This is a genomic window from Brevundimonas sp. Leaf168, from assembly GCF_001423685.1.
Classification (GTDB): Bacteria; Pseudomonadota; Alphaproteobacteria; order Caulobacterales; family Caulobacteraceae; genus Brevundimonas; species Brevundimonas vesicularis_C.
This window is the reverse complement of sequence record NZ_LMOY01000001.1, coordinates 283,134-337,333: the sequence shown is the minus strand read 5'-3', so window position 1 is coordinate 337,333 and position 54,200 is coordinate 283,134. Positions and strand designations below refer to the sequence as shown.

The 54,200-nt window shown below is 66.8% G+C and carries 62 protein-coding genes and 1 tRNA gene (2 of these 63 cut by a window edge); 24 read left to right on the top strand and 39 right to left on the bottom strand.

The annotated features are described in order from the left end of the window. Positions 1-312, bottom strand: partial view of a FecR domain-containing protein gene (locus tag ASF81_RS01610; RefSeq protein ID WP_055803939.1) — the start only. The gene continues 669 nt to the left of window position 1, outside the view; the window shows 312 of its 981 coding nt (coding positions 1-312); the start codon lies at positions 310-312; the stop codon falls past the left edge of the window. Between the two features lie 85 nt (positions 313-397). After that, positions 398-961, bottom strand: coding sequence for an RNA polymerase sigma factor (locus ASF81_RS01605; RefSeq protein ID WP_235559185.1), 564 nt, complete (start codon positions 959-961; stop codon positions 398-400). A 121-nt stretch (positions 962-1,082) separates the two neighbouring features. On the opposite strand from ASF81_RS01605, the gene ASF81_RS01600 reads away from it, so the two are divergent. The 6 genes from ASF81_RS01600 to ASF81_RS01575 are packed head-to-tail and all read left to right on the top strand — an operon-like array spanning position 1,083 to position 5,934. Further along, the gene (locus ASF81_RS01600) at positions 1,083-1,769 is read left to right on the top strand and encodes a thermostable hemolysin (protein ID WP_055803933.1); all 687 of its coding nucleotides are present in this window, start codon (positions 1,083-1,085) and stop codon (positions 1,767-1,769) included. Further along, positions 1,766-3,190, top strand: a complete 1,425-nt coding sequence (locus ASF81_RS01595; protein WP_055803930.1) for an AMP-binding protein — start codon at positions 1,766-1,768, stop codon at positions 3,188-3,190. The genes ASF81_RS01600 and ASF81_RS01595 overlap by 4 nt, the downstream gene beginning before the upstream one ends. Before the next feature lie 8 nt (positions 3,191-3,198). Beyond that, on the top strand, positions 3,199-3,876 hold the full coding sequence (locus ASF81_RS01590; RefSeq protein WP_055803927.1) for a TenA family transcriptional regulator: 678 nt from the start codon (positions 3,199-3,201) through the stop codon (positions 3,874-3,876). Continuing rightward, complete coding sequence (locus ASF81_RS01585) at positions 3,866-4,618, top strand: SDR family NAD(P)-dependent oxidoreductase (RefSeq protein WP_055803924.1); 753 nt, start codon at positions 3,866-3,868, stop codon at positions 4,616-4,618. Before ASF81_RS01590 ends, ASF81_RS01585 begins: the two co-directional genes overlap by 11 nt. A 27-nt stretch (positions 4,619-4,645) precedes the next feature. After that, entirely contained in the window at positions 4,646-5,293 is a 648-nt protein-coding gene (locus ASF81_RS01580; RefSeq protein ID WP_055803922.1) for a lipopolysaccharide assembly protein LapB, read from the top strand. A gap of 11 nt (positions 5,294-5,304) precedes the next feature. Continuing rightward, on the top strand, positions 5,305-5,934 hold the full coding sequence (locus ASF81_RS01575) for an isoprenylcysteine carboxylmethyltransferase family protein (protein ID WP_055803919.1): 630 nt from the start codon (positions 5,305-5,307) through the stop codon (positions 5,932-5,934). Positions 5,935-5,936: 2 nt separating this feature from the next. On the opposite strand, the gene ASF81_RS01570 is transcribed toward ASF81_RS01575, so the two are convergent. Continuing rightward, complete coding sequence (locus ASF81_RS01570) at positions 5,937-6,755, bottom strand: hypothetical protein (RefSeq protein WP_055803916.1); 819 nt, start codon at positions 6,753-6,755, stop codon at positions 5,937-5,939. 89 nt (positions 6,756-6,844) lie between these two features. On the opposite strand from ASF81_RS01570, the gene ASF81_RS01565 reads away from it, so the two are divergent. Then, positions 6,845-8,254 (top strand): SLC13 family permease, encoded by a 1,410-nt coding sequence (locus tag ASF81_RS01565; protein ID WP_055805299.1) that lies wholly within the window; start codon positions 6,845-6,847, stop codon positions 8,252-8,254. 17 nt (positions 8,255-8,271) lie between these two features. Here ASF81_RS01565 and ASF81_RS01560 read toward each other — a convergent pair. The 8 genes from ASF81_RS01560 to ASF81_RS01530 form a co-directional block, all read right to left on the bottom strand. Beyond that, positions 8,272-8,358, bottom strand: a tRNA-Leu gene (locus ASF81_RS01560). 58 nt (positions 8,359-8,416) lie between these two features. Further along, positions 8,417-9,862 (bottom strand): M20/M25/M40 family metallo-hydrolase, encoded by a 1,446-nt coding sequence (locus ASF81_RS01555; RefSeq protein WP_055803912.1) that lies wholly within the window; start codon positions 9,860-9,862, stop codon positions 8,417-8,419. A gap of 43 nt (positions 9,863-9,905) precedes the next feature. After that, on the bottom strand, positions 9,906-10,145 hold the full coding sequence (locus tag ASF81_RS01550) for a DUF3297 family protein (RefSeq protein WP_045810378.1): 240 nt from the start codon (positions 10,143-10,145) through the stop codon (positions 9,906-9,908). Between the two features lie 96 nt (positions 10,146-10,241). Beyond that, entirely contained in the window at positions 10,242-10,382 is a 141-nt protein-coding gene (locus ASF81_RS14945) for a hypothetical protein (protein WP_156363106.1), read from the bottom strand. An 86-nt stretch (positions 10,383-10,468) separates the two neighbouring features. Beyond that, complete coding sequence (locus tag ASF81_RS01545; RefSeq protein ID WP_055803909.1) at positions 10,469-11,389, bottom strand: MotE family protein; 921 nt, start codon at positions 11,387-11,389, stop codon at positions 10,469-10,471. Positions 11,390-11,406: 17 nt separating this feature from the next. Then, a complete protein-coding gene (locus ASF81_RS01540; protein ID WP_055803905.1) occupies positions 11,407-11,988 on the bottom strand; it encodes a DUF6468 domain-containing protein in 582 nt (193 codons plus the stop codon). Then, entirely contained in the window at positions 11,988-13,031 is a 1,044-nt protein-coding gene (fliM, locus tag ASF81_RS01535; protein ID WP_055803902.1) for a flagellar motor switch protein FliM, read from the bottom strand. The genes ASF81_RS01540 and fliM overlap by 1 nt, the downstream gene beginning before the upstream one ends. A 2-nt stretch (positions 13,032-13,033) precedes the next feature. Next, the gene (locus ASF81_RS01530) at positions 13,034-13,708 is read right to left on the bottom strand and encodes a flagellar basal body-associated FliL family protein (RefSeq protein WP_055803898.1); all 675 of its coding nucleotides are present in this window, start codon (positions 13,706-13,708) and stop codon (positions 13,034-13,036) included. Positions 13,709-13,888: 180 nt separating this feature from the next. On the opposite strand from ASF81_RS01530, the gene flgF reads away from it, so the two are divergent. The 7 genes from flgF to ASF81_RS01495 all read left to right on the top strand — a co-directional run bounded on the left by flgF (position 13,889) and on the right by ASF81_RS01495 (position 19,705). Further along, positions 13,889-14,629, top strand: a complete 741-nt coding sequence (gene flgF / locus ASF81_RS01525) for a flagellar basal-body rod protein FlgF (RefSeq protein ID WP_055803893.1) — start codon at positions 13,889-13,891, stop codon at positions 14,627-14,629. A 14-nt stretch (positions 14,630-14,643) separates the two neighbouring features. Next, a complete protein-coding gene (flgG, locus tag ASF81_RS01520) occupies positions 14,644-15,432 on the top strand; it encodes a flagellar basal-body rod protein FlgG (protein WP_055754135.1) in 789 nt (262 codons plus the stop codon). Positions 15,433-15,436: 4 nt separating this feature from the next. Further along, complete coding sequence (locus tag ASF81_RS01515; protein WP_055803890.1) at positions 15,437-16,051, top strand: flagella basal body P-ring formation protein FlgA; 615 nt, start codon at positions 15,437-15,439, stop codon at positions 16,049-16,051. Positions 16,052-16,063: 12 nt separating this feature from the next. After that, a complete protein-coding gene (gene flgH / locus ASF81_RS01510; protein ID WP_055803887.1) occupies positions 16,064-16,786 on the top strand; it encodes a flagellar basal body L-ring protein FlgH in 723 nt (240 codons plus the stop codon). 144 nt (positions 16,787-16,930) lie between these two features. Continuing rightward, positions 16,931-17,356 (top strand): hypothetical protein, encoded by a 426-nt coding sequence (locus ASF81_RS01505; protein WP_235559183.1) that lies wholly within the window; start codon positions 16,931-16,933, stop codon positions 17,354-17,356. Between the two features lie 11 nt (positions 17,357-17,367). After that, positions 17,368-17,868 (top strand): hypothetical protein, encoded by a 501-nt coding sequence (locus tag ASF81_RS01500; protein ID WP_055803880.1) that lies wholly within the window; start codon positions 17,368-17,370, stop codon positions 17,866-17,868. A gap of 49 nt (positions 17,869-17,917) precedes the next feature. Further along, positions 17,918-19,705: a DUF885 family protein gene (locus tag ASF81_RS01495; RefSeq protein ID WP_055803877.1), complete on the top strand. Its 1,788-nt coding sequence runs from the start codon at positions 17,918-17,920 to the stop codon at positions 19,703-19,705. A 10-nt stretch (positions 19,706-19,715) separates the two neighbouring features. On the opposite strand, the gene ASF81_RS01490 is transcribed toward ASF81_RS01495, so the two are convergent. From ASF81_RS01490 to cysG, 5 genes are read right to left on the bottom strand one after another with little or no spacing between them, the layout of a single operon-like run. Continuing rightward, positions 19,716-20,714 (bottom strand): cysteine synthase A, encoded by a 999-nt coding sequence (locus tag ASF81_RS01490; RefSeq protein WP_055803874.1) that lies wholly within the window; start codon positions 20,712-20,714, stop codon positions 19,716-19,718. Positions 20,715-20,750: 36 nt separating this feature from the next. Then, entirely contained in the window at positions 20,751-21,827 is a 1,077-nt protein-coding gene (locus ASF81_RS01485; protein WP_055803871.1) for a phosphoadenylyl-sulfate reductase, read from the bottom strand. Beyond that, positions 21,814-23,481, bottom strand: coding sequence for a nitrite/sulfite reductase (locus ASF81_RS01480; RefSeq protein ID WP_055803869.1), 1,668 nt, complete (start codon positions 23,479-23,481; stop codon positions 21,814-21,816). Before ASF81_RS01480 ends, ASF81_RS01485 begins: the two co-directional genes overlap by 14 nt. Then, on the bottom strand, positions 23,481-23,756 hold the full coding sequence (locus ASF81_RS01475) for a DUF2849 domain-containing protein (protein WP_055803866.1): 276 nt from the start codon (positions 23,754-23,756) through the stop codon (positions 23,481-23,483). Before ASF81_RS01475 ends, ASF81_RS01480 begins: the two co-directional genes overlap by 1 nt. Beyond that, entirely contained in the window at positions 23,753-25,138 is a 1,386-nt protein-coding gene (gene cysG / locus ASF81_RS01470; protein ID WP_055803863.1) for a siroheme synthase CysG, read from the bottom strand. Before cysG ends, ASF81_RS01475 begins: the two co-directional genes overlap by 4 nt. 124 nt (positions 25,139-25,262) lie before the next feature. On the opposite strand from cysG, the gene gcvA reads away from it, so the two are divergent. Together gcvA and ASF81_RS01460 are read left to right on the top strand one after the other, a co-directional pair. Next, a complete protein-coding gene (gene gcvA / locus ASF81_RS01465) occupies positions 25,263-26,192 on the top strand; it encodes a transcriptional regulator GcvA (RefSeq protein WP_017504469.1) in 930 nt (309 codons plus the stop codon). Positions 26,193-26,238: 46 nt separating this feature from the next. Next, complete coding sequence (locus ASF81_RS01460) at positions 26,239-26,970, top strand: NYN domain-containing protein (protein ID WP_055754124.1); 732 nt, start codon at positions 26,239-26,241, stop codon at positions 26,968-26,970. A gap of 1 nt (position 26,971) precedes the next feature. On the opposite strand, the gene dxs is transcribed toward ASF81_RS01460, so the two are convergent. The 5 genes from dxs to ASF81_RS01435 all read right to left on the bottom strand — a co-directional run bounded on the left by dxs (position 26,972) and on the right by ASF81_RS01435 (position 31,822). Next, entirely contained in the window at positions 26,972-28,885 is a 1,914-nt protein-coding gene (dxs, locus tag ASF81_RS01455; RefSeq protein WP_156363105.1) for a 1-deoxy-D-xylulose-5-phosphate synthase, read from the bottom strand. Between the two features lie 57 nt (positions 28,886-28,942). Continuing rightward, positions 28,943-29,818: a polyprenyl synthetase family protein gene (locus ASF81_RS01450; RefSeq protein WP_038293630.1), complete on the bottom strand. Its 876-nt coding sequence runs from the start codon at positions 29,816-29,818 to the stop codon at positions 28,943-28,945. 79 nt (positions 29,819-29,897) lie between these two features. Next, positions 29,898-30,149, bottom strand: coding sequence for an exodeoxyribonuclease VII small subunit (locus ASF81_RS01445; RefSeq protein ID WP_017504472.1), 252 nt, complete (start codon positions 30,147-30,149; stop codon positions 29,898-29,900). A 48-nt stretch (positions 30,150-30,197) separates the two neighbouring features. Beyond that, positions 30,198-30,860: a histidine phosphatase family protein gene (locus tag ASF81_RS01440; protein ID WP_052247765.1), complete on the bottom strand. Its 663-nt coding sequence runs from the start codon at positions 30,858-30,860 to the stop codon at positions 30,198-30,200. A gap of 41 nt (positions 30,861-30,901) precedes the next feature. Next, positions 30,902-31,822 (bottom strand): histone deacetylase family protein, encoded by a 921-nt coding sequence (locus tag ASF81_RS01435; protein WP_055803856.1) that lies wholly within the window; start codon positions 31,820-31,822, stop codon positions 30,902-30,904. A 73-nt stretch (positions 31,823-31,895) separates the two neighbouring features. Between ASF81_RS01435 and ASF81_RS01430 the strand changes: the two genes are divergently transcribed. The 3 genes from ASF81_RS01430 to ASF81_RS01420 are packed head-to-tail and all read left to right on the top strand — an operon-like array spanning position 31,896 to position 34,164. Continuing rightward, complete coding sequence (locus ASF81_RS01430) at positions 31,896-32,423, top strand: GNAT family N-acetyltransferase (RefSeq protein WP_055803853.1); 528 nt, start codon at positions 31,896-31,898, stop codon at positions 32,421-32,423. A 20-nt stretch (positions 32,424-32,443) separates the two neighbouring features. Then, entirely contained in the window at positions 32,444-33,622 is a 1,179-nt protein-coding gene (locus ASF81_RS01425) for a VWA domain-containing protein (RefSeq protein WP_055803850.1), read from the top strand. 44 nt (positions 33,623-33,666) lie between these two features. Next, the gene (locus ASF81_RS01420) at positions 33,667-34,164 is read left to right on the top strand and encodes a hypothetical protein (RefSeq protein ID WP_055803847.1); all 498 of its coding nucleotides are present in this window, start codon (positions 33,667-33,669) and stop codon (positions 34,162-34,164) included. Between the two features lie 66 nt (positions 34,165-34,230). Here ASF81_RS01420 and ASF81_RS01415 read toward each other — a convergent pair whose 3' ends face one another. The 3 genes from ASF81_RS01415 to ASF81_RS01405 form a co-directional block, all read right to left on the bottom strand. Then, entirely contained in the window at positions 34,231-34,410 is a 180-nt protein-coding gene (locus ASF81_RS01415; protein ID WP_055803844.1) for a CsbD family protein, read from the bottom strand. A gap of 84 nt (positions 34,411-34,494) precedes the next feature. Further along, the gene (locus tag ASF81_RS01410; protein WP_055803841.1) at positions 34,495-34,938 is read right to left on the bottom strand and encodes an NUDIX domain-containing protein; all 444 of its coding nucleotides are present in this window, start codon (positions 34,936-34,938) and stop codon (positions 34,495-34,497) included. A gap of 14 nt (positions 34,939-34,952) precedes the next feature. After that, a complete protein-coding gene (locus tag ASF81_RS01405; RefSeq protein WP_235559218.1) occupies positions 34,953-35,915 on the bottom strand; it encodes a histidine kinase dimerization/phosphoacceptor domain -containing protein in 963 nt (320 codons plus the stop codon). On the opposite strand from ASF81_RS01405, the gene ASF81_RS15340 reads away from it, so the two are divergent. Beyond that, positions 35,844-36,011: a hypothetical protein gene (locus ASF81_RS15340; RefSeq protein WP_235559181.1), complete on the top strand. Its 168-nt coding sequence runs from the start codon at positions 35,844-35,846 to the stop codon at positions 36,009-36,011. The two genes, ASF81_RS01405 and ASF81_RS15340, sit on opposite strands and share 72 nt — an antisense overlap. Here the strand turns inward: ASF81_RS15340 and ASF81_RS01400 are convergent. The 12 genes from ASF81_RS01400 to ASF81_RS01345 form a co-directional block, all read right to left on the bottom strand. Beyond that, positions 35,993-36,415: a response regulator gene (locus tag ASF81_RS01400; protein ID WP_235551281.1), complete on the bottom strand. Its 423-nt coding sequence runs from the start codon at positions 36,413-36,415 to the stop codon at positions 35,993-35,995. The genes ASF81_RS15340 and ASF81_RS01400 overlap by 19 nt on opposite strands. After that, positions 36,412-37,938 carry a CHASE3 domain-containing protein gene (locus tag ASF81_RS01395; protein ID WP_055803834.1) on the bottom strand — a complete coding sequence of 509 codons (1,527 nt, stop codon included), beginning with the start codon at positions 37,936-37,938 and terminating at the stop codon, positions 36,412-36,414. Before ASF81_RS01395 ends, ASF81_RS01400 begins: the two co-directional genes overlap by 4 nt. 62 nt (positions 37,939-38,000) lie before the next feature. Next, positions 38,001-40,100, bottom strand: a complete 2,100-nt coding sequence (flhA, locus tag ASF81_RS01390; protein WP_055803832.1) for a flagellar biosynthesis protein FlhA — start codon at positions 40,098-40,100, stop codon at positions 38,001-38,003. Positions 40,101-40,110: 10 nt separating this feature from the next. After that, on the bottom strand, positions 40,111-41,016 hold the full coding sequence (gene bla, locus ASF81_RS01385) for a class A beta-lactamase (RefSeq protein WP_055803829.1): 906 nt from the start codon (positions 41,014-41,016) through the stop codon (positions 40,111-40,113). 4 nt (positions 41,017-41,020) lie between these two features. Continuing rightward, complete coding sequence (locus ASF81_RS01380) at positions 41,021-42,433, bottom strand: sigma-54-dependent Fis family transcriptional regulator (protein ID WP_055803826.1); 1,413 nt, start codon at positions 42,431-42,433, stop codon at positions 41,021-41,023. Between the two features lie 36 nt (positions 42,434-42,469). Further along, positions 42,470-42,802, bottom strand: coding sequence for a flagellar motor switch protein FliN (gene fliN / locus ASF81_RS01375; protein ID WP_039246916.1), 333 nt, complete (start codon positions 42,800-42,802; stop codon positions 42,470-42,472). After that, positions 42,802-43,464 carry a flagellar assembly protein FlbE gene (locus ASF81_RS01370; protein ID WP_055803823.1) on the bottom strand — a complete coding sequence of 221 codons (663 nt, stop codon included), beginning with the start codon at positions 43,462-43,464 and terminating at the stop codon, positions 42,802-42,804. Before ASF81_RS01370 ends, fliN begins: the two co-directional genes overlap by 1 nt. Position 43,465: 1 nt before the next feature. Continuing rightward, positions 43,466-44,500 carry a flagellar motor switch protein FliG gene (gene fliG / locus ASF81_RS01365; RefSeq protein ID WP_055754108.1) on the bottom strand — a complete coding sequence of 345 codons (1,035 nt, stop codon included), beginning with the start codon at positions 44,498-44,500 and terminating at the stop codon, positions 43,466-43,468. Then, complete coding sequence (gene fliF / locus ASF81_RS01360) at positions 44,500-46,140, bottom strand: flagellar basal-body MS-ring/collar protein FliF (protein WP_055803819.1); 1,641 nt, start codon at positions 46,138-46,140, stop codon at positions 44,500-44,502. The genes fliG and fliF overlap by 1 nt, the downstream gene beginning before the upstream one ends. 88 nt (positions 46,141-46,228) lie before the next feature. After that, a complete protein-coding gene (locus ASF81_RS01355; RefSeq protein WP_055803817.1) occupies positions 46,229-47,254 on the bottom strand; it encodes an alpha/beta fold hydrolase in 1,026 nt (341 codons plus the stop codon). Between the two features lie 16 nt (positions 47,255-47,270). Then, positions 47,271-47,912, bottom strand: a complete 642-nt coding sequence (locus tag ASF81_RS01350) for a uracil-DNA glycosylase family protein (protein WP_055803815.1) — start codon at positions 47,910-47,912, stop codon at positions 47,271-47,273. Beyond that, the gene (locus tag ASF81_RS01345) at positions 47,902-48,204 is read right to left on the bottom strand and encodes a DUF3253 domain-containing protein (protein ID WP_017504494.1); all 303 of its coding nucleotides are present in this window, start codon (positions 48,202-48,204) and stop codon (positions 47,902-47,904) included. The genes ASF81_RS01350 and ASF81_RS01345 overlap by 11 nt, the downstream gene beginning before the upstream one ends. Before the next feature lie 47 nt (positions 48,205-48,251). Here ASF81_RS01345 and ASF81_RS01340 point away from each other — a divergent pair, with 47 nt between their 5' ends. After that, positions 48,252-48,683, top strand: a complete 432-nt coding sequence (locus tag ASF81_RS01340) for a PaaI family thioesterase (RefSeq protein ID WP_039246907.1) — start codon at positions 48,252-48,254, stop codon at positions 48,681-48,683. 7 nt (positions 48,684-48,690) lie between these two features. On the opposite strand, the gene ASF81_RS01335 is transcribed toward ASF81_RS01340, so the two are convergent. Beyond that, complete coding sequence (locus ASF81_RS01335; protein ID WP_055803812.1) at positions 48,691-49,962, bottom strand: NupC/NupG family nucleoside CNT transporter; 1,272 nt, start codon at positions 49,960-49,962, stop codon at positions 48,691-48,693. 133 nt (positions 49,963-50,095) lie between these two features. After that, the gene (locus ASF81_RS01330; RefSeq protein WP_045810405.1) at positions 50,096-50,974 is read right to left on the bottom strand and encodes a branched-chain amino acid aminotransferase; all 879 of its coding nucleotides are present in this window, start codon (positions 50,972-50,974) and stop codon (positions 50,096-50,098) included. An 88-nt stretch (positions 50,975-51,062) separates the two neighbouring features. Here ASF81_RS01330 and ASF81_RS01325 point away from each other — a divergent pair, with 88 nt between their 5' ends. The 3 genes from ASF81_RS01325 (at position 51,063) to ASF81_RS01315 (ending at position 53,728) form a co-directional block, all read left to right on the top strand. Then, entirely contained in the window at positions 51,063-51,794 is a 732-nt protein-coding gene (locus tag ASF81_RS01325; RefSeq protein WP_369814635.1) for a response regulator, read from the top strand. 4 nt (positions 51,795-51,798) lie between these two features. Then, the gene (locus ASF81_RS01320; RefSeq protein WP_055803809.1) at positions 51,799-53,166 is read left to right on the top strand and encodes a HAMP domain-containing sensor histidine kinase; all 1,368 of its coding nucleotides are present in this window, start codon (positions 51,799-51,801) and stop codon (positions 53,164-53,166) included. A gap of 85 nt (positions 53,167-53,251) precedes the next feature. Beyond that, complete coding sequence (locus tag ASF81_RS01315; RefSeq protein WP_055805296.1) at positions 53,252-53,728, top strand: hypothetical protein; 477 nt, start codon at positions 53,252-53,254, stop codon at positions 53,726-53,728. On the opposite strand, the gene ASF81_RS01310 is transcribed toward ASF81_RS01315, so the two are convergent. Beyond that, on the bottom strand, positions 53,725-54,200 hold the 3' portion of the coding sequence (locus ASF81_RS01310) for a pyrroline-5-carboxylate reductase (protein ID WP_235559179.1). It continues 313 nt past the right edge of the window; the window shows 476 of its 789 coding nt (coding positions 314-789); the start codon falls outside the window, past its right edge; its stop codon occupies positions 53,725-53,727. The two genes, ASF81_RS01315 and ASF81_RS01310, sit on opposite strands and share 4 nt — an antisense overlap.

Genomic DNA, 54,200 nt, shown 5'->3' with positions numbered 1-54,200 from the left:
CGCGGCGAGAACCGCAGCCATCGCCGGGACCGCCACCATCCATCGCCGCCCCGGTCCGTTGCGCCGCTCGCGGTGCGCCGACAGGTCGATGACCGACGCCGGCTTAACGTCGGAACGGTCGTCTAGGACATCCGACGCCGCCCACAGCCCCTCGGCCTCGTCGAAGGCGCGCCGATGGGCCGGGTCTTGATCGAGCCAGGCCGTCGCCGCGTCGATGTCCGCAATCGTCACGTCATCGGCGCGCAGACGCACGACCCAGGCGGCGGCCTGGGCGGCGATCTCCTCGTCCTTGATGACGGCGTCCTGAGTCATGATCCGGTCCGGGCCCGAGCGGGCTTTGGGGGAGAGACGACGCGGTCGCGCCGCATCCTCAACGAAAAATGGCGAAATCCGGTCGTCATGGCCAACCGACCCGCAGCAGCAGTTCCTTCAGCGAGGCGGAAACGTATTTTTCAACCGCGCTGCGCGAGACGCCCATCCGTTCGGCGACCTCGGCCTGGCTGAGCCCGGCCATCTTGTGCAGACGGAAGGCCTCCGCGGCCTTGGGCGGCATCCGGTCGATCGCGGCGACGACCTTTTCCAGTTTCAGCTTGGCCCAGACGGCGTCCTCGGCCGACGGCGCATCCTGGGCTTCGGCCGCATCATCGATAGCGGAAGCGCGCCGCCATTCCAGATCGCGCGCGCCCGCACGACGCTGGGCCTTGGACGCATCCAGCGCCAGATTGGCGGCGATCCGATAGAGGAAGGCCTGCGGGTGGCGTACCTCGGCGGCGGCCTCATCGGTCATGGATTGCAGCCGCACCCAGACATCCTGCGCCAGATCTTCGGCCGCAGCCGACGATCCCGTGCGCGCCGTCAGAAAGCGCACCAGGGCCGGGCGGCTGTCCAGCCACGCATCCGCCAGGGCTTGCCGCGCCGGTCGGCTCGGGTCGTGCTGAGGGGGACCGGAAGAGGCGTTCACCACCCCATCGTGGGTTGCTGCGCCCTCTGCGGCAACCGCGATTGCGACGGCGAAAGATTTTTTTGCGGGGGTCGCCGCACCGCGTCGTCTCTGGCCCGAAGTCCCCTGGCCCGAGGCCCGCATGTTTCCACTCCGCCTGCCCGAAGACGCCGATCCGGTTCGGCCGCGCGTGCGCCGCACGCTGTCGTCGCGCATCATCCGGTTCGACGACCCCTGCCGAGGCGAACGTCGCCGCGTGGAGCAGTTCATCGAGGCGGCCTATGCCGAGGCCTATGGCGGCCAGATCCAGGCCCATTTCCCGACCCTGATGAGCGTTCAGGATGAGGCGGGCGTCATCTATGCCGCCGTCGGCTTCCGGCACGCCGCCGAGGCGCCTCTGTATCTCGAGCAGTACCTGGACGGGTCCATCGAAACGGTGCTGAGCCAGGCCATCGGCGCCGTCATTGACCGCGCGCAGGTGGTCGAGATCGGCAGCCTGGCCTCCAGCGGACAGGGCGCGACCGTCTTCCTGTTCGCCGCCATGGCCCATCATCTGCAGTCCGAAGGTCTCAGGTTCGCCGTCGCCACCGCGACCGACGAACTGCGCCGCATCTTCCACAAGGCCGGTCTTGGCGCGCTTCAACTTGCGCGCGCCGATCCGCGCCGCCTGGACGACGGCGGCGGCAGCTGGGGCGCCTACTATCAGACCGATCCGGTGGTGCTGGCCGGCTCGATCGACGCGGCGACCGCGCCGCTGGATCACTTCTCCGAAACGGCGCCGGTCGGACGGGCCGTCCGCACCCGCCTGCACTACGAGGATCGCTCATGAGCGCCGTTCTGCACGCCCTGTCGCGTCGCGCCCGCTCCACGCCCGATGATGTGGTGATTCAGTGGGCCGAGGGTTCGCTGACCGCAGCCGAACTGCTGGCGCAGGTCGGTCAGCTGGCGACCACGCTGGCCGATGATCGATCTCCGGTCGGCGTCCTGCTCGACAACGGACCGGCCTGGGCCGTCGTCGATCTGGCGTTGATCCTCGCCCAGCGGCCGAGCGTGCCGATCCCGCCCTTCTTCACGGCCGCTCAACGCGATCACGCCTTGGCCGACGCCGGCGCGGGGCTGCTGATCACGCCGGGCGCTCCGGGCGAGCTGACGGCGGGCGGCGCGCCCATCCGGCTGACGCCGACAGGGCTGCCGGTGCGCGATCTGCATCCCGGCACGGCCAAGATCACCTACACCTCCGGCTCGACCGGCGCGCCCAAGGGCGTCTGCCTGTCGCAGGATCAGATGGAGGCGGTCGCCGCCTCTCTGGTTCAGGTCCTGGGCCGGGACCGCGCCGGGCTGCATCTGCCGGTGCTGCCGCTGGCGGTGCTGCTGGAGAATGTCGCCGGCCTGTATGCGACGCTTCTGGCCGGCGGCCGCTATCACGCCGCCAGCCTGGCCGAAGCCGGGATGGGCCAGGCCTTCCGCCCCGACTTCGCGCGCCTGCTGACCACCGTTGTCCAGACCGGCGCCACGACCCTGATCCTGGTTCCCGAACTGCTGCGCGGCCTGATCGCTGCTCAAAGCGTGATGCGGCTGGATCATCGGCTGGAGATGATCGCGGTCGGCGGCGCCCGCGTGTCCCCGGCCCTGCTGGAGGCCGCCGCCAACGCCGGCCTGCCCGTGGTCGAGGGCTATGGCCTCAGCGAATGCGCCTCGGTCGTGGCGCTCAACAGTCCGGACGACGCCCGCCCCGGCACGGTCGGCCGGCCTCTGCCTCACCTTGATGTCCATCTGGCCGACGACGGCGAAATCCTGGTCTCGCCCCATCCCTTCCTCGGTTACGTCGGCCAGGCGCCAGCGCCGGAGCGTCTGCACACCGGCGACGTCGGCCGCTTCGACGCCGATGGAAGGCTCACCATCGAAGGCCGCAAGGCCAACACCCTGATCACCGCCTTCGGCCGCAACGTCGCGCCCGAATGGGTCGAGAGCGAGCTTCTGGCCGAGCCCCAGATCCTTCAGGCCATGGCGATGGGCGAGGCGCAGGCGGCGTTGTCGGCCCTGATCGTGGCGATGCCGGGCGCCGAACCGGCCCAGGTCGAAGCCGCCGTCGCGCGCGCCAACGCCCGCCTGCCCGACTACGCCCGCATCGGCGACTGGCGTCTGGTGCCGCCCTTCGATCCCGCCGCCGGTCAGGTCACCGCCAACGGTCGGCCGCGTCGAGAGACCCTGCTGCGCACCTACGCCCCCTCCACCTCGCAAGCCGCCTGAGAGTTCGCATGTCGTTTTTTGAAACCCTGGTCGCCGCGACCGCAACCGAGCGGGCCGCCTTCGCCGCTATCCCGCAAATCAGGGACGGTCTGGCCGGCCGCATCAGCCGCGAAACCTACGTCGCCTATCTGGCCCAGGCCTATCACCACGTCCGCCACACCGTGCCGCTGATGCAGGCCGCCCGGGCGCGGCTGGACGACGATCACGCCGTCTTCAAGGCCGCGCTCGACGACTATATCGCCGAGGAAACCGGCCACGAGCAGTGGATCCTGAACGACATCCGCGCTGCCGGCGGCGACCCCGATCAGACCGTGCAGCACGGCCCGAACGTCGCGACCGAACTGATGGTGGCCTATGCCTATGACACCATCCAGCGCATCAATCCGATGGCCTTCTTCGGCATGGTCTATGTGCTGGAAGGCACCAGCATTCAGCTGGCCAGCGTCGGCGCCGAGGCCGTGCAACAGAGCCTCGGCCTCCCGCCCGCCGCCTTCACCTATCTGATTTCCCACGGGGCTCTGGATCAGGATCATATCCTGTTCCTCAAACAACTGCTGGACGGGGTTTCGGACGCAAACGACCGCGCCGCCATCGTCCATATGGCCAAGGTGATGTTCGGCCTGTTCGGCGGGGTCTTCGCCTCCATCCCCCACATCGCAGCGCGGGAGACGGTCGATGCAGTTTGAGGATCGCAACATCCTGATCACCGGCGGCTCCGGCGCCTTGGGGCGTCGCGTGGTCGAGCGGATCGAGCGCGGGGGCGGTCGGGTCACGATCGTCGCCCGCGCGCCGGTGGCGGGCCATCACACCCTGGTGGGCGACCTGTCCACCCCGCAGGGCCTCGACAGCGTCGCCGAACAGGCCGGCGGCCGCGCCTGGGACATTCTAATCAATATCGCCGGCATCCAGCATTTCGGCCCGCTGGAGCAACAGACGCCCGAGCATCTGCTGGCGACCTATATGGTCAATCTGGTCGCGCCGGCGCGTCTGGCCCAGGCCGTCCTGCCCGGCATGAAGGCGCGCAAGCACGGCCAGATCGCCAACGTCGGATCGATCTTCGGCTCGATCAACTTCGCCCACTTCGCCAGCTATTCCAGCGCCAAGGCCGGGATGCGGGCGCTCAGCCAATCGTTGCGTCGCGAACTGGCCGGCACGGGCGTCGGCGTCACCTATGTCGCGCCCCGCGCAGTGGCTACGCCGTTCAACTCCGCTAAGGTCGACGAATATGCGCGCCTGACCGGCATGGCCGTTGACGATCCGGACCCGATCGCCGACCGCATCGTCGCCGCCATCCGCTCAGATCGCCGCGACGTCTACCTCGGCTTCCCCGAAAGCCTGTTCGTCCGCCTCAACGCCCTGGCGCCCGGCCTGATCGACGGGGCCCTGAAGTCCAACGACCTGAAGGCCCGCGCCCTGTTCGCCGGCTGAACCACAGAACAAAAGGAGAGACACGCCATGAAGACCGCCCTGTTCGCCCTGGCCCTGATGGCCGCCCCCCTGACGGTCGCCTCCGTCGCCCACGCCGACGCCTGCGACGACCGCGCGCGCGGTCTCCAGCAGTCGTGGGACCATGTGAATTTCGAGGTCCCGCAAGGCGTTCGAATGGCGGAAATGGCGCGGCTGAACACCCAGGCCGACGCCGTCGTGGCCCAATGCCCCAACCGCGCCGAACCTCTGGTCTGGGACGCCATCATCACCGCTTCGGAAGCGGGATTGAAGGGCGGCATCGGCGCTTTGGGCCTCGTGCGTGAGGCGCGCACCGAACTGGAACAGGCCGAGCGGATCAACCCGCGCGCGCTGAACGGCTCGGTCTATGTCAGCCTCGGTTCGCTCTACGCCCAGGTGCCGGGCGCTCCGATCGGTTTCGGCAACCGTCAGCGCGCCCGCGACTACCTCCAGCGCGGTCTGGCCATGGCGCCCAACGACGTCGACGCCAACTTCTTCATGGGCGATCTGCTGGTGCGTGAACACGACTGGAACGGCGCCGCCCGCTATCTGCAAAAGGCTATCGACGCCCCCGCCCGTCCCGGTCGCGCCGTCGCCGACCGCGGTCGCAGGGCCGAGGCCCGCGCCTTGCTCGTCCGCGCCCAGCAGCATCACTGAACAGATCCATCATGAGCCCTGTTCCCCCCGCTCTGTCGCTCGACGTCGTTCAACGCCGTCGCAAATGGTTCGCCGGCTTGGTTCTGCTGGCCCTCATCGTCCTGACCGCCAGCGTTCGCTCGGTCGCCGTCCTCGACGGCGAATGGCATGAGGGCGTCGAAGGCTTGGGCCTGGCCGCCATCATCGTCGCCATCGTCGGTCGCGCCTGGTGCTCGCTCTATATCGGCGGACGCAAGAAGGCCGAGATCGTCGATCGCGGCCCCTACTCCATCACGCGCAACCCGCTCTATGTCTTCAGCTTCATCGGCGCCTTCGGCGTCGGCGCCCAGACCGGCAGCGTGACCATCGGCGCCATCTTCGCCGTGGCGACCTTCCTGGTCTTCCTGCGCACGGTCGGTCGCGAAGAGGCTTGGCTGGCCGAACATTTCGGCGCGCCCTATGCCGCCTACTGCGCCCGCACGCCGCGCTTCTTGCCCAAGCCCGCTCACTGGCGCGACGCCGACGAACTGACCATCCGTCCCGCCTTCTTCGTCCGCACCCTGCGCGACGGCCTGGTTTTCCTCGCCGCCCTCCCCGTCATGGAAGGGATCGAGCACCTGCAGTCATCCGGGTTGATCGGCTTTCCGATCAGTCTGTTCTAGACCTAACCGTCGCGCCATTCGCTGAGCATCTGGCCGTCGGCGTCTTCGAAGGCGACGCGGTCGAGTTGCACTGCGCCGATGCAAACCGGCCGTTGATCAGGGGCAGCCGCACGACAGTGGATGGCGCGGCCGTCGGCGAAGGCGGTCATCCGGCCTTCCAGCACGAGACGATAGCCCTGTGCTGATGGCGCAGGCGGCTGCCCATCCTCGCCGCGCAGGGTGAACTCGTAGGCGCGGCCGTTTCGGCGGCCGGTCCGCGCGCCGTTCGGCTTGAATACGGCGGCCAGCCCTGCCGTTTGAGGTGAGGCCGGGCTTGAAGCCGAGGCTGCGGGTGCCAGCGCCGGGCAGGCCTCGGTGCGCAGCCACGGCCGGGCCAGCCAGAAGCCTTCGGCCGCCTCCAAGCTGCTGTCGTCGTTTGCGATCAGGCCGGACCGCAGCCAATCGGCCGGCGCCAGGCTGACCTTCAGGCTCTGTCTATCCTTCGCTCTCGTGACCGTCGCCAGCCCATCGACCGCGGCCCCGGCGGCGTCGCCGGGCTCACCGCACCCAAAGGCTTGGCGCACGACAAAGCGACGCCCTGCCAGAGACACGCCCCCGACCTCGCGCCCTGCGGCGAAGGCCGAGGCGGCGATGTCCATGGCCTGAAGCAGGCCGGCGCGGTCCAGGACCGGCGCTGGCGCGACCGTCACGACCGGCGGCGTTTCGGATTTTTTGGCCGGAGCAGGCGCAGGCTGCGGCTCACGCTGGCAGCCGGCGAGCGCCAACAGGAATACTGCAAGCACGACGAACTGGAGACGAGGCGACGCAATCGGATCGAGCATGGAACCACCCTAACACGCGAACCGCTGAGGGGGATGCGCTCACCCGAAAAAGGTTGACGCGAGCCATGGGGGACGGTCTGCACAGCATCATGACTTTCGACCAGATCGCCGCCCTCGCCGTGCTTGTCGCCGTCGTGGGCGTCTTGATCCATGGCAAGATGCGGGCGGATGTCGTCGCCTTGACGGGCGCCGCCGTCCTCCTGCTGCTGGGCGTCGTGCGGCCGGTTGAGGTGCAGGGCGCCTTCGCCAGTCCCGCGGTCATCGCTTTGGCCGGTCTGTTCGTCATCGCCTACGCCATCGAACTGTCCGGCCTCTTGGGCTGGCTGATCCGACAGGCGACGCAGCTGTCCGCCCGGATCGGCGCCCGGGGCATCTGGATCGTCATCGGCCTGTGCGGTTCGGTCGGCGGCTTTCTGAACAACACCCCTGTGGTGGTCTTGGCCGCGCCGGTGATCCGCGACGTGGCCCAGTCGCTTCGCCTGTCGCCCAAACGCTTTCTGATGCCGCTCAGCCACGTCACGGTCATGGGCGGTCTGCTGACGCTGATCGGCACCTCGACCAACCTGCTCGTCAACGACATGGCCCGCAACGCCGGCCAGCCGGTCTTCGGCCTGTTTGAGATCACGCCTGTGGGGCTGGCCATCGCGGTCGTCGGCGGCCTGTGGCTCTATTTCGTGGGCGCGCGCCAACTCGGCCGATCCGTCGCCATGGATGAAGTTGAAGCCGCGCGCTTGGCGGAAATGGAAGAGGCGCGTCGCCGCGCAGAGGCCGAAGCCATCAATCGCCGCAAGCGCCTGCTGCCGTTCGGCCTGCCGCGCCTGGGCGGATCGCGAAACCAGGTCGATGGGTCGGGCGATGCGCATCTCGGCGACGTTGAACTGTATGGCGCCGCCGATCGTCCGCTGCGGCTGAGGCCCGCTGCGATCTCGCTCGGCGTGTTTGTTTTGGTGATCCTGTCGGCGGCGCTGGGATGGGCGCCGATCGCCGCCTCGGCCTTCGCCGGCGCCGTCGGACTGATCCTGCTGCGCGTCATCACACCCGAAGAGGCCTATGCCGGACTGCGCCCCGAAATCCTGCTGCTGATCGCCGGCATGGTCGTGGTCGGCACGGCCATCGAAGTGACGGGGCTGGCGTCCGCCGGCGCAGATCGTCTGATCGGCGTGATCCGGCCGCTGGGGCCGCTGGGCGCCCTGATCGTACTTTACGGCGTGACGCTGTTCGCCACCGAACTGCTGTCCAACGCCACGGTCGCGGTTTTGATTACCCCCATCGCCGTAGCCCTGGCCGAAAGCCTGGGCGTGGATCCCCGACCCTTCCTGGTGTGCGTCATGATGGCGGCCTCTGCCGCCTTCGCCACCCCATTCGGCTATCAGACCAATGTGCTGGTCTTCAACATGGGCGGCTACAGCTACATGGACTTCGTCCGCGTCGGCCTGCCTTTGAACCTGATCACCTGGATCGCCGCCATGGTCGCCATCCCGATCTTCTTCCCGTTCTGATCGAGTGGCAGTCGGAGTGGTGCGGGCGGCCGGGCTTGAACCGGCAAGGACTTTCGTCCGGCAGATTTTAAGTCTGCTGCGTCTACCAGTTTCGCCACGCCCGCAGCCCGGTCTGGCCCGGTTCGGCTCCTATAGACGGAACCGGGCCGGGTCTCCAAGTCGTCAGCGTGTCGGGGTCGCCGGCGTGGTCGCGGGCATCATCGCCCGGAAGTCCACGTCGGAGTCGGCGATCAGCCACAGCAGGCCCGCCCAGGCGGCGACGTTCTGGTTCAGTTGCGCCGGGTCGATCTTGTCCAGCGTGTCGTTGGCGGTGTGGTGCAGGTCGAAATAGCGGGTTCCGTCCTGGGCCAGGCCGAAGAAGGGCACGCCCAGCGGGCCCATCGGTCCGACATCGACGCCGCCTTCGGTCTCGACCCGATCCGAGGCCAGGACGCCGATCGGATAGAGAACGCGGGTCGCGGCCTTCTGGAAGTCCGAGCCTTGCGCGCCGGCGGGCAGGCGCAGGGCATAGACGCGGTCGGCTCCGAAATCGCTCTCGCCGGCGATGATGTGCTTGTCCAGCGCCGCGCCCTGGCCGCGCGCGTAGACGCCGCCGCCGTTGCCGGTCTGGGCGGTCGGCTGGGCCACTTCTTCCGAACCGTAGAAGATGACGCGCAGGGTTCGGGCTGGACGGCGGCCGCTGTCGGCGATGGCCTTGGCGGCGGCGATGGTGATGGCGCCCCCTGCCCCGTCGTCGATGGCGCCAGTGCCCAGGTCCCAGCTGTCCATGTGGGAGCCCAAGACGATGATCTCGTCGGGGCGCGTGGCGCCCGGCAGATCGCCGATCACGTTCTGGCTGGTGGTGCGATAGGTGCGGGCGGTCGAGGTCAGACGCATGCGCACCGGCTGGCCCAGGGCGACCAGGCGGCTGACCTGATCGGCGTCGGGCGCAGCCAGCGCGAAGGCGGGAATGGTCGGCTTGCCGTCGACATAGCGGGTCGTGCCGGTGTGCGGCATCCGGTCCTCGTCAGAGCCCACCGAGCGCATGACGAAGGCCGCCGCGCCCTTGGCGGCCGCCACGCCGGGGCCGGCGCCGCGCACGCGGGTCTGGGGACCATAGCCCGAGCCGTCCTGCATCGGGTGCATCTGGCCCAGATCGACATAGACGATCTTGCCGCGGACGGCGGCCTCGGGCGCGGCCTGCAGGTCTTCGAAGGTGGAGAAGCGCACGATCTCCGCCTCGACACCGCCCCTCGGCGTGGCCGGCGAGTGGCCCAGAGCCGCAGCGACCAGGGCCTGGGCGTTGTCGCCGACGATGGCGGCCGAGCTTTCGCCCCGCTCCCAGCCGACCAGTGGGAACTCGTCGATGCGGACATTCTGGAAGCCGTTGGCGCGCAGATAGTCGGCGGCCCAGGCGGCGGCCTGCTGTTCGGAACGGGAACCCGCCGGGCGCGCGCCGAACCGCGTCGTCAGCTGGGTGACATAGTCCATGGCGATGTTCGAGCGCATCGCGGCGTCGCGCACGACGATCGCCTGCTGCACCGTCGCCGCATCCTGAGCCTTGGCCGCCGGGATAAACGCGACAAGACCCAGGGCGACGGCGCTGGCGGTCAGCAGACGGATGGACATAGGCAGGCTCCGGATTCAGATGAGAGCCGGACCCTAGGTAGGTTCAGTCGTTCTGGAAATAGGGTTCGACCGGACCCTGCAGTTTCACGGTCAGGGCCTTGCCCTTGCGATCCACGCGGTTGCCGAGCGCCAGACGCACCCAGCCTTCGGACACGCAATATTCCTCGACATTGGTCTTCTCTTCGCCCTTGAAGCGAATGCCGACGCCGCGTTGCAGGACCTCGGCGTCGTGATGCGGGCTGGAAGGGTCGACCGAAAGGCGATCGGGGGGCGTGTCGGACATGGCGTTGGTCGGGCTCAGATCTCGGGAAGGCGCGGTGATAGACGCGCTGGCGCGCCCTGCCAATCCGAAACCGGGCGGAAACCGGGTTCGAAGACCCTAGGGCAGCAGGTGATAGTGCTGGGCGACGGCGGCCATCATCACGGTTCCGACCGCCGGAACGGCGAGTATGATGGCCCGGCGCATGCGGTGCGCCACGTAAAGCAGTTCGCCGATCATGGCGCAGATCCTCGATGTCATCGCTCTCTGACGGAGCGTTCGAAGATCATTGGTCGAACAGTGCGCGCTGTCGAGACGAAACGTCAGCGTCGAGATTACACTTAAGGTTACTGCACAGTTTGCCGGGGCTGGGCGTTGGGGGCCGCTGACGGCTGATAGGCCTGCGGGCCGGTCGCGGCGGGAGCAGCCGCAGGCGTGGCGGCGGCACGGCGCGCCGGAGTCGCGGCCGGGCGAGCCGCCGGTCGCGCAGCGGGACGGTTGGCGGCCGGGCGCGGCGTCGGACGGGTCGTCGGGGCGGCGGCGGGCTGAGCCGTCGGTGTCGCGGGCGGGGTCGTGGCGGCTGGCGCAGCAGCGGTAGGCGTAGCAGCCGGAGGGGGCGTGGCTTCGGCGGCGGCGGCGCGAGCGGCCATCTGCTGGGCCTGGAACCGGGCGGCGAGCTTTTCGGTCAGTTCCTTGGCTTGCGGCGCGCTCATCTGGGCCATGATGGCGGCCAGGGTGCGCGGACGCATGGCGGCGGCGACCGGCAGGCGCACCCGGTCCTCCAGCGCGGCCATGACCGGGGCGGCCTCCTTGGGACGCATGGCGGAATAGACCTGAACCAGACGATCGATCTCGGCCTTCTCGCGCTCGTCGACCTGGCCGAGCATCTGTTTCATCTCGGCCTTCAAGGCTTCCAGCGCCTTGACCTTGGCGTCCAGCTTCTGCTCGGCGGCGACCATCAGCGGCAGGGTGGTGGCGAAGTCCTGATCACGCGCGTCCAGCGCCGCGCGGCGCTGCGACAACGACTGGATGATCTTCAGCTCGGCCGGCGAAATCCCCGCCTGCTGGGCCAGCTGTTCGGGAGACAAGGCGGAACAGGTTCCGGGCAGAGCCGGCTTGGGCGGCGCGCCGGCCGCAGCGGGAACCGCCTCCTCGGCCCAGGCCTTGGCCCCGTCGAACAGGCCCGGCGCGACGCCGACGGCGCGCACGGCGACGACCCCGCCGATGGCGATGGCGATCAGGGGCAGGATGCGGGGAAGGCGGGCCATGAAATGGGGTTCCGAACTCAGGCGGCGAACAGGTCGTCGTCGAGATTACGACGCGCGGCGTTGAGGCTTTGTTTGGCGGAATGGTTAGCGGAGCGTCCGGCCGTCAGGGCCTGAACGATGGCGGCGACATTGTCGCGCCCGGCGGGCGCAGCCGCTTCATTGCGACGGTTCGAAGAGGGACTGGCCAGTCCCTGGATGCGTTGCGCCAGAGCGGCCATGCGCTCAGCCCGCTCCTCGTCTTCGGTTGCGGCCGGCGCCGGAGCCAGGGCGGCCGGGGGTGCGCGACGGGCGAGTTCTTCCTCGACGATCCGCACCGGCGCCATGGCCGGCGCGCGGGCGATCAGGGTCTCCAGCTGGGCCTTGACCTCACGCGCCTTGATAATCCGGTCGTGCAGCAGATCCGTTTCCTGACCAGAGGCCCGAAGGGTGGCGAGCGCATTTTCGGCGCGGCCGGCGGCGGCGTTCAGTTCGGTGACGGCCTGAGCGAAGGCCAGCTGTCCGGCGCGCAGGGCGGCCAGCTTGCGTTCCAGCTTGATGCCGTAACCGACCGCCGCGATCAGCAGCACCATCAGCACGCCGTCCATAATCATTCCGGCCATCAGATGTTCACTCCCAGGCGGGCGGCGACTTCCGGATTGACCGGCCCTTCGACGCGTATGGCGATGTGCTGTCCCTTGCGACCCATGCGGCCGGTGGTCAGCGGAATGGAGCCGGCGCGGATCGAAACCTCGGAATCCGGCGTGGCGTTCAGCATCATCGTGTCGCCGACCTTGAGGTTCAGCACGCTGGACAGAGGCATTTGCTGTTCGTCCAGGACCGCGCGGACTTCGGTTTCGGTCGTCCAGATCTCGGTGGCCAAGTGGCCTTCCCAGATGTTGTCGCGGCCGAACTTCTCACCCATGAACTGCTGCAGCAGCATCTTGCGGATCGGCTCCAGCGTCGCATAGGGCAGCAGCAGCTCGATACGGCCGCCGCGATCCTCCATGTCGATCCGCAGCTTGATCAGGATGGCGGCGTTGGCGGGACGCGCGATGGCGGCGAAGCGCGGGTTGGTCTCCAGCCGGTCCAGGTTGAAGTGAACCGGGGTCAGGGGCTCGAACGCCTGGCGGGCGTCGTTCAGCACGACCTCGACCATCCGCTGCACCAGCACCCGCTCGATGGTGGTGTAGGGCCGGCCTTCGATGCGCAGCGCCGCCGTGCCGCGACGACCGCCCAGCAGCACATCGACGATCGAATAGATCAGGTTGGAATCGACCGTCAGCAGACCGTAGTTGTCCAGCTCTTCGGCGCGAAACACCGCCAGGATGGCCGGCAGCGGGATCGAGTTCAGATAATCGCCGAACCGGATGGAGGAGATATTGTCCAGGCTGACTTCGACGTTGTCAGAGGTGAAGTTGCGAAGGCTGGTCGTCATCAGACGCACCAGGCGGTCGAACACGATCTCCAACATCGGCAGACGCTCGTAGCTGACGAGCGCGGAGTTGATGATGGCGCGTATGCCCGAGCGTTCGGAACCGTCGTCGTCGCCCAGGTCGAAGCCCAGCAGGCTATCGATCTCATCCTGGTTCAGGACGCGTTCGGACAGGGCGTCGCCGGGATCGCCCAGACCGCCGAACGGATCGAGTTGCGCCGCGTCGGTCATGCCTATTGCACCAGCATTTCTTCGATCAGCACGGCGTCGACCTTGCCCGGGGCGGCGATCAGATTGACGCGGCGCAGGATTTCGGCGCGCAGCTGATAGGTGCCGGCCGAGCCGCTGAGGTCCTCGGGGCGCAGTTCGCGCACGAACCCGGTGAACATGTCCTGCAGACGCGGCATCTCTTCCTGCAGGTGGGTCGCCACCTCGGCGTCGTGCATCTCCAGCGTCAGCTTCAGTTTCAGAAAAGTCGGACGGCCGTCGGGCGACTGAATGTTCATGACCATGTCGGGCAGGGTGTAGAAGGTGACGCCATCCGGCCCCGCGGCGATGACGCCGAGCGCAGGATCGGCCTCGCCTTCCTTGCCGCCGCCGCCGTGACCGCCGCCTTCCTTCTTCTCTTCCTTGCCCTCGGCCTTCTTGTCGGCCTTCTCTTCTCCGTGGCCGACTTCGGCTTCGGCGCCGTGCGCTTCGGCAGGCTTGGGCTTCAGCATGAAGAAGGCCGCCGCGCCCCCGCCGCCCAACACCAGCAAGGCGACCGGCGCGATGATGAACAGCAACGGGATTTTCTTTTTCTTAGGCGCGGCGGCGTCACCCTTGGGGGCCTCGCCTTCGGTCACCGCCGGCAGGTTGGCGTCGGCGTCGGCCGCAGGCGCACCCTTCTTCTTGCCGAACTTGAACATGCGCGCGCCCCGGAGACTCTCTCATGGCGAGGATCGTCCGGTTTGGTTAACGCGACGTTTACAATGGGCAGGATTTGCCGGGTCGGAAGATACCTGCTCCCGCTCAAACCCGCATTCCGCCTGAATTAACCTTGTTGGCACAGCCGTTGCGAGAGGCTGAGGCGAAGGAGCACGCCTCTCGTGGAAAACGCCGCCTATATCGGACTGTCACGCCAGATGACGCTGCGTCGCGAACTGGACATCGTGGCCAACAACGTCGCCAACGCCAACACCACCGGCTTCAAGGTCGAGCAACTGATGCTGGGCACCGAGATCGGGCAGCGGGCGCGCAACGACTCGATCCGCCCGTCGGCCAGCTTCGTGCTGGACAATGGCGTCGGTCGCGACTTCGGCCAGGGTTCGATGCAGCAGACGGGCCGCTCGCTGGACTTCGTCATTTCCGGCGAGGGCGCCTTCTTCACCGTGCGTGATGGCGCCAACGGCGAGGCCTACACCCGCGACGGCGCCTTCACCCTGGACCCGGAAGGGCGTTTGACCACCAAACAGGGTCAGGCTGTTTTGGGCGGCGGCGCGGAGATCGTGCTGGACCCCGCGCTTGGCGCGCCCAGCGTCGGCGCTGACGGCACCATCACCCAGAACGGACAGGTCACTGGCCGGCTGTCGGTCGTGCGTTTCGATACGCTGGGCGTGCTCGAAAAGGGCGGCGACAGCCTCTACCGCAATAAGTCCAACGCCCAGCCGATCGAGGCCGCCGACGCCCAGGTTCATCAGGGCTCGCTGGAGTCTTCCAACGTCAATCCATTGATCGAAATCACCAATCTCGTCGAGATCAGCCGCGCCTACGAGAGCATTTCCAAGCTGATCGAAAACACCACAGACCTGAGCCGTCGCGCCGTCGAGCGCCTCGGCAAGGCCGCTTAGGGGAGAGCCGGAACATGCGCGCTCTGAGAACCGCAGCCTCGGGCATGGCCGCCCAGCAGCTGAACGTGGAGGTCATCTCCAACAACATCGCCAACATGAACACGGTGGGCTTCAAGAAGCAGCGCGCCGAGTTTCAGGACCTGCTCTATCAGAACGTCGAACGCATGGGGGCCCAGTCCTCGGCCTCAGGCACCGTCGTTCCGACCGGCATCCAGATCGGCGCAGGCGTCAAGGCCGGGGCCGTCTATCGGATCACCGAACAGGGCACGCCCCAGGCGACGGGCAACCCGTACGACATGGCCATCGACGGCAAGGGCTATTTCCAGATCAGCCTGCCTTCTGGCGAAAAGGCCTACACCCGCGCCGGCAATCTGCAGGTCAATCCAGAAGGCCAGATGGTGACCGACGACGGCTATCTGCTGGAGCCGGCGATCACCATCCCGCAGGACGCGACCAAGGTATCGATCTCCAAGACCGGTCTGGTTCAGGTGACCCAGGCCGGACAGCCCGCCCCGACCACGGTCGGGCAGATCGAACTGGCCAGCTTCTTCAACGAGGCGGGTCTGGAAGCTATCGGCGACAACCTGCTGCTGGAAACCGCGGCGTCCGGGCCGGCGATCGTCGGGACGCCCGGCGACGCGGGCTACGGCCAGATCATGCAGTCCTACACCGAGGCGTCAAACGTGGACGCGGTAGCAGAGATCAGCGCCCTGATCGTGGCGCAGCGCGCCTATGAAATGAACTCCAAGGTCATCAGCACCGCCGACCAGATGCTGTCCGTCGCCTCGCAAGTGAAGGGCTAGGGCCATGACCATGATCCGTTCGCTGCTGCTCGCCGCCGCTGTCAGCGCCTTCGCCGGCGCCGCCCTCGCCAACCCGGTCGTGCTGCGCGCCAACCCCGTGGACGACGACGGTCGCGTCACCCTGGGCGACATCTTCGAGGGCGCGGGCGCCGCAGCCAATGTCGCCGTCGCCGAACGCGTCGGTCCCTCGGTCGTGCTGGACGCCGGTCAGCTTCAAGCCCAGGCGCGTCAGGCGGGCCTGGACTGGAGCAATCCCAACGGCCTGCGCCGCGTCGCCGTGCGCCGTTCGGCCGGACCCCTTCAGACCGTGGCCGAGGCCGCGCCGACGGACGCCGTCCAGGCTGCCCAACCCATCGCCCGCGCCGCCTATCGTCCCGGCGCCGCGCCGCAGGTCATCGCCCGCAACGATATGGTGCGCGTCACCTATCAGGTCGGCGGCGTGAACCTGGCCGTTATGGGCAAGGCCATGCGCAGCGCCGGTCTGGGCGAACCAGTGGCCATCATGAACACCACCTCCAACCGCGTCATCGACGCGGTCGCCTCCGGTCCCGGCCAGGCCATCGCCGGCCCCGGCGCCGACATGGCCCGCGCCAATCCCCAACAGTTCGCCGCCCGCTAGGGAATCCAAGTCATGCGTAAAGCCGTCCTGATCCTCGCCGCCCTCGCCCCGCTCGCTGCCTGCTCGACCGTCGCCGAAACGGTGCGCGGTCCGGAACTGGCCCCCATCGGCTATCCCGCCGCCCTGATCCCTGCGCAGCAGGCCTATCTGCCTGCGCGCGAGACCGCGCCGGCCAGCGCCAACAGCCTGTGGCGCACGGGCGCCCGCACCTTCTTCGGCGACCAGCGCGCGCGCCATATTGGCGACATCCTGACGGTCAAGATCGACATCGACGATCGCGCCCAGACCCAGAACTCGACCCAGCGCTCGCGCTCAAACGAGATCAATGCCGGCGTCAGCAATCTGTTCGGCCTGGAAAGCAGCCTGGGTCGCGCCTTCCCCGGTGGCTTCGATCCGTCGAAGATGGTCGGCATGGAAGGCGATCTGAAGTCGTCGGGCAATGGTTCGGTCACCCGCGCCGAGAAGGTGTCGCTGACCATCGCCGCCGTCGTCACCGACGTCCTGGCCAACGGCAATCTGGTGATCCAGGGTCGGCAGGAAGTGCGCACCAACCGCGAGGTCCGCGAACTGACCGTCGCCGGCATCGTCCGCCCCGAGGACATCTCATCGGCCAACGCCATCAACCACACCCAGATCGCCGAGGCGCGCATCTCCTACGGCGGTCGTGGCGACGTCAGCCGCGTACAGGCCCCGCCAGTGGGTCAGGCGCTGGCGGAACGCTTCAGCCCGTTCTGACGTGAGCCGACCCTGCTGGTGAACTGCGGACGGATAACCGCGTTCAGAGTGAATGCGGTCGTCTGATCTCTTGCGGTTCCAGCCGCGCCTGACGACATTGAAGACGACGCGGCGCTGCGCGTCGTCGGCGGGGGCTGACACATGATGCTGATACTCTCCGCCCTGATGGCGGCCGCGATACAGACTGCGCCCGGCGCAGGCTGGACCTGGAGCCTGTACGAGGGCGAGGGACCGATGGTGCTGGCCAACGACATCCCCGACACCGCTAGCCTGCGCGCGACGCTGCAATGCCTGCCGGGTTCGGGCGCGGTTTCGGTCGCGGTCTATAGCGGGGATGCATCCGCCGGCTTTGCTCGCATCACCTCCGGCGGGTCGACGGCCACTAGCGAGGCCCGCGTCGGGCGTGGCGGCAAGCTGGAGACGGCGATCCCCGTCGATCACCCCGCCTTTTCCGCCTTCGTGTCGAACGGCCGGATGACGATCGCCGTCGGCGACGACGCCAACACAATCACCGTGGAACGTCCGCACATGGCCAAGCTGCGTCGTTTCGCCGACCGCTGCGCCGGCTGAGGAACTCACGCATGCGTCTTCGATTGATAGCAGCCTTGATCGCCATGTCGGCGCTTGCCGCTTGCGCGACCCAGGCCCCGTTTCCCGTAGCCGGCTCTGCGGCGACCGCATCGGCGCCCACGCCCACACCCGGTTATGACTGGTTTCTGAACACCGATGGTCAGGAGGCCATGCTGGCCTACGGCGTCGCCAACAGCGACGAGATCAAGCTGAAACTGGCCTGTCAGGCCGGATCAAGCGCACTGGAACTGACGGCCTCGAGCGACAAGCCGGGCCGCGAAATCTATTTGGAATCCGGCGGCGACACCGAGCGCTATCGCGCCGCATCTGAGCCGGCCGTCGTGCATGACGGCGAACTGCTGACGGCGCAGGCCAAGACCAAGGATCCGGTCTTCCAGCGCTTCCGAAGTCTGGGCTGGATCGCCGCCTGGGCTGACGACGAACGTCACGTCTACGCCGCCCATCCCGCCGCAAAGGTGCAAATCGAGCGGTTCTTCACCGTCTGCGGTTGACGCATCGGCTCTGCTCGGCTTGCGTGCCCTTCCTGACAGGAGGGGCGTCATGAAGATTTCTTATCTGGCTATTGCGGCCATGCTTGCGGCCGGGTCGCCGATCATGGCCGTGGCGCAAACGCCGCCCGCCGCCGTGGCAACCGCCCCCGCAGACGCCGCGCTGAACGCCGTCATCGCCGACTACGAGACCTATCTGAAGTCCGTCGATCCGATCTCGGCCGGCGGAGAGGGCGATGTCGAGGCGATGGGCCGGGTGCCTGACCTGTCGCGTGAGTTCGAACTGGCCCAGCGGGCGCCCCTGGAAGCGTTCGTGCGGCGGTTGACGGCCATCGACCCGGCAAGTCTTTCCCACGCCGGCGGCATCAACCACGCCTTTCTGCTCTATACGCTTAACCGCAGCCTGGAAGGGTTGGATTACGACACCAGCCGCCTGGCGTTCGACTCCGAAGGCGGCCCCGGAACCTGGGCGCTCTATGTCGGCGGCAGCACACGCCTGAACTCGGTCGCAGAGGCCGAGGCCTACATCAAGCGTATCCGGGGCTTCGGCCAAATCTACGCCCAGACGACCGCCAACGCCCGGCGCGGCCTGGACACCGGCCTGGTCCAGGCGCGATCGGTGACCGAAAGCGCCTTGACCCTGGCGCGAAACGATGTGGCGATCAAGCCGGACGCCGAACCGCTGCTGAAGCCCTTGGCCACCCTGCCGTCGACCGTGTCTCAAGCGGATAAGGATCGCCTGACTGCAGAGGTGACGGTGGCGGTTTCAGAAACGATCCTTCCCGCACGCCGGTCCTGGCTGGAATTCCTCGAAAGCGACTATCTGCCCAAGGCACCGGTCCAGCCGGGCATCGGCAATCGGCCCGGCGGCAAGGAACTCTACGCCTATCTGGTGCGCGGCCACACCACGACTGACCTGACGCCCGACCAGATTCACCAGATCGGTCTGGACGAGGTCGCGCGCATCCGCGCCCGTATGGATTTGGAAATGACGGCGTCTGGCTGGACCGGCGACTTCGCCGGCTTCCTGAACTTCCTGCGCACCGATCCTCAGTTCTATGCGACCAGTCGCGAGGCCCTGTTGCAGGAGGCGTCGGAGATGGCCAAGCGCGCGGATGGCGGCCTGCCGCCCCTGTTCGCCACCCTGCCCCGCCTGACCTACGACGTGCAGCCCGTGCCGCCGCAGATCGAGGAAAACTACACCACCGGCCGCTACAACGGCGGTTCGATGCAGAACGGCGTCGCCGCCCATTACATCGTCAACACGTCCAAGCTGGATCAGCGTCCGCTGTACGAGTTGCCCGCCCTGACCCTGCATGAGGCCGTTCCGGGCCACCACCTCCAGATCGCCTTGCAGCAGGAGGCGCCCGGCCAACCCTATTTCCGCCGCCAGGCCAATGTCAGCGCCTATACCGAGGGCTGGGGCCTGTATGCCGAATATCTGGGCGAGGAGATGGGCTTCTACCGCACGCCTTACGAGCGGTTCGGCCGCCTGTCCTATGAGATGTGGCGCGCCTGCCGACTTGTCGCGGACACCGGCCTGCACTGGATGGGCTGGACCGAGGAACAGGCCCGCGCCTGTTTCCGCGACAACTCAGCCCTTGCGCCCCACAACATCGAGACTGAGCTTCAGCGCTACATCGGCTGGCCCGGCCAGGCCACGGCCTACAAGATCGGGGAAATTCGCCTGCGCGAGATCCGGGCGCGGGCCGAGCGAGAGCTGGGGCCGAAGTTCAACATCCGCACCTTCCATGACGCCCTGCTGGTCGAAGGCCCGCTGCCGTTGGCGCTGCTGGACCAGCGGATGGACGCCTGGATCGCGGAGCTGAAGGCGAAATAGGCTGTGCGGCCTACGCCCAGTCCGGCTCAGGCAAACCCTTCGACCGCAGGAATTCCGGGTTGAACAGCTTGGACGCATAGCGCGAGCCAGGATCACACAGGCAGGTGACGATGGTCTTGCCGGGGCCAAGCTCGCGCGCCAGCCGCACCGCGCCGGCGATATTCACCCCCGCCGATCCGCCCAGCGATAAGCCTTCGTGCTTCACCAGGTCGAACAGGATCGGCAGGAACTCCGCGTCTTCGATCCGATAGGCGTAGTCGGGTTTGAAGCCTTCCAGATTGCCGGTGATGCGGGCCACGCCGATCCCCTCGGTGATCGACGATCCCTCGCCCGTCATCTCGCCCTTGGTGAACCAGTTGAACATGGCCGCGCCCGCTGGATCGGCCAGGGCGATGGTCACATCCGGCTTCTGTTCGCGCAGATAGGCGCCGACGCCGGCGATGGTCCCGCCTGAGCCGACGGCCGAGACGAAGGCGTCGACCTGACCGTTTGTCTGCGTCCAGATTTCGGGGCCGGTCGTGTTGTAGTGGGCCTCGCGGTTGGCGGTGTTGTCGAACTGATTGGCCCAGATGGCGCCGGCCTCTTTGCTGTCGTTCAGCTCACCGGCCAGACGCCCGGAATAGTGCACGAAATGGTTCGGGCTGGAAAAGGGCGCGGCGTCCACCTCGACCAGGCGCGCACCCAGCGAACGGATGGCGGACTTCTTCTCTTCCGACTGGGTGCGTGGAATGACGATGACGACCGGATGACCCAAGGCGGCGCCGACCAGGGCCAGGCCGATGCCGGTGTTGCCGGCCGTGCCTTCAACGATCGTCCCGCCGGGTTTCAGCGTGCCTGACGCCCGCGCGCCCTGCACGATCGATAGGGCCGCGCGATCCTTGATCGAGCCGCCGGGATTCAGAAACTCGGCCTTGCCCAGGATTTCGCAGCCGGTCGCGTCAGACAGGCGGTTCAGGCGCACCAGCGGCGTATTGCCGATCAGGTCGATGACGGATGACGTAGCGGACAAGGTCAGGCTTTCAGGCGAAGGTCGAAACAGGGCGGATCAGGCGGCGGCCTGGCGTCGCCCTAAGTGGATGCCGCACTCGACCTTGTCCATGCCCGACCAACGTCCGGCGCGGGCGTCTTCGCCGTCCTGGACCGCGCGGGTGCAGGGCCAGCAGCCGATGGAGGCATAGCCCTGCTCGACCAGCGGATGGCGCGGCAGATCGTTCTCCTCCAGCCAGGCCTCCACGTCGTCGGCGTCCCAGTTCGCCAAGGGATTGATCCGCAGCACCCCGTGCAACGCCTCGAACGGCTTCAGCTTTGCGCGTGTCGCGGCCTGATAGCGTTTGCGCCCGGTGATGAGCGCATTGAACGCGACGGTCGCCCGCGCCAGCGGCCGCACTTTTCGCAGGTCGCAGCAGGCGTCCGCGTCGGTCTTCCACAGGTCATCGCGCGCATCCAGCGCAGCCTTCTCGCCCGCATCCGGCGTGACCAGCCGCACATCAGTCAGGCCCAGCGCCTTGGTCAGTTGCGTGCGATAGGACAGGGTCTGGAGGAAATGCTGGCCCGTCTCCAGAAAGATCACCGGCACGGTCTTGTCCTCGCCGGCGATGATGTCCAGCAGGGCGGCGGACTCGGCCCCGAACGACGAGATGGCGCCGACCCGCAGGCCCAGCGCCGGGTCCAACGCCGCCTTCACGATCTCGGATGCGTCCTTGCCCGCCGTCTCGCGGTTCAGCCGTTCGGCCAGGGCGTCCAGATCGCGGTCGTTGGACGCCGCACGCCGCCGCTGCCAGATCGTCGGCGCGGGATCGACCGCCGGCTGATAGGCGCCGCTGAACGCCCGGTCCATCCGGTCCCAGGCGGCCGCATCCGCGCCCTCGGTCAGTTCCACCGCGTCGAAGCCCGAACGCCGAAGGTGTCGCGCCTGATCCGGCAGGACCTTGCCCGCCGCGATCAGCCGCCCGGCGTAACCGCGCTCTCGCAGCACCGCCGCCAGCGAGAAGCCGCGCCCGTCGCGGAAGGCGCCGAACTCCAGCACCAGCGTGTCTTCGCTCGCGGCGGCGGCCTCGACATCCTCCAGTGGGGTCGTCACCGACAGTCGCAGCCCGTTCTGTATGCCCTCAAGCCGTTGCATCGAGCGTCTCATAAATGGCGTCGCGGAAGGGATCGGGTCCGACGCGGCGCACCGTGTCAATGAACCGCTCGCCGTCCGTGCGGATTTGCAGATAGCGGTCGAGGGTCCGCTGGATGGCGGGCGCGACGTCATCGGCCGGCAGGCTCTTGCCGACAATGTCGCCCAGCGCCGCCTGTTCGTCGGGGGAGCCGCCGACGGTGATCTGATAGTATTCCTCGCCCTTGCGATCGACGCCCAAGACGCCAATGTGGCCGACGTGGTGATGGCCGCAGGCGTTGATGCAGCCGCTCATATTGATGCGGACCGGCCCCAGCTTCTCCTGATAGTCCATGTCCGCCAAACGCTTGGACAGGGCCTGGGCCACCGGGATCGAGCGGGCGTTGGCGAGGCTGCAATAGTCCAGGCCCGGGCAGGCGATCACATCGGTCGCCAGATCGGCGTTGGCCGTCGCCAGCCCCGCCTCTCGCAGCGCTCGCCACAGAGTCGGCACATCGTCCAGCTTCACATGGGGCAGGACCAGGTTCTGCTCATAGGCGGCGCGCAGTTCGTCGAACGAATAGCGCTCGGCCAAATCCGCCACCGCGTCCATCTGGTCAGCCGTGATGTCGCCGGGCACGCCCCCGACCGGCTTCAGCGACACCACCACCGAGGCGTAGCCCGGCTGGCGATGACGACGGACGTTGTTCCTCGCGAACCGAGCGAAGTCCGGATCGGCCAGCAGGGCGCGGTCGAACGGGCCGCTGAACTTGGGCAGATCCTCGAACGGCGGCGGGGCGAAATAGGCCTTGATCCGCTCGGCCTCGTCCTCGGGGATGCGCAGATCCTCGTGGCGCAGGGTGGCGTAGTGTTTGTCCACCTCCTCGCGGAAGGCCTCGATCCCTAGCGAGGCGACCAGGATCTTGATCCGCGCCTTGTGGATGTTGTCGCGCCGACCCAGCAGGTTCCAGGCCCGCAGGATGGCGGTCAGATAGGCCAGCAGGTCCGCCGCCGGGACCGCCGCCGCGATCTCCTGACCGATATGGGGCAAACGTCCCTGCCCGCCGCCGACGAAGACGCGGAAGGCCGTTTCGCCGTCCTCGCCCTTCACAATCTGCAGGCCGACATCGTGGGTGCGGATCGCCGCCCGGTCCTTCTCGGCCCCGATAACCGCGATCTTGAACTTGCGCGGCAGGAAGCTGAATTCCGGGTGGATCGTCGACCACTGGCGGATAATCTCGCACCAGCGGCGCGGATCCTCGATCTCGTCGTCGGCGGCGCCGGCGAAGACGTCTGTCGTGGTGTTGCGGATGCAGTTGCCGCTGGTCTGGATGGCGTGCATCTCGACATCGGCCAGTTCGCTGAGGATCGCCGGCAGGTCGGTCAGGGCCGGCCAGTTGTACTGGATGTTGCAGCGGGTGGTGAAGTGACCGTAGCCCTTGTCGTAGGTCCGCGCGATATGGCCCAGCCGGCGCATCTGACGGCTGCTCATCACGCCGTAGGGAACGGCGACGCGCAGCATATAGGCGTGCAGTTGCAGATAGACGCCGTTCATCAGCCGCAGCGGCTTGAACTCGTCTTCGGTCAGGGCGCCGGATGCGCGGCGCGCCACCTGGTCCGAGAACTCCTCGACCCGCTCACGCACCAGGGCGTGGTCGAACTCGTCATAGCGATACATCAGCCCACGCCTCCGGCGACGCTATGACCGACGGTCGGACCGGCCGAGCGGATGCGCTCCTTGAGTCGGTCGCGGCCTGACGGCGTACGATCCTGAACCTCGAACAGATAGGGATTCACGAAGACGTCCGACCGCCCGGCGACGTCAGCCAGCACGACCTCGGCCGCCGTATCGTCCAGCACCGAGGCCTGGTCGATGTGCTCGACCGGCTGGTTGTCCACGCCCGCATAGATGACGCGGCCGTCCGACAGGCGGTTTGCGGTGACGATCTTCACGCCGCGACCTCCGCTCGAGCATCCAGCTGAGCCGCCGAGAAGGCTGCTGTCTCGCCGACGAACAAAAGGGCGGGGCCGGTCAGATCGGCGCCGCGCACCAGTCCGCCCAGCCCGTCCAGTCGCCCGGTCAGAACCCGCTCATCCGGGCGGCTGCCGTTCTCGACAATGGCGACAGGCGTCGAAGGCGAACGCCCCGCCGCGATCAGGCGCGCAGCCGTCTCCTCGGCACGGTCCGACCCCATGTAGATGGCCAGGGTGTGGTTGGGGCCGGCCAGTCGCGTCCAGTCAGCCTCGACACCGCCCGGCTTGGCCTGAGCCGTCACGAAGGTGACCGCCTGGGCGTGATCGCGATGGGTCAGGGAAATGCCCGCCGAGGCTGCGCAGGCCAGGGCTGCCGTCACGCCCGGCACGACAAAGACCGGGACCCCGGCCGCCCGCATGGCGTCCAGTTCCTCGCCGCCGCGACCGAAGACGAAGGGATCGCCGCCCTTCAACCGCACGACGCGGTGGCCGGCGCGCGCCTCCGCAATCATCAGGGCCTCGATCTGATCCTGAGGCACCGAATGCTCGCCGCGCGCCTTGCCCACATACAGACGCTTGGCGTCGCGCCGCGCCCGCTCCAGCACCGCCTCGGGCACAAGACGGTCATGGATGATGACGTCGGCGTCCTGCAAGACTCGCAGCGCCTTCAGGGTCAGCAGTTCGGGGTCGCCCGGCCCTGCGCCGACGATATGGACCACGCCCGTCTGCGGCGCGGCGACGTTCAGCAGGCGCAGCATCTCGCGTCGCGCCTCGGCCGTCCGACCTTCCGCCGCCAGCGTCGCGGCCGGACCCCGGAAGGCCTTCTCCCAGAAGCGCCGGCGCGCCATGAAGTCCGGCACGCTGGCCTTGACCGTGTCGCGCAACTCACGCGCTATACGGGCCACATTCGCCAGTCCGGCGGGCAGCACGCCCTCGATGGCCGTGCGGATGTCCCGCGCCAGAATGGGCGCCGATCCGCCGGTCGCCACGCCGATCACGACCTCGTCGCGGTCGATCAGGGCCGGGGTCTGGAAATCGCTCAGATGCGGCTTGTCCACCACATTGACCTGAGCCCCCGCCGCCCGTGCGAGATGGCCCAGCCGCGTCAGCTCGTCCGCATCGTACAGCGCCATGAACACCAGCCGTGCACCGGCCAGTTCGTCAGCCTCTGGCGCACGCAGCACCGGCTCCGGCGCCGTCAATGGCGTCTCGATCTTGGGCGGCGCGCCGTCGGGCGCGAACCACATCACCTCGGCGGGCGTGTTCAGGAACAGTCGCAGCTTGGCCAACGCCGGCTCGCCGCCGCCGATGATCACGATCTTTGCGGCCTCCAGCGGAATGGAGGCGAGAAATACACGCATCGTCTTGCTTTCTGGGCCGTCGGGAGAGGAAACAGGGACGACGGCAGGGCGCGAACCTTCGTCTTCCCCGTCCAGAGCCGCAAACCAGATTGCCTTTGTCTCGCTGATAGGATTTCTATCCGCGATGGCCCGACCCCTGCTCCCGCTCAACGCCCTGCGCGCCTTCGAGGCCGCCGCGCGGCATCTGAACTTCTCGCGCGCCGCCGACGAGCTGTCGGTCACGCCCGGCGCGGTCAGCCAGCAGATCCGCCTCTTGGAAGACATTGTCGGCGGGCCGCTGTTCGTGCGCGAGGCGCGGGGCCTGCAACTGACCGATCTGGGCCGATCCTCCGTGCCGCTGCTACGCGAGGGGTTCGAGCGGCTGATGGACGCCTCGGCCCTGTTGCGCGAACCCCCGCGTCGCAAACAGGTGTCGATCAGCGTCGCGCCGGGCTTCGCCTCCAAATGGCTGATGCCGCGCATGGACGATTTTCACACCGCCCATCCCGAGATCGAACTGTGGATCTCGGCAGACATGGAGCCGGCGGACCTGAGCGAGGGCAAGGTGGATCTGGCGGTGCGCTACGGTCCCGGCGACTATCCCGGCCTGACGGTCGATCGGCTGATGACCGAAACGGTCCTGCCCGTCTGCGCCCCATCGCTGATGGATGGCGACAAGCCGATCCGTAAGCCCGCCGACCTGATCGGACACACCCTGTTGCACGACATGTCCAACGACGGCGACCCCAGCCGCCCGGACTGGGCCATGTGGCTGAAGGCGCGTGGCATTCGTCACCCCGACCCGCGTCGAGGCTCGCGTTTCAACCAGTCAGGTCTGTTGATCGAGGCCGCCATATCGGGGCGCGGCGTGGCGCTGGCCAAACGCACCCTGGCCCAGGCGGACCTGGCGTCGGGGCGGCTGGTTGCGCCGTTCCCCGATGGCTCGGAAGCGGTCGGCTTTGCCTATTATGTGGTCCAACCCCGCGACCGGCCTCCGTCGCCCAGCGCCACCGCCTTCGTCGGCTGGCTGAAGAAACAGGCCGTGGATCACGACAATACGATGGGTCAGTTGTAGGGTTCATTGCACCGCAGACTGGCGGCGCAGAAAAGGGACATCCGCCATGGCTGACGACAAGGCCCCTCGCCTCGCGGTCCTGATCGATGCGGAGAATGCTTCCGCCCGCATCGCAGAGGCGCTGTTCAGCGAAATCGCCACCTTGGGCGAGGCCTCGGCACGACGGATCTACGGCGACTTCGCCAGCCCGCAGATCGCCGGCTGGACGCGGGTCTTGGCCCGTTTCGCCATCCAGCCCCAGCAGAATTTCGCCAACACCAAGGGCAAGAACTCGGGCGACATCGCCTTGGTGATCGATGCGATGGACCTGCTGCATTCAGGGCGATTCGACGGTTTCTGCCTGGTGTCGTCGGACGCCGACTTCACCCGACTGGCGGCTCGCATCCGCGAAGAAGGCGTCGATGTCTATGGTTTCGGCGAGCAGAAGACGCCCGAAAGCTTCCGTCAGGCCTGCACCCGCTTCATCTATACCGAGAACCTGATCGCGCCGGTTCCGGTCGACGCAGGCGCCAAGTCGCCAGTCGCCGAAGCGCCGGCGACCAAGCGCAAGCCGTCCGAGGCCGCGCGCCTGATCGCGGCCATCATCGCCGACATGGACGAGGACGGCGACGGATGGGTCGCGGTGGGTGGTATCGGCAATCGGCTGCGAAACGCCCATCCCGACTTCGACCAACGCACCTACGGTTACGCCAAGCTGTCGGACCTGATCCGCGCCACCGGCCGGTTCGAGGTGGAGACCGGCGAGCGCGGGGCGATGCGAATTCGCGACCGGGCCTGATCTACGCTCTAGCCGCCTGGCTAACCGACACGCCCAAGGCCTGGAGCGCGGCGGCTATGATGTGTTCGGCATTCAGGCCGGCCTGGGCGTACATGGCCATCGGCGCATCCTGGTCTTGGAAGACGTCGGGCAGGTTCAGGGTGCGGATCTTGAGTCCGCCATCCAGCGCGCCCTTTTCGGCCAGCAGTTGCAGCACGAAGGCGCCGAAGCCGCCCATGGCGCCTTCTTCAACCGTAATCAGGGCTTCGTGCTCGCGCGCCAGACGCAGGATCAGATCGGCGTCCAGCGGCTTGGCGAAGCGGGCGTCGGCGACGGTGGCCGACACGCCCTTGGCGGCCAGCATGTCCGCCGCCTTCAGCGATTCCTGCAGACGGGTGCCCAGGCTAAGGATGGCGACCGAAGTCCCCTCGCGCACGATCCGGCCCTTGCCGATCTCAAGCGGAGCAGCCAGTTCCGGGATCTCCACGCCCACGCCGTCGCCGCGCGGATAGCGGAAGGCGCTGGGCCTGTCGTCGATGGCCAGGCTGGTCGAGATCATCGCCGCCAGTTCGGCCTCATCGGCGGCGGCCATCAGCACCATGCCGGGCAGGGCACCCATGAAGCCGATGTCGAAGGATCCGGCGTGCGTGGCGCCGTCCGATCCAACGAGGCCCGCCCGGTCCATGGCGAAGCGCACCGGCAGCGACTGGATCGCCACGTCGTGGACCACTTGGTCGTAACCGCGCTGAAGGAAGGTCGAATAGATGGCGCAGACCGGTTTCATGCCGTCCGCCGCCAAACCGGCCGCGAAGGTCACCGCGTGCTGTTCGGCGATGCCGACGTCATAGGTCCGCTCAGGAAACGCCTGGCCGAACAGGTCCAGACCCGTGCCGGACGGCATGGCCGCCGTGATCGCCACGATCGACGGGTCGACCTTGGCGTGTTTGATCAGCTCGGTTCCGAACACCTTGGTGTAGCTGGGGGCGTTGGAGATGGCCTTGGCCTGCTTGCCTGAGACCACGTCGAACTTGACGACCGCATGGAGTTTGTCGGCGCTGCTTTCGGCGGGGGCGTAGCCCTTGCCCTTCTGCGTCACGACGTGGACCAGCACCGGACGGTCCTCGATGGCGGCCGCCTTCTTCAAGATCGGCACCAGATTGTCCATGTCGTGGCCGTCGATCGGGCCGACATAATAGAAGCCCAACTCCTCGAAGAAGGTGCCGCCGGTGACCATGCCGCGGGCATACTCCTCGGCCTTCTTGGCCGCCTTGCGGAAGGGGCGCGGCAGGTGCTGGGCCACCGTCTTGCCCAGGCGGCGGACGTTCTGATAGGCGCCGCCCGACACAAGGCCGGCCAAATAAGCGCTCATCCCGCCGACCGGCGGCGCGATCGACATGTCGTTGTCGTTCAGGATGACCATCAGCTGGCCGCTGGTCGCCTCGGCGGCGTTGTTCATCGCCTCGTAGGCCATGCCGGCTGACATGGAGCCGTCGCCGATGACGGCCACGACGCGGTTCTTCTCGCCCTTCTGATCGCGCGCGGCGGCGAAGCCCAGGGCGGCGCTGATCGAGGTCGAGGCGTGGGCGGCGCCGAACGGATCGTATTCGCTCTCGCTACGCTTGGTGAAGCCCGACAGGCCGCCGCCCTGGCGCAGGGTGCGGATGCGGTCGCGCCGTCCGGTCAGGATCTTGTGCGGATAGCACTGATGCCCGACGTCCCAGATCAGGATGTCCTTGGGCGTCTCGAACACATGGTGCAGCGCCGTGGTGAGTTCGACCACGCCCAGGCCCGCGCCGAGATGGCCGCCGGTGACGGACACGGCGTCGATCGTTTCGGCCCGAACCTCCTGCGCCAGCTGTTTCAACTGGGCGATATCGAAGTCCCGCGTATCGGCGGGCGTCTTGACGGTGTCGAGTAGCGGGGTGTCGGGCATCAGCCGTAAAACCTTGGAAAGTCTGGTCGATCAACCCGCAGGTCGTTTCAACGTTTCGTATCAGGACCGGCGCTTTAGCACAAAGTCCACGCTGGCCCTGAGGATTTCGGCCTCGTCGCCGAACGGTTCCAGATGCGACCGGGCCTGGTTTGCGAGATGCGCGACCCTTTGCCGCGCCGCCTCCAGACCCAGCAGGGTGACGAAGTTGGTCTTGCCGAGAGCCGCGTCCTTGCCCCCGGCCGCCTTGCCCATTTCCTCGGCCGAGCCTTCGGCATCCAGCAGGTCGTCGACGATCTGATAGGCCAGGCCGACATCGTGGGCGAAGCTAATCAGAGCGTGGCGATGTTGGGCCGAGGCGTCGGCGATGATCAGCGGGATTTCGAAGGCGTAGGCGAACAGGGCGCCGGTCTTCAGTCGCTGCATTCGCGCCACGCCGCCCAGGTCGTCGCGCACGCCCAGCAGGTCGATCATCTGACCACCCGCCATGCCCCGCGCGCCGGACGCCAGCGACAGCCGCGCCGCCAGTTCGCAACGCACGGCCGCATCCTCATGGGTGTCTTCGTGCAGGATGATGTCAAAGGCGGCCGTCTGCAGCGCATCGCCGGCCAGCACTGCCGTCGCCTCGTCATAGGCCCGGTGAACGGTCGGCCGCCCCCGGCGCACGTCGTCGTCGTCCATGCACGGCAGGTCGTCGTGAACCAGGCTGTAGGCGTGCACGCATTCCAGCGCGCAGGCGGCGCGCAATACCGATCGCTCATCGATGTCGAAAAGGCGTGCGGCCTCCAGCGCGAAGAACGGCCGCAAGCGTTTGCCGGGACCCAGCGCCGCATAGCGCATCGCCTCGGTCAGGCGGGATTCCGGGCCCTCGGCGCGCGGCAGCAGTTCATCCAGCGCGACCGTGACCAGATCGGCGACCTCGGCCACGCGATCGATCACCGCCTGTTCCGGCGAGTTCGCGGCGATGACGCGGTTCACGAGAACCGGCTCCAGACCAGGCTCGGAGACGACATAGGGATCATTCGAACGACGCCGCCTCGACGCCCTTGGCCTGGCCGTCGGGGCCGACCACGATCTTTTCCACACGCAGTTGAGCCGCTTTCAGCCGCGCCTCGCAATGCGCCTTCAGCTTGGCGCCCTCTTCATAGAGGGCGATCGATTCTTCCAGCGGCGCCTGGCCGGATTCCAGGCGAGACACGATGGTCTCCAGGCGCTTCAGGGCGTCTTCGAAGCTGAGATCGGCGGGGATGGCGGCGGCGGTATCGGTCATGGCGCGGACCCTAGAGGCGAGCGCGGGGCGCATCAACGTCAGAAGCGGCTATCGTTTCTCGTAGCGACGCTGAGACCAGTATTTGAACCCCTGGTTCTGGACCAGCTTCCAGCCGTCGGCCTTCAGCGCGCGCCCGACCATATGGTTGAAATAGCCATGGGCGAAGACCAGCACGTCCTGACCGCTTTCGGCGCGCGCAATCAGCTTTTGCGCCGCCTGATCGGCGCGCGCCTCGGCCTGGGCGCGGGTTTCCTGGCCGCCGTGATGATCGAAAGCATGCCACCAGAAACGCGACACCACGCCCCACCATTTGGGCGACAGCTTGATCCATTCCGGAATCGGCGGCGGCGGCAGGGGCGCCTCGATGAACATCACGTCGGCCATGACCTCACGCCCGGCGGCGACAGCAGCGGCGGTTTCCTGGGCGCGCTGACGGGTCGAGGCGTAGATGGCCCCAGCCCCTTGGGCGGCCGCAACCAGTTCGGGCGGCGGGGTCTGGCCGGCCAGCAGGCCGCCGATCTCATATTTCGCCCACCAGTCGCCATACTGGCGCGCAGAGATCAGACATTTGCGCGACAGGGCCGGCTCACCGTGACGCGTCAGGATGATGGCGCCGGGACGGACAGCGACAAGCGCGCCGACGGATGGTGCAGCGTCAGGCGGGGACACGGACGGTTCGGTCGAATCGAGGGACAGGGCGGGGGCTGACATGACAAACGGACGGGCCTTTGGTTTCAAGGCGTTAAGCGTCCTCAGTCCTCCCCGAGCGCAGCGACGTGGGCGACCGCGGAGCGGCCTAGTCCTTCAAGGTCGTAACCGCCCTCAAGCGCCGACACAACCTTGCCCGAACAGGTCCGACGCGCGACTTCCAGAATCGCGCGCGTCGCCCAAGCGAAATCCTCGGCCTCCAGCGACTGATGCGCCAGTGGATCGCGCCGGTGGGCGTCGAAACCGGCCGAGATCAGGATCAGGTCCGGCCGGAACGATTCCAGCGCCGGCATCAATCCGCCGGCGAAGGTCGCACGCCAGTTCTCGCGCGCCGCATGGGGCGCGACGGGCGCGTTGACGATATTGCCGACGCCCGTCTCAGACGCCGCGCCCGTGCCGGGATACAGCGGCATCTGGTGGATGGAGGCCAGGAAGAGGCTGTCGTCGTCCTCAAACGCCGCCTGGGTGCCATTGCCGTGGTGAACGTCGAAATCGACCACCGCCACCCGCGCCATACCTTCGGATTGAGCCACACGCGCCGCGACGGCGACGGAGGAGAACAGGCAGAACCCCATCGCGCGGTCCGGCTCGGCGTGGTGGCCCGGCGGGCGCACGGCGGCGAAGGCGCGGTCCATCTCGCCCCGCGCCACGGCTCGCACCGCATTGATCGCCGCCCCCGCCGCCAGCCGCGCCGCCGGCACGCTGCCGGGCGAAAGGACGGTGTCGGCATCCAACTGGACCATGCCGGCGACCGGCGAGGCCTCCAGCAGTCGTGCGACATAGGCGGCGGGATGCACCCGCTCCAGATCCGCAACCTCGGCCTGGGTCGCGGCGCGCCGGTCGCGGGCCAGGCCTGCGTCGTCCAGAGCATCCAGCACCGCCTTCAGCCGCTCGGGACTTTCGGGATGGCCCGCGCCCGGCGTGTGGGACAGCATGGACGGATGGGTGAAGATCGGCAGAGACATTGAAGCGACGATACGACGGGCTTTCGGACTTGTCGCCCGTGACGCGCACCAAGGCGCGCGCTAGAGCCGAAGCATGACTGAGATCGCGATCCGCCCTGCCCGCCCCGAAGACGCCGCCGCCCTGGGCACCCTGGGGCGCCAGACCTTCATCGACACCTTCGTCGAGGGGTTCGGCATCCCCTATCCGCCGGCCGATCTGAACGCGTTTCTGGACGCCAGCTTCGATCTGGAGCCGACGCTGAAGAAGTTGGCGGAGCCCGACTGCGCCTGGTGGGTGGCTGACCGAGACGGCGAGCTTCTGGCCTTCGCGAACGCCGGCCCCAATGGCCTGCCCCACCCCGAGGCCAGATCGTCACACATGGAACTGCGCCGGCTCTATGTGTCCAAGGCGGCGCAAGGTCTGGGCCTTGGAACCAGACTGCTGAAGCTGTCTCTGGACTGGATGCAAACCCATACGGACGGACCGCTGTGGATCGGCGTCTGGAGCGGCAACAACAAGGCCCAGCGCCTCTATGCCGCCTACGGCTTCGAGAAGGCGGGAGAATACGACTATCCCGTCGGCGCCTGGCGCGACCACGAGTTCATCTTGCGGCGCGGCTGATCCGGGTTCACATCCCTCCCATGCTCCTGCCCTTCTTCACCGCGCTGCGCGACGCCAAGGTTCCGGTGTCGATGAAGGAATGGCTCCATCTGATGGAGGCCATGGATCGCGACGTGGCCGGGCGCGAGGTCGAGGCCTTTTATCACCTGTCGCGCGCGGTGCTGGTCAAGGACGAGAAACACTATGATCGGTTCGATCAGGTGTTCGGGACGGTGTTCAAGGGCGTCGAGTCGGTCGGGTCGGGCGAAGACCTGACCACCGACATTCCCGAGGACTGGCTGCGGCTGCTGAATGAAAAATACCTGACCGACGAGGAGACGGCCCAGATCGAGGCGCTGGGCGGATTCGACAAGCTGATGGAGACGCTGAAGCAGCGTCTGGAGGAGCAGAAGGAGCGGCACTCCGGCGGCTCCAAATGGATCGGCACGGGCGGGACCAGCCCCTTCGGACACGGCGGCTATAACCCCGAAGGCGTTCGCATCGGCGGTCCGGCCAAGCATGGCCGGGCGGTCAAGGTCTGGGAAAAGCGCGAGTTCAAGAACCTGGACGACACGGTCGAACTGGGCACCCGCAACATCAAGGTGGCGCTGCGTCGTTTGCGCCGTTTCGCCCGACAGGGCGCGCCGGACGAACTGGATATCGACGGCACCATCGACGGCACGGCGCGTCAGGGCTGGCTGGACATCCAGATGCGGCCCGAGCGGCGCAATACGATCAAGGTGCTGCTGTTCCTCGACATCGGCGGGTCGATGGACGGTCACATCAAGCTGGTTGAGGAGCTGTTCTCGGCGGCCAAGACCGAGTTCAAGAACCTGGAGTTCTTCTACTTCCACAACTGCCTCTACGAAGGCGTCTGGAAGGACAATCGCCGCCGCCACACCGAGCGGATCCCGACGTGGGATCTGCTTCACAAATACCCCGGCGACTGGCGCGCCATCTTCGTCGGCGATGCGACGATGAGCCCCTATGAGATCACCATGCCCGGCGGCTCCGTCGAGCACTGGAACGAGGAGGCCGGAGCCGTATGGATGAAGCGGGCGCGCCAGCAGTGGGAGAAGTCGGTCTGGCTCAATCCCGTTCAGGAGCGGTACTGGGACTATACCGCATCCGTTGGACTGTTGCGCGAGGTGATGGAGCAGCGGATGTTCCCGCTGACGCTCGAAGGCCTCGACAAGGCAATGCGGGCCCTGACAAGGTAGGAGACGTTCGGGCGACCGCCTGCAACTTCACGAAGGGTCCGACCATGATCGCCGCCGCCTTCGCCTTGCTGATCCTCGAACAAGCTGCGCCGACCGTCGTGTGGGATGCGCCCGCGCCCGAGGCGGTGGTTGAAACGCCGGCGCCGCCGTTCGAGCACAATGTACCTGCCTGGGGACTGGCTGATCCCTTTGGCTTCGAGCGCGCACGGTGCAGTCCGCTAGTGCGCGGCCAGACGTCCATGGCCGAATGCCAGACCGAGGTGCGCGAGCAACTCGCCATCGCCATGGGGTCAAACCTGCCTGAGGCCCTGCGTCCCACCGGAATGGCCGGCGACTGCCAGATGATCCGGGCCAGCGCCGCAGGCTCGGACTATGCGGTCCAGTGCGGCCCGCAGTCTCGCACGGGGGCCGCGCCCTCGAGCCTGCGAGAAATGGATTGTCGTCCGCGTCCGGTCGAGGGCGGGTTCAGCTCTGAGTGCCGCCCGATCGATGGAGCCGATAAGAAGGGGCTGTCGCTGACCCTGTGGGGCGACAAGGACTGATCGAAAAGAAAAGCGCCGCCCGCTTTCGCGGACGGCGCCTCGCATCTTCGCGCATTCTAGGGAAGCTTAGGCCTTGTCGCGCAGGCTGTCCTTGACGCCGCCGACAGTATTCTGGACCTTGCCTTCGACCTGATCGGCCTTGCCTTCGGCCTGCATCTTGGTGTCGCCGGTCACCTTGCCGACGCCTTCTTTAATCTTGCCACCGATGTTCTTGGCGGCGCCTTCGATACGGTCATGGTCAGCCATGGAAATCTCCTAATTTTCATCGCCGCGACGTAACGTTGCGGTTCGAAAAATGAACGAGTTCGCTAATGGCCTGTTCCGTAAGGCTCAGCTTGGACGACGCAGCCAGACGGCGACAGCCCAGGCGTGAGAATCGTGACGCAAGCGCGAGATGGCGAAGGTCGGATCCAGCCACACCAGCGTGTGATCGTCCTCACATTTCGCATCGGGATTTTCGGCCGCCACAGTCGCCGTCCAGAAGCCGCCGACATTGTTCACCGGCTCGCGCGTCGAACGCACGAAATATTGGCTGACCTCGGCGATGCGGTTCAGCGGCGCGACCGTCAAGCCGGTTTCCTCGACGAATTCGCGGATCAGCGCCTGAACCTCGGTCTCTTCCAAATCCAAGCCGCCGCCGGGAAGATCGAAATAGGGGCCGGCCTCGCGTTCGACGCGCACACAGGCGATCAGGCCGTCGCGCTCGACGATGCCGAACGCGGTGGCGCGGTGACGATAATCCGAAGCGGGTTTGCGAACGCCGAACTGCAACATGATGAAAACCGACCCTAGAGGTCGAACGACAACCTGGCGCGCACACCCTTGTGGGCGCCGTCGAACTCGACCGCCGACCGCAGGCCAGACGCCATGGCGGAAATGATCTTGCCACCAAGCCCCGTGCCCTTCGGCGTTCCATCGCCCATGCCGGGGCCATCGTCCTCGACCGTCAGCATCACGCGATGGTCCGTCTCGCGGCGCAGATGGATGCGAATCTCGCCGCCCTGTCCCGGCGCATAGGCGTATTTGACCGCGTTGGTGACCAGTTCGGTGACGATGACGCCGATGGAGACGGCTTGATCGGTCGTGACCGACAACGGCTCAGCGTCCAGCGTCAGCCTGGGCGATCCTTCGTCCGGTCCGATGGACTTGGACAGTTCGTCCATCAGCCCGACCAGATATTCGTCCATCGCCACGTGGCTCATGTCGCCGGACGTGTAGAGGCGGCGGTGAACATGTGCGACGGCCTCGATCCGCGCCTGCGATTCGCGCAACGCGTCCTTCGCCCCCTGATCGGTGACGTGGCGCATCTGCAACGACATGAAGCTGGACACCAGTTGCAGCGAGTTGCCGACGCGGTGGTTGACCTCGCGCAGCATGGCCTCGGCCCGATCGCGCGCCCGGCGGATTTCTTCCTGCGCCAGTTGGTTCTCGCGCTCCAGCCGACGACGCGACAGGGCGTCCTCGAGCGCCGAGCGCAACAGGGAGGTGAAGTCCTCCGACACGTCCTTGATCACATAGTCCGCCGCGCCGGCGCGCAGGGCCGCGACGGCGATCCGACCATCCTGCGCACCCGTCACATAGACGACGGGCGGCGGCGCCGTCAGGGCCAGAATGTCCGGCAGGACGTCCAGCCCGTCTCGCGTCGGCATATAGTGGTCCAGCGCGCAGACGTCGTAGTCATGCTGCTGCAACAGCTCCAACCCCGCATCGCCGTCCGGCGCGCAGGTGACGGCATAGCCGTGACGCCCCAGCTCCTTCTCGACCAGCCGGGACAGACCCCGATCATCGTCGATGTAGAGCAGGCGAATGGGCTGTGGCGCGTTGATCGTCAGATCTCCGGCGCCTGAATCACCGACAGGAACAGGCCCAGCTGACGGATGGCGCCGGCGAAGGATTCATAATCCACCGGCTTGGTGATGTAGACGTTGCAGCCCAGATCGTAGCAACGCTGGATCTCGACCTTGTCGTCTGTTGTGGTCAACACGACGACCGGCGCCCGCTTCAGACGATCGTTGCCCTTCACCTTTTCCAGAATGTCCGTGCCCGACATATCCGGCAGATTGAGGTCGAGCAGGATCAGGAGCGGACCGTTGGCCAGGATTTCGTCGCTGAACAGATAGTCCAGCGCCGATCCGCCGTCGTCGAAATGCTTGATCTCGTTGTTGATGTTGGCCCGGCGGATGTTCTTTTCGATCAGTTTGGCGTGGCCGTGGTCGTCTTCGACCATAATGATTTTGACGGGTTGCGTCACAGCGCGCCTCCGGGTTCAGACAGGATCAGTCGTTTGGGGAATTTCAGCAGGAAAGTCGAGCCTTTGCCCAGTTCGGACTCGACGTCGATGGTGCCGCCCAGGCGGCGCACGCTGTTTCTGACGAACGCCAGCCCCAGGCCTTCGCCGGAACGGTCCTGTTTTCCGGAGCGGCGGAAGAGTTCGAATATCCGCTCATGGTCACGCGGGGCGATGCCCCGGCCGTTGTCGGCGACCCGGTAAACGACCCAGCCGCCCGGCACGTCTTCGCCCGACACGACGATTTCGCCCGGCCTGTCGTGATCCAGATATTTGACGGCGTTGTCGATCAGATTGCCGACGATCTGCTCCATCGAAATACGGTCGCTTTCGATTTCAGGCAGCGCCTGCACATCGATGCGCGCGCCCGAGGCTTCGGTCTGGTGATGGACGCTGTTGGCGATGTTCTGTGCCATCGTCGTCATGTCCAGCGGCTCTGGGAGCAGGTTGCGGCGACCTTCTCGCGACAGCTTCAGGATGGCGTTGATCAGCCGGTCCATCTTCTCGGTCGAGGCGCGGATGAAGCCGATGGCCTCGGGCATTTCCTCGCGCACTGCGGTGACGATCTCGGGATCGACCACGCGCGTCTTTTCCGCCTCGTGGATCGCCTTGTCGACGATCTTGCCCGCCTGCTCCAATTCCGAGGTATAGCCCATGACATTGACTAGCGGCGCGCGCAGGTCGTGGCTGACGATATAGGCGAAGCGCTGGATTTCCTCGTTGGCGCGGATCAGGTCGCCGGTGCGCTCGCGGACCTTGTCCTCCAGGCTGGCGTTGGCGGCGTCCAAGGTCGCGCGGGCGGACTGAATCTCGGCCACGTAGCGCCGAACCAGCCAGGCCGAGAGCAGAGCCAGAACGAGAACCAGAAGCCCCGCGATGGCGTTCATCGTGACGGTCAGGAAGCCAAACCGCTCCGAGGCCCGACGTCGGCTGTCGATCCTGTCGGACTTCAGCTTGTCGAACTTCTCGATGGCGGCTCGGAGCTCGTCCATATACTGCTTGCCTTCGCCAGACCGCACGGCCTGGATCGACTGCCCGATCCGACCCTGCCGCGCCAAAGCGACGGTGCGCTCCATCTCGTCCCATTTCTTGTCACCCAGACGGTGAATGGGTTCGACGGTGTCTTTCAGCGTCGGATCGAGGGCTGCGCCCTCATCCAGAAACGCCAGCGCGGGCTCCATGTCGGCCCTGGAGTCACGATAGGGCTGTAGAAAATCGCTTCGTCCCGTCAGCAGAAAGCCGCGTTGCGACGTTTCGGCGTTCAGGCTCGCAATGAGAACCGTGCGCGCGGCGCGCCGCATCTGCTGAGCATGCTCGATGGTCTTGTTCAACGCGACGGTGCGCTGGATCATCACGAACGTCGTCGCATTGACCACGATCAGCAGTCCGAACGCCAGGATCAGCATGGCCGATATTGACCGGGCCAACGACGGCGTACGCATGAAGTCGCGCAGGCGCGACCATTGGGATCGGGGGTTCGGACTCATGACGGCGGAGCTTTAGCGGGGTGCGTCGCCGCGTCAAACGTCAAACTGCCAAGTCGGCGGGATCAGACCTGGCCGAGGGTCCGCAACCGGGCCTTGGGATGAATCTCGTTCTGGCTCATCACGACGGTCTGGCCGCGGAAGCGTTCGATGATCGATCGCACATAGGGCCGCGTCATCGGCCCGGTCAGCAGCACCGGATTTTCGCCCGTCATGGCGATCCGCTCGAAGGTGTCGCGAACGGCGCGGATGAAGTCCTGAAGGCGCGATGGCGCCATGGCCAGCTGCTTGTCCTCGCCATTGCCGATCAGGCTTTCGGCGAAGGCGTTTTCCCATTCCGGCGACAGGGTGACGATGGGCAGGGCCCCTTCGCCGTCCTTGTTCTGCCAGCACAGTTGGCGGCCCAGGCGCGCACGAACGTGTTCGACCAGGGTGGTGACGCTGGAACTGTGCGGCGCCGCCTCGGCCAAACCTTCCAGGATCGCAGGGAGGTCGCGAATGGACACCTTCTCGCGCAGAAGCGACTGCAACACCCGCTGCAGCGTCGTGACGGTGACCACGCTGGGCACCAGTTCTTCGACCAGCTTCTTCTCCTCGGCGCCCAGTTCCTTCAGCAGCTTCTGCACCTCCGCGTAGGACAGCAGATCGGCCATATTGTCTTTCAGGATCTCGGTCAGATGGGTCGTCAGGACCGTCGACGGATCGACCAGCGTATAGCCCCGGAACGTCGCCTCCTCGCGCAGACCTTCCTCGATCCAGGTCGCCGGCAAACCAAAGGCGGGTTCGCGCATATGCTCGCCCGGAAGTTCGACCTGGCGCCCCGCCGGATCCATCGCCATCAGGTGGCCCAGCCGCACCTCGCCCGCGCCCGTCTCCATCTCCTTGATGCGGATGGCGTAACCCTGGGTCGGCAGACGCATATTGTCGAGGATGCGCACCTGGGGAATGACGAAGCCGTATTCCTGGGCCAGCGACCGCCGCAACGCGCGGATTTGATCGGTCAGGCGGCGTCCTTCAAGATCGTTGATCAGGCTGAGAAGCGAATAGCCGAGTTCGATCTTCACCTCGTCGATGGTGAGCACATTGGCGATCGGCTCTTCGACGTCTTCCATGGGTTTTGCGGCCGCCGCCGCCGCCGCAATCTCCGCCTCTGTCGGTTGAGGCTTCAAGCGATTGCGGCCCAGCCGCCAGGCCATGAAACCCGAGCCGATGGCCAGGGCCGCGAACGGGATCAGCGGCATGCCGGGGATCAGGCCGATCAGGCCCGCCGCGCCCGACACCACGCCCAGCGATACCGGATTGGTCGCCAACTGGGTGACCATGGCCTTATCCGCCGTGCCTTCGACGCCGGCCTTGGACACCAGGAAGCCGGCGGCGATCGAGATGATGATGGCAGGCACCTGCGTCACCAGACCGTCGCCTATGGTCAGCTGGACATAGGTGTTGGCCGCCTCCATCGCCGGCATGCCGTGTTGCAGCGTGCCGATCAGTATGCCGCCGATGGCGTTGATGAAGGTGATGATCAGCCCGGCGACGGCGTCGCCGCGCACGAACTTGGAGGCGCCATCCATGGCGCCGAAGAAGGTCGATTCCTGCTCCAGCTCCTTGCGGCGCAGCTTGGCCTGGTCCTCGGTGATCAGGCCCGACGACAGATCGGCGTCGATGGCCATCTGCTTGCCCGGCATGGAGTCCAGGGTGAAGCGGGCGGACACTTCGGCGATCCGGGTCGAACCCTTGGTGATGACGACGAAGTTCACCACCAGAATGATCGCAAAGATGATCACCCCGATGATGAAGTTGCCGCCCATCATCAGCTGACCGAAGGCGTTGATGACCTGACCCGCCGCATCGTGACCTTCCTGGCCGTGGGTCAGGATCAGACGCGTGGAGGCCAGGTTCAGGCCCAGCCGGAACAGGGTCGAGACCAGCAGCACGGTCGGGAAGATGGCGAAATCCAGCGGCCGCTTCATCATCACAGCGGTCATCAGGATCAGCACGCTGGACACCAGCGAGAAGGCCAGCAGCAGATCCAGCAGGAACTTGGGCACCGGCAGGATCAGCAGCATGATCACGCCGATCACACCGACCGCCATCAGCACTTCGCCGCGGTTGACCCAGCCCAGGACGTCGCGACCCGTCGGGCGCGCCATGCCGTCCTTCATCATCACCGGCGTATCAGTCACGGCCCAACGCCTTCAGCGCGCGACGCGTCGCCTCAGCGATCACGGCCGCATTAGCGTCGTCCGATGTCGCCCGGGCAGCGTGGTAATAGGCGGCGACGATCACAGGTTGGCCGTTCGGCGGATACAACAGGCCGATGTCATTGGTCGGCCCATAGCCCCCCGTCCCCGTCTTGTGCGCCACCCGCCAATCCGCTGGCGTCCCAGCCCTAAGACGATTCTGACCCGTGGGCGTATCGGTCATCCACTGCAGCAACAGGGCGCGCGACGCCGCCGTCAGGGGCGAGGTCGGATCCAGAAAAAGACGTTCAAGATTGGCGACCGACTGGTTGGGAAGGATCGTATCCTTGTCGCCGTCCAGGCGATTCATCTCGGGCTCGAACCGATCTGAGCGGGTGCTGTCGTCGCCGATGCCGCGATAGAAGGTCTGCATCGCCGACGGGCCGCCCATGGCCTTCAGCAACAGATTGGCGGCGGGGTTGTCGCTGACCTCAACCGCGCCCTTCATCAACTGCTCGACCGTTAGGCTGGCGCCAACGGCGGGCTCCGTCACCGGAGCGTGGTTGATCATGTCCGCCGCAGCGATGGGGATGCGGCGATCCAGTCGCTCCTGCCCGGCCTGCACCCGCAACAGGGTCGCGGCGGCCAGATACAGTTTGAAGGTCGAGCAATAGACGAAGCGTTCGTCGCCGCGCCAAACCAGCTTACGCCCTGTCGCCGCGTCCTGAACGACGAAGCCCAGACGGCCGCCATTGCGCGCTTCCAGGTCGGCCAGGTCAATGATCTCTTCTGACAGAGGGGCGGGCGCGGCAGGGTGTGATTCCGCGCGCGGCGAACAGCCGACCGCGCTCAAGGCGGCCAGCCCCGTCAGGACGCATCGGCGCTCCACGGGTGCGCGCATGGGTTCAGGCCGCGTAGCCCGAGGCGGAGACGCCGCTCATCGGCGCCGGAATGGCCGTGCCCTCATCAGCGTATTCGTTCAGCTTGTTGCGCAGGGTGCGGATCGAGATGCCCAGGATGTTGGCCGCGTGGGTGCGGTTGCCCAGGCAGTGGGTCAGGGTGTCCAGGATCAGCGTCTTTTCCATCGCCGCCACAGTCTGACCCACGAAGCTGCGGGTCACGGCGTCGGCTGCCTGGGCGGCACGCGCAGCCACTCCGGCTTGCGGCGCTTCATAGGCCTGTCCCGCCATCATGCCCGCGCCCATGCCGCCCAGCGGCTGACCGTCCGGCAGGCGGATGGCGTCGACGTCGATCTCAGGGCCGGTCGCCAGCAGCACCGCGCGGTGCATGGCGTTTTCCAGCTCGCGGACGTTGCCTGGCCAGCGATGGGCCGAAATGGCCTGACGCGCGGCGGCCGAGATCGGACGTACCGGCACGCCGTTGGCGGCGGCGTATTTCTTGATGAAATGGTCGGCCAGAACCACGATGTCGCCGGGCCGCTCGCGCAAGGACGGCAGGCGCAGGTTCACCACGTTCAGGCGATACAGCAGGTCCTCACGGAAGGTGCCTTCCGCCACGGCTTTGGCCAGATCGCGGTTCGAGGTGGCGATGATGCGGATGTTGACCGAGACCGGCTTGGAGCCGCCCACGCGGTCGATGACGCGCTCCTGGATGGCGCGCAGCAGCTTGGCCTGGAGCCGGGCGTCCATCTCGGAGATTTCGTCCAGCAGAAGCGTGCCGCCGTCGGCCTCTTCGAACTTGCCGATGCGGCGCGCGACGGCGCCGGTGAAGGCGCCCTTCTCATGGCCGAACAGTTCGGACTCCAGCAGGTTGTCGGGAATGGCGGCGCAGTTGACGCTGATGAAGGGGCGTTCCGACCGGCGCGAGTGCTCGTGCAGATAGCGCGCCATCACCTCCTTGCCGACGCCGCTTTCGCCGGTGATCAGGATCGAGGCTTCCGAGCGCGCGACTTGGTCGGCCAGTTGCAGCACCGCCTTCATCGACGGGTCGGCCGAGATCATCGGCTTTTCGTCGTCGGCGACAGCCGACAGGACGGCGGCGATCAGTTCGGCGTCGGGCGGAAGCGGAATGAACTCCTTGGCGCCGGCCTTGATGGCGGCGGCCGCCTCTCGCGCATCGGCGTCGACGCCGAAGGCCACGACCGGAATGGTGATCCGCTCGGCCTCGTTGGCGGCGATCAGGGCGGCGATGTCCAGCTGATAGTCGACCATCAGCAAGTCGGCGCCCTGCCCCCGGCGAAGTTGTTCGGTCGCCTGGTCGGCGCGCTCGACGTGATTGACCTTGGCGCCGTGCGCCATGGCCATCTTCACCGCCGAAGCGAGCTGGCCGCTCAGTCTGCCTACCACCAGAAGACGCATCGTTCTTCTCCTCTAATCTCTAAAGCCGGTCGCCAATCAGGCGCCCGAGTCCTCGGTCTTGATGATTTCCGTCATGGTCACGCCCAGCCGGTCGTCGACGACGACGACCTCGCCGCGCGCGATCAGGCGGTTGTTGACGAAGATGTCGATCGCCTCGCCGACCTTGCGGTCCAGCTCCAGCACCGAGCCCTTGTTCAGTTTCAGCAGCTGGGCCACCGACATGTGCGACTTGCCCAGAACCGCCGAGATGTTGACCGGCACGTCAAAGACGGTCGCCAGGTCGGCGGCGCTCTTTTCGCCGCTGTCGTCCAGGGGCGGCAGGCCCGAAAGGCCGGAGAATTCCTCCAGCGCCAGGTCGTCGGATGCCATCAGAACATGCTCCTGTCGACGGGAAGGGTTTCGGCGTGTCCGGCCTCGGCGGCCAAGGCGGCGGTCAGGGCCTCGGCGACACGGTCGGCCGAGCCTTGTGGATCGTGATCAGCGCGCCCGTCGGCCCATTCCAACTGGAAGGCGGCCTGGGCCATGCCCGGTTCATCGCGGAAGGCGACTACGCCGGTAAAGCCGCTGTCGGCACAGGCGCGCTCGATTAGGCCGCGCGCCTCGTCATCCAGGCCCGAGGCGCGAACGACCAGACGTGGCGAGGCGTCGATTTCCTGCGCCAACAGTTCCAACGCGGCTTTCAGCGGCGCATGCGGAAACCGCTCCAGAGCGGCCCCGGCGATGGTGCTCGCAGCAGCCAGGGCTAGGTCAGCGGCCTGTTCCCGGTGCGCCTGGGCCACAGCCTTCAGGGTCGGCATGGCCGAGGCCACAGCCTGGGCGATATTGCTCAGGGCCATGGCGCGGATGTTTTCGACCTCGCTGAGCGCCTGTTCGCGCGCCTCCAGACGCCCTTGGGCGACCAGAGCATCGACCTCGGCCGGCAGATAGGAGCGTTTGGCTGGCGTCCAGGCACCCGGGCGCACGACCGTGCCGTCCGCGTCAAACTCTGTGTCAAAGGCGAAGAGGCGCCGGATTTCAGGGGACTGGGTCATGTCAGTAGATCAACTCGTCGTCGGCGCCCTGACCGGCCAGCATGATGTCGCCCTTGGCGGCCAGATCCTTGGCGACCTGGACCATGGCCATCTGGGCGGCGTCCACGTCCTTCAGACGCACCGGCCCCATCGACTCCATGTCCTCGCGCATGATCTTGGACGCGCGCTCGGACATGTTGGAGAAGAACATCTCGCGCAGACCTTCGGACGCGCCCTTCATCGCCAGGCCCAGCGAATCCTTGTCCACGGCGCGCAGCAAGGTCTGCACCCCGCCCGGATCCAGCTTGGACAGATCCTCGAAGACGAACATCAGGGCGCGGATGCGTTCGGCCGATTCACGATTGCGCTCTTCCAGAGCCCCGATGAAGCGGGCCTCGGTCTGGCGGTCGAAGCTGTTGAAGATGTCGGCCATCATCTCGTGGCTGTCGCGCTTGGAGGTGCGCGCCAGGTTCGACATGAACTCGGTGCGCAGCGTGGCCTCAATCTTGTCCAGGATCTCGCGCTGCACGGGCTCCATGCGCAGCATCCGCTGAACGCATTCCAGGGCGAAGTCTTCCGGTAGGCTGGTCAGGACGCGGGCGGCGTGGTCCGAGCGCACCTTGGACAGAATCACGGCGACGGTCTGGGGGTATTCGTTCTTCAGATAGTTGGCGAGAACGGCCTCGTTCACATTGCCCAGCTTGTCCCACATGGTGCGACCGGCCGGCCCCCGGATTTCCTCCATCAGGCCGTCGACGCGATCCTTGGGCAGGAAGGCGGCCAGCAGCTTTTGCGTCTGCTCATAGCTGCCCATCACGGCCCCGGAGCCGGACAGGCCCGAGACGAACTCGATCATCAGGGCCTCGACGGCCTCGGCGCTGACGTTGCCCAGGGTCGCCATGGCCTGGGAGATTTCCTTGACCTCGTCGTCGTCCAGCCGCTCCCACAGGGCGGTGTGCTCTTCGCCCAGCGCCAGCAGGATGACGGCGGCCTTCTCCGGCCCCGACAGCTTGTTGGGATCGTCGATCGAGGCTTTCTTGTTGACCAGCTTCGCCATCAGCCTTCGGCCACCCAGGTCCGCAGGATGCCGGCCGCGTCATCGGGATGCGACTGAACGAAGTCGGCGACCTTCTTGACCGACGACGCCTTCACCTGACCCTCGATGCGGGCGATGTCGATCTTCTGTTCCATCTCGCTGGGCGCCGGCAGCTGAACCAGCTGAGGCTGGCCGTCCGGGCCGATCACCGTGGTCGCCACGGTCGTGACCGGCACGCCGTTGGTGCCCGCCAGCGCCGGCAGATTGGCCCCGCCGCCCGCCGCCGTCTTCAGCAGAGGACGCAGCACGAAGAAGATCAGCAGCAAGGCGACGACCGTCAGAATGCCCAGTTCGACGAAACGCATGATGTCGTTCTTGGAGAAGTCCAGCAGCGACGACTTGCCGTCCAGACCGCCCTCGATGCCGGTGTCGTGGTTGAAGCGGACGTTGATGACCTCGATCTTGTCGCCGCGCGTCTCGTCGATGCCGGCGGCGGCGGCGACCAGCGACTTGATCTGGGCGATCTCCTCGGCCGTGCGCGGCGCATAGGTCGGCTCGCCCTTGCCGTCCTTGGCCGGGGTCCACTTGCCGTCGACCGCGACGGCGACGGCCAGCTTCTTGACCTCTCCCGGCTCCTTGGTCGTGGTCGTGGTGGTCTTGGAGATTTCGTAGTTGGTCGTCTCGGCGTTTTCCGAGTTGGTCGAACCGGCCGGCGTCGCGCCGGGCGCAGCCCCGCCGGGGATGTTGTTCGTCGCAGTCACGCCGCCGTCGGGCTGGGCGCTGTTGTCTGCGGATTGCGAGCCGTTGGTCGTGGTCGAGCGGACGACCTGACCGTCGGGATCGAACTTCTCTTCCTGTGTCGTGGCGCGGCTCTGGTCGATGTCGGCCGTGACCTGAACACGGGCGGCGCCGGCGCCCACGACGCCTTCGACGATGTCCTTGATGCGCGCCTGAAGCTGGCTCTCGGTATTGCCCTTGGCCTCGGCGGCGGAAGCCGAGGTGAAGGTTCCGTCGTCGCTGCCGGCCGCCAGGGTGCGGTTCGTTTGGTCCGCGACGGTGACGCGGTCGGGCTTCAGGTTCGGCACGGACGAGGCCACCAGGTTGCGGATCGCCCGCACTTGGTCGCTGGTCAGGTCACGCCCGCCCAGGCCCACCAGAACGGCGGCGGTCGGTTCGCCGGCGGCCGAGGTGAACATCTCGCGGCGCGGCATGGTGATGTGGACGCGGGCGGCGGTGATGCCGCGCATAGACATGATGGTGCGCGACAGTTCGCCCTGCAGGGCGCGCTGTTCGTTCAACTGTTGCTGGAACTCGGTCTGACCCAGCACCGACTGGCTGTCGAACAGCTCGTAACCAACCGATCCGGACGTGACCAAACCCTTGCCCGCGACCAGCATCCGCGCCGTGCCGACTTCGTCGCGGTTGACCATGATGGTCGAACCGTCGCCCTTGGACGAATATTTGATGCCGGCCTGATCCAGGGCGGCGCTTATCTCGCTGGCCTCGCGCAGATCCAGGTTGGAATAGAGAAGCGCGTCGGGCGCTTGGCCCATGCGCAGCATGATGGCGACCAGCACGGCGGCCACGCCTGCGGCGACGCCGAGGACCGCAGCCAGACGGCCGATCCCGAACTTCTGCAACGCCGCTGTGAAGCCGCCCACGCGTCCCCGCCCCCTACTCGCGGGAGACACGAACGCCCCGCTAGGCAGAAAATGCCGCCTGGATGGTAAACGTCGCGTTAAGACCCGCTTAAGGGCGCGCCCCGCCCGCCTGAAGCTGCGGCAAAACCGCCGGTGCACCGGACGGCAAGGGGGCTTTCGGGTCTCTCAACCACGAGACGACGTCGCGATAGACGATCTCGGCGTCCAGATCGCGGTTCAGCAGATGCCAGCCGTTCGGATACCAGGCGGTCCGCAGCGTTCCGCCCTCCCGCTCGGCCCGCTCAAGCGCTGCCTTCATCGGCCCCTTCTTCACCACCTCGTCGTGGGCGCCGTACATCAGGATGGCGTCGCCCCGAATGCGGCCCAGGCTGCGCGATGAGGCCTCCATCAGATCGACCAGCCCATAGACGGTGTCGAACCGCGTCGCGAGGATGCTTATCGGATCGCGCCCGTTGCGGATCAGCTCCAATGTATTCGAAGAGGCGTGGATGTCGCGCGTGATGAATTCCGGCGGCTCCAGCGCCACGTCGCCCAGCGCTCGAGCTGCGATGTTCAGCGCCGTGCTGTTCAACGGTCCTTGCGTCGACCAGCCCCATACGCCGGGCGCCAGCAGCACGATCCGGTCCGCATCCGGCGGATTGTCGGAGCCGAACGCCGCCGCCGTCACCGACCCTCCCATACTCTCGCCCACCACAGCGATGACGGCATTGGGATAGCGGGCCCGCGCCATCGCGGTGATCTCGCGCAGATCATCCGTCATCCGCTGCTGCCCGGCCCATTCGCCCCGCCCCGGCGCCCCGCCGAAGCCACGCTGGTCGTAGGACCAGGTCTCGATACCCTGCTCGGCCCACCAAGGGCCGGCCAAGCGGAAGCTGGCGTCGTGATCGTTCATCCCATGCAGGGCCACGATCACCGCCCAAGGCGCCCCATCCTTTGGCCCCCAATGCAGATACGGCAGGCGCGCGCCGTCCGACATGACAAGCGCCCGATCCTCGACATGGGCGCCGACAAAGCCCGGTGGCGGCGTCAACGGCGGCTGAATGTGGGGTGCGGCGCAGGCCGACAGAATGAGCGCGGCGGTCAGCGGCATAAGTCTGGAGGCGATCAAGGCCATGTGTCCCAAGCAGCGCTCATGATACCACCGGCGTGTCCTTCTCGCTGGAGCGAATGGCCGCCGGATTTGCAGAAGTCAGAATGCGCTGAACCCGTTCCCGGAGATAGGGAAGCACCTCCGCCTCGAACCACGGATTCTTCTTCAGCCAGGCCGTATTGCGCCACGACGGATGCGGCAGCACCAGCAGATCCGGTGCATACTCCCGCCACGCCCTAACCGTCTCGGACATGGTCCGCTTGGCCCTGTCGCCCAGCGCCCACGCCTGGGCATAGCCGCCGACCAGCAAGGTCAGCTCCATCTGCGGCAGGGCGTCCAGCAACTGCGGTCGCCACAGTTCCGCACAGCGTGTCGGCGGCGGATAGTCGCCGCCTTTCGGCGCGGTGCCCGGATAGCAGAAGGCCTGGGCCGCCACCCCGATGCGCGGATCGGCGTAGAAGGTCTCGTAGTCCACGCCCATCCAGTCACGAAGGCGATCGCCGGAGGGATCCGTGAACGGCAGGCCGCTCTCGTGGACGCGTCGTCCCGGCGCCTGGCCGCAGATCAGCAGCCGCGTCTCGGGAAAGACCCGCACCACCGGGCGCGGCGTGTGCGGCAGGACGCCCGCGCAGGCGCGACAGGCGCGGATGTCGTTCAGGATATCCTGGAGATCAGTCGTCATCGCCCTCGACGACCGGCGGACGGCGGCTCAGCGCCAGGGCCGTTTCTTCCTCGGTCGCCTGGCGCAGGCGCGTGACGCCGCGGAAATTGTCCGGATCGACCGCCTTGCCCTTCTTGGTGATGGTCAGCTTGCCCTGGCGCATCAGACCCAAAGCGGTCGCGCGGACCTTGGGCAGCATGCGCTGCCACTGCTCGGGCTGTAGCTCTTTGGCCACTTCCGCCGGCTCAATGCTCTTGCCGGGCTCAAGCGCGGCGATTTTGTTCAGGATTGCGGTTTCGATCGGGTCGCTCATTGCGCCTATATGCTGCAACGCACGCCCATAAGTAAGGCCGAGTCTGCATGCCCAAGAAAATCACCATCACCGAGGGCGAGTTCGCCGGCTGGCAGACCTACGATCTGCACGACACCTTCGACACGGTGGTCGGCCCCTTCTACGGCAAGCCGGATCCCGACGGGCACATGCGCTGCGCCTTCCGCGCCGAGCAGAAGCATATGAACGCAGGCGGGCGGATGCACGGCGGCTGCCTGATGACCTTCGCCGACATCGCCATGTTCCAGATCGCCTATCAGGAGATGGAAGGTGCCTCGGGCGTCACGGTTCAGCTGGACTCCACCTTCATCGACGGCGGCTATGTCGGCGAACTGATCGAGGCCACCGGCCAGGTCACCAAGGCCGGCAAGAGCCTGATCTTCGTGCGGGGCCAGATCAATACCGGCGAGCGCCTGCTGATGACCTTCTCCGGCGTCATCCGCAAGTTCACGCCGCGCTGAGCGTGTCCTAGCCGAAGACAACGCTGGGCATCGCGCCGACGATGGCCGCGGTCATCAAGGTGGCTAAAAAGCCGGCGAAAAGGCCCTTCCAGACCATGCCCAGCACTTCCTCGCGGCGTTCGGGCATCAGGACAGACAGGCCGGTGACGGTGATGCCGACCGAGCCGATATTGGCGAAGCCGCATAGGGCGTAGGTCATCAGCATCCGCGTGCGCTCGGTCATGTCTGCGGCCGGCACCTTGCCCAGGTCGATGAAGGCGACGAACTCGGTCAGGGTCAGTTTCACGCCCAGCAGCCAGCCGGCGACATCGGCGTCCTTCCACTCGACCCCGATCAGCCAGGCGACCGGCGCGAAGATCCAGCCCAGCATCCGCTCGACGGTCAGGGGCGCATCGAACACGACGAACCCGCCCAGCATGACGTTGACCAAAGCGACCAAGGCCACGAACACGATCAGCACGGCCGAGATATTCAACACGACCATCAGGCCGTCGGATGTGCCTTTGACGATGGCGTCGATGGCGCTGTCGTACTTCAGCGCCGAGTCATAGTCGGCGACCGCGCCGCCCATCCCCTCTTTCTCGGGAATGATGATCCGCGCCAGCAGCACGCCGGCCGGCGCCGAAACGATCGAGGCCACCAGCACGTGGCCTGCCGCATTGGGCAGCACCGGCGACAGGATCGTCGCATAGGCCACCATGGTCGAACCGGCGACCGTCGCCAGGCCCACCACCATCATCAGGAAGATCTCGGACCGCGTCAGCTTATCCAGATAGGCGCGGATCACGATCGGGCTTTCGATCATGCCTAGGAAGATGTTGGCCGCGACCGCCAGGGCCGACGCGCCGCCCAAACCCATCGTTTTCTGGAACAGAAAGCCGAAGCCCAGCGTGATCCACTTCAGAATCTTCCAGTGCCACAGCAGGGCCGACAGGGCGGAAATCACCAGGATCAGCGGCAGAACCTGGAAGGCGAAGGTGAAAAGCGCGCCCTGGTTCGAGACCGTATAGGGTTGGTCCCCGCCGGCCAGATAGCCGAAGACGAACTTGGTCCCCTCGGTCGTCGCGACCGCCAGACCGTCCACCGCGCCCGTCACCGCCGCCAGCACCGCCTGCGAGCCCGGAATGGCGAACAGGGCGAGTACCAGCCCTGCCTGCACCAGGATCGCGCCGATCGTCAGCCGCCAGGGAAAGGCCTTGCGGTTTTCCGAAATCGCCCAGCAGACCGCGACGATGACGACCAGACCCAGAAGGCTCTGGAGGTTCAGGAGGCTGAACATGAGAAACGATCCCCGCACCCGGCGCGCCTGCCGGTCTGTATTCGCTTCAAGGACAAAGTGACGCGGCTGGCAAGCGAAACGAAAAAGGGCGGCCCCTTCAGGGACCGCCCTCATCGTGTCGTCGCGCCTCGGCTTACAGCTGGCCGCGCACCAGCTTGCCGTAGTGATCCATCAGATCCAGCGACAGGGCGCCGGGGGTGAAGCGGTATTCGCCCACCTCGGCGACCGGGGTCACCTCGACGGCGGTGCCGGTCAGGAAGCATTCGGTGAAGTCCGACAGTTCTTCCGGCTTGATCTCGCGCACCACGACCTCGATGCCCTTTTCGCGCGCGATCTCGATCACCGTCTGGCGGGTGATGCCGTCCAGAATGTGCTCGACGTTCGGCGTGTGGATGACGCCGTCCTTGACGAAGAAGACGTTGGCGCCGGTCGCCTCGGCGACATAGCCGCGCCAGTCCAGCATCAAGGCGTCAGCGAAACCACGCCGCTCGGCGGCGTTCTTGGACATGGTGCAGATCATGTACAGACCCGCCGCCTTGGCCGTCGTCGGGGCCGTCGCCGGATCAGGACGACGCCACTTGGACCATTCCAGACGCAGGCCGCGCGCCTTGACCTCAGGGTCGAAATAGCTGGGCCAGTCCCACACGGCGATGGCCAGGTGGACCTTGTTGTTCAGGGCCGAAACGCTGGTCTGTTCCGGGCCCAGGTAGGCGACGGGACGCACATAGCAGTCCGTCAGACCGTTCTTGGCGCAGGTTTCCTTACAGAAGGCGTCGATTTCGGCGACGCTGTAGGGTATCTCGAAATCGAGCAGGTTGGCGGACCGCTTCAGGCGCTCGGAATGTTGCGTCAGCTTGAAGATTTCGCCGCCGTACATACGCTCACCCTCAAAGACCGACGAGCCATAGTGAAGGGCATGGGTCAGAACGTGCGTTTTCGCTTCCCTCCAGGGGACGAAATCGCCATTCACCCAGATGAAGCCGTCACGATCGTCGAAAGGAACGAAGGCCATTGAAATACGTCTCCCGCGAAACTGACGGTCTTAGAGCCGCACGAATCGCTCAGGTCAACGCCGCAAGCGGGGGAAACGTCGCATGAGCATGACGGAATCGCGTTCGCATGGCCGCTCAGGCCCCATCGCCGGCCCTGGCGTCGGCCGCCATCTGCTGATTGTCGACGACGACGATCGCATCCGCGAACTGCTGAAGGAATTCCTGGCGCGCGAAGGCTATCGCGTGACGGGCGCCGCGCATGCGGCCGCCGCCAAGCGGATGATGGAGCTGATCGAGTTCGATCTGGTCGTGCTGGACGTCATGATGCCGGGCGAAAGCGGCTTGGACCTGACCAGCTGGGTCCGCAACAAAGCCGAGCTTTCCAAGACGCCGGTCCTGCTGCTGACCGCGCGCGGCGATCCTGAAGACCGTATCGAAGGTCTGTCGCGCGGCGCCGACGACTATATGTCCAAGCCGTTCGAACCGCGCGAACTGGTGCTCCGCATCGACGCCATCCTGCGTCGCACCGGCGGCAAGCCGATCGGTCCCAAGGAGATCAAGCTGGGCACCGCCGTCTTCGACATGGAACGGCTGGAGTTGAGCCGTGACGGCGCGCCCCAGCGCCTGACCGAAGCCGAGGCCCAGTTGCTCAAGACCCTGGCGCTTCACGCCCATGCGCCGGTCGAGCGGATGAGCCTGTCGCCCGACACCGCCGACATCACCGGCCGCGCCGTGGACGTGCAGGTGACGCGCCTGCGCCGCAAGCTGGAGGTTGACCCCAAGAACCCGCGCTATCTCCAGACGGTGCGCGGCGTCGGCTATATGCTGGCTCCCGACTGAGCGGATGCGGCTTCTGCCCGCCTATCTGTGGCCGCGCTTTCTGAAGCGGCGCCTGCCGACCTCGCTCTGGGGCCGGTCGCTGCTGATCATCGTCCTGCCGGTGCTGGTCATGCAGATGGCTGTGACCTGGGTCTTCTTCGACGCCCACTGGCAGACGGTGACCGCGCGCCTGTCCGAAGGCCTGGCCGGCGACATCGCCTGGGCCGTCGAGAGCTATGAGGACGACCCCAGCCCGGCGAACCTGGACAAGCTGGCCAATCGCGCCGAGCGATCCATGTCCCTGTCCATCGTGCTTCAGGATGGGCGCACCCTTCCGACGGAAGAACGCCGCGGCGCCATCGGCGTGGTGGACCGGGTGCTGGACAGGGCCTTGGATGCGCGTCTGGACCGCCCCTACTGGTTCGACACCACCCGCTATCCCGCCTACGTCGACATCCAGGTGCAGGAGCCGCAAGGGGTGCTGCGCATCATCGCCCCGCGCGAGCGCGCGGTGGCGACGCAGGCCCATATCTTCGTCCTGTGGTTGGCGGTGGCGACCGTCCTGCTGATGGGCGTCGCCATCCTGTTCATTCGTAATCAGGTCCGCGCCATCGAGCGTCTGGCCGACGCGGCCGAGGCCTTCGGGCGTGGCGAAACCGTGCCGCGGTTCAAGCCACACGGTGCACGCGAGGTTCGCGCCGCCGCCGTCGCCTTCATGGCCATGCGAGACCGCATCCAGCGCCACATCGATCAGCGCACCGCCCTGCTCGCCTCGGTCAGCCACGACCTACGCACGCCCCTGACCCGTCTGCGTCTCGAACTGGCTCTGGCTCCCCCCTTCAAGCGCCAGTCCGCCATGCGCGGCGACCTGGACGAGATGGAGCATATGATCGACGAATACCTCGACTTCGCCCGTGGCGAAGCGGGCGAACCGCCCAAGCCGGTGTCGATTTCCGACCTGTTGAAGGCGGCCGGCGAGGATGCGAAACGCGCCGGCGCCGAGGTCGAGGTGGTGGTGGCCGACGGGCTAACCGCTTCGGTTCGCCCCCTCGCCTTCAAGCGCGCCCTGGTAAACCTGGCCGGCAACGCCGCCTCGCACGGCGAGAATGTGCGCCTGTCGGCCCGCGCCCTGGCGTCAGGCGGGCTGGAGATCATCGTCGAGGACGACGGACCCGGCATCCCAGAGGCCATGTATGACGAAGCCTTTCGGCCCTTCTCGCGCCTGGACGACTCTCGCAACCAGAACCGCAAGGGCGTCGGTCTGGGCCTCGCCATCGCGCGCGATGTGGCGCGCGGCCACGGCGGCGACGTCACCCTGGATCGCAGCGAACTGGGCGGGTTGAAAGCGACGATCCGCATCCCCGGCGCGGTCACCGTCGCCGAGTCCGCTTAAGGCTTGAAAGCTTTCGTCGGCAGGGTCTGGCGGAACGGCGCTGCAAGGGTCATCTTGAGGGGGACAGGGCTTGGAGATGATTTCGATGCGTAAACTCGCCTTCTTTGCACCGCTGGCCGCGACACTCGCCTTCGCCGCCATGGCTCAGGCTCAAGCGCAGACGGTGAACGTCACGGTCGGGCCGCAGCTTCAACGCGAGGTCGAAAAGCTCGGCGACCGCGAGGTCAACGAACAGATCGCCGGCCTTCAGGCCGAGGTCGGAAAGGCCTTGGCCCAGCGTTATCCGGGCGCGACCGCCAATCTGGTCCTGGTCGACCTGAAGCCCAACCGGCCGACTTTCGAACAGGTCCGTCAGACGCCCGGCCTCGACCCGATCCGCAGCGTGTCGATCGGCGGCGCGGCCATCAAAGGCGAGATCGTGATGGCGGACGGTGTGACGCGGTCCGTGGACTATTCCTATTTCACGCCCAGCATCAACGACGTCTGGGGCTACAGCGTCTGGCGCGACGCTGACCGCGCGTTCGAGCGCTTCGGCGATCAGATCGAGCGCGGACGCTTCTAGCCCATCTCGCGGTTGCGTCTGACCGCCGCCGCGACCGTCTCGTCCAGCATCGCCGTGAGGCGGCCGTCCTTCGCCATGGCGTCAAGCCCGGCGCGGGTCGAGCCGCCAGGCGAGGCGATGCGGCCTATCAGGGCTTCCAGCGCGTCGTCACCCATGGAGTCGGCTGCGGACCTCAGGGTCGCGCGCGCCAGCACATCCGCCGTCGCCGCATCCAGACCCGCCGCCTCCCCGGCCCGCGCCAGCGCTTCGGTGAAGGCGTAGAAATAGGCTGCGCCTGACCCGGCCACCGCTGTCGCCGCATCCATCAGCGCCTCGTCGGCCAGCACGACCGTCTCGGCCATCGGCTCAAACAACGCCCGCCCGATGCCCTCAGCGCGCCGGTCCGCCGACCAGACAGAGGCAACGCCGCGCCCGCGCGACACGCCGGTCGTCGGCATCACCCGCACGATGGGCCAGCCTCCTAGACCTTCGG

What these genes read in the sequence shown, in the direction of transcription:
- ASF81_RS01600 (WP_055803933.1), top strand. Translation starts at nt 1,083, where the DNA reads ATGTTTCCACTCCGCCTGCCCGAAGACGCCGATCCGGTTCGGCCGCGC.
- ASF81_RS01595 (WP_055803930.1), top strand. Translation starts at nt 1,766, where the DNA reads ATGAGCGCCGTTCTGCACGCCCTGTCGCGTCGCGCCCGCTCCACGCCC.
- ASF81_RS01590 (WP_055803927.1), top strand. Translation starts at nt 3,199, where the DNA reads ATGTCGTTTTTTGAAACCCTGGTCGCCGCGACCGCAACCGAGCGGGCC.
- ASF81_RS01585 (WP_055803924.1), top strand. Translation starts at nt 3,866, where the DNA reads ATGCAGTTTGAGGATCGCAACATCCTGATCACCGGCGGCTCCGGCGCC.
- ASF81_RS01580 (WP_055803922.1), top strand. Translation starts at nt 4,646, where the DNA reads ATGAAGACCGCCCTGTTCGCCCTGGCCCTGATGGCCGCCCCCCTGACG.
- ASF81_RS01575 (WP_055803919.1), top strand. Translation starts at nt 5,305, where the DNA reads ATGAGCCCTGTTCCCCCCGCTCTGTCGCTCGACGTCGTTCAACGCCGT.
- ASF81_RS01570 (WP_055803916.1), bottom strand. Translation starts at nt 6,755, where the DNA reads ATGCTCGATCCGATTGCGTCGCCTCGTCTCCAGTTCGTCGTGCTTGCA.
- ASF81_RS01565 (WP_055805299.1), top strand. Translation starts at nt 6,845, where the DNA reads ATGACTTTCGACCAGATCGCCGCCCTCGCCGTGCTTGTCGCCGTCGTG.
- ASF81_RS01555 (WP_055803912.1), bottom strand. Translation starts at nt 9,862, where the DNA reads ATGTCCATCCGTCTGCTGACCGCCAGCGCCGTCGCCCTGGGTCTTGTC.
- ASF81_RS01550 (WP_045810378.1), bottom strand. Translation starts at nt 10,145, where the DNA reads ATGTCCGACACGCCCCCCGATCGCCTTTCGGTCGACCCTTCCAGCCCG.
- ASF81_RS14945 (WP_156363106.1), bottom strand. Translation starts at nt 10,382, where the DNA reads ATGACATCGAGGATCTGCGCCATGATCGGCGAACTGCTTTACGTGGCG.
- ASF81_RS01545 (WP_055803909.1), bottom strand. Translation starts at nt 11,389, where the DNA reads ATGGCCCGCCTTCCCCGCATCCTGCCCCTGATCGCCATCGCCATCGGC.
- ASF81_RS01540 (WP_055803905.1), bottom strand. Translation starts at nt 11,988, where the DNA reads ATGGCCGGAATGATTATGGACGGCGTGCTGATGGTGCTGCTGATCGCG.
- fliM (WP_055803902.1), bottom strand. Translation starts at nt 13,031, where the DNA reads ATGACCGACGCGGCGCAACTCGATCCGTTCGGCGGTCTGGGCGATCCC.
- ASF81_RS01530 (WP_055803898.1), bottom strand. Translation starts at nt 13,708, where the DNA reads ATGTTCAAGTTCGGCAAGAAGAAGGGTGCGCCTGCGGCCGACGCCGAC.
- flgG (WP_055754135.1), top strand. Translation starts at nt 14,644, where the DNA reads ATGCGCGCTCTGAGAACCGCAGCCTCGGGCATGGCCGCCCAGCAGCTG.
- ASF81_RS01515 (WP_055803890.1), top strand. Translation starts at nt 15,437, where the DNA reads ATGACCATGATCCGTTCGCTGCTGCTCGCCGCCGCTGTCAGCGCCTTC.
- flgH (WP_055803887.1), top strand. Translation starts at nt 16,064, where the DNA reads ATGCGTAAAGCCGTCCTGATCCTCGCCGCCCTCGCCCCGCTCGCTGCC.
- ASF81_RS01505 (WP_235559183.1), top strand. Translation starts at nt 16,931, where the DNA reads ATGCTGATACTCTCCGCCCTGATGGCGGCCGCGATACAGACTGCGCCC.
- ASF81_RS01500 (WP_055803880.1), top strand. Translation starts at nt 17,368, where the DNA reads ATGCGTCTTCGATTGATAGCAGCCTTGATCGCCATGTCGGCGCTTGCC.
- ASF81_RS01495 (WP_055803877.1), top strand. Translation starts at nt 17,918, where the DNA reads ATGAAGATTTCTTATCTGGCTATTGCGGCCATGCTTGCGGCCGGGTCG.
- ASF81_RS01485 (WP_055803871.1), bottom strand. Translation starts at nt 21,827, where the DNA reads ATGCAACGGCTTGAGGGCATACAGAACGGGCTGCGACTGTCGGTGACG.
- ASF81_RS01480 (WP_055803869.1), bottom strand. Translation starts at nt 23,481, where the DNA reads ATGTATCGCTATGACGAGTTCGACCACGCCCTGGTGCGTGAGCGGGTC.
- cysG (WP_055803863.1), bottom strand. Translation starts at nt 25,138, where the DNA reads ATGCGTGTATTTCTCGCCTCCATTCCGCTGGAGGCCGCAAAGATCGTG.
- gcvA (WP_017504469.1), top strand. Translation starts at nt 25,263, where the DNA reads ATGGCCCGACCCCTGCTCCCGCTCAACGCCCTGCGCGCCTTCGAGGCC.
- ASF81_RS01460 (WP_055754124.1), top strand. Translation starts at nt 26,239, where the DNA reads ATGGCTGACGACAAGGCCCCTCGCCTCGCGGTCCTGATCGATGCGGAG.
- ASF81_RS01445 (WP_017504472.1), bottom strand. Translation starts at nt 30,149, where the DNA reads ATGACCGATACCGCCGCCGCCATCCCCGCCGATCTCAGCTTCGAAGAC.
- ASF81_RS01440 (WP_052247765.1), bottom strand. Translation starts at nt 30,860, where the DNA reads ATGTCAGCCCCCGCCCTGTCCCTCGATTCGACCGAACCGTCCGTGTCC.
- ASF81_RS01435 (WP_055803856.1), bottom strand. Translation starts at nt 31,822, where the DNA reads ATGTCTCTGCCGATCTTCACCCATCCGTCCATGCTGTCCCACACGCCG.
- ASF81_RS01430 (WP_055803853.1), top strand. Translation starts at nt 31,896, where the DNA reads ATGACTGAGATCGCGATCCGCCCTGCCCGCCCCGAAGACGCCGCCGCC.
- ASF81_RS01425 (WP_055803850.1), top strand. Translation starts at nt 32,444, where the DNA reads ATGCTCCTGCCCTTCTTCACCGCGCTGCGCGACGCCAAGGTTCCGGTG.
- ASF81_RS01420 (WP_055803847.1), top strand. Translation starts at nt 33,667, where the DNA reads ATGATCGCCGCCGCCTTCGCCTTGCTGATCCTCGAACAAGCTGCGCCG.
- ASF81_RS01415 (WP_055803844.1), bottom strand. Translation starts at nt 34,410, where the DNA reads ATGGCTGACCATGACCGTATCGAAGGCGCCGCCAAGAACATCGGTGGC.
- ASF81_RS01410 (WP_055803841.1), bottom strand. Translation starts at nt 34,938, where the DNA reads ATGTTGCAGTTCGGCGTTCGCAAACCCGCTTCGGATTATCGTCACCGC.
- ASF81_RS15340 (WP_235559181.1), top strand. Translation starts at nt 35,844, where the DNA reads ATGCTGCTGCAACAGCTCCAACCCCGCATCGCCGTCCGGCGCGCAGGT.
- ASF81_RS01395 (WP_055803834.1), bottom strand. Translation starts at nt 37,938, where the DNA reads ATGAGTCCGAACCCCCGATCCCAATGGTCGCGCCTGCGCGACTTCATG.
- flhA (WP_055803832.1), bottom strand. Translation starts at nt 40,100, where the DNA reads ATGATGAAGGACGGCATGGCGCGCCCGACGGGTCGCGACGTCCTGGGC.
- bla (WP_055803829.1), bottom strand. Translation starts at nt 41,016, where the DNA reads ATGCGCGCACCCGTGGAGCGCCGATGCGTCCTGACGGGGCTGGCCGCC.
- ASF81_RS01380 (WP_055803826.1), bottom strand. Translation starts at nt 42,433, where the DNA reads ATGCGTCTTCTGGTGGTAGGCAGACTGAGCGGCCAGCTCGCTTCGGCG.
- fliN (WP_039246916.1), bottom strand. Translation starts at nt 42,802, where the DNA reads ATGGCATCCGACGACCTGGCGCTGGAGGAATTCTCCGGCCTTTCGGGC.
- ASF81_RS01370 (WP_055803823.1), bottom strand. Translation starts at nt 43,464, where the DNA reads ATGACCCAGTCCCCTGAAATCCGGCGCCTCTTCGCCTTTGACACAGAG.
- fliG (WP_055754108.1), bottom strand. Translation starts at nt 44,500, where the DNA reads ATGGCGAAGCTGGTCAACAAGAAAGCCTCGATCGACGATCCCAACAAG.
- ASF81_RS01355 (WP_055803817.1), bottom strand. Translation starts at nt 47,254, where the DNA reads ATGGCCTTGATCGCCTCCAGACTTATGCCGCTGACCGCCGCGCTCATT.
- ASF81_RS01350 (WP_055803815.1), bottom strand. Translation starts at nt 47,912, where the DNA reads ATGACGACTGATCTCCAGGATATCCTGAACGACATCCGCGCCTGTCGC.
- ASF81_RS01345 (WP_017504494.1), bottom strand. Translation starts at nt 48,204, where the DNA reads ATGAGCGACCCGATCGAAACCGCAATCCTGAACAAAATCGCCGCGCTT.
- ASF81_RS01340 (WP_039246907.1), top strand. Translation starts at nt 48,252, where the DNA reads ATGCCCAAGAAAATCACCATCACCGAGGGCGAGTTCGCCGGCTGGCAG.
- ASF81_RS01335 (WP_055803812.1), bottom strand. Translation starts at nt 49,962, where the DNA reads ATGTTCAGCCTCCTGAACCTCCAGAGCCTTCTGGGTCTGGTCGTCATC.
- ASF81_RS01330 (WP_045810405.1), bottom strand. Translation starts at nt 50,974, where the DNA reads ATGGCCTTCGTTCCTTTCGACGATCGTGACGGCTTCATCTGGGTGAAT.
- ASF81_RS01325 (WP_369814635.1), top strand. Translation starts at nt 51,063, where the DNA reads ATGACGGAATCGCGTTCGCATGGCCGCTCAGGCCCCATCGCCGGCCCT.
- ASF81_RS01320 (WP_055803809.1), top strand. Translation starts at nt 51,799, where the DNA reads ATGCGGCTTCTGCCCGCCTATCTGTGGCCGCGCTTTCTGAAGCGGCGC.
- ASF81_RS01315 (WP_055805296.1), top strand. Translation starts at nt 53,252, where the DNA reads ATGCGTAAACTCGCCTTCTTTGCACCGCTGGCCGCGACACTCGCCTTC.